A 57671-nucleotide genomic window follows, 5' to 3' on the forward strand; every position below is an offset into this window, starting at 1 on the left:
AACCTACATAACCCATTGTTTACCAAAGAGTTTTCCGTTTCGACTGCGCCGGAAGTGGGGCGAATTATAGAGAGTTACAATTCGCCGTCAACCGTTAATTACGCTTTTGTTGCAGAAAGTGGCTTTTTCGCAATAAGGCGTGGAATCCGGCGCATTACAGGCGGGATCCGTAGCACCAGGAGCAGCGCACCTATAGAGGCATAGATAGCCCATTCCTTGAGATCCGCCCGCACAATCCACAACATGTGAAGCAAGCCAAGCCCCAGAATCACGTACACCAGACGATGCAGCTTCTTCCAGCGACTGCCCAATCGGCGTTGACTGTAACGATTCGACGTCACCGCCAGCACCAACAGCGACAGGAAACCCAACGCCCCGACAATTATGTAAGGCCGCTTGCGCAGCTCCACACCCAGTTGCGACCAATCCAACCCAAGCACAAACACACAATAAGCAGCCAGATGTAGCACGACATAAGCAAAGCACCACAACCCAAGCTGCCGGCGTACCGCAATCCACCCTGCCCAACCGCTAAGCTTCTGCAACGGCGTCATTGCCAGGGTGATCAACAACAGTATCAACGTGCCGAGCCCCAGCCGGTCAACCAACACCTTGCCCGGATCCGGCCCCAGGACAGAACTCCAAGCTTCATATAACCAGAACAACGGCCAAACCGCCGCCGCTATAAAGACGCCAATACGCCAGATCGGGTAGCGCATCAGTAATTTTTCCGCAGGTCGAGATCGGTATAAAGAGAGGCCACCTCATCCGAGTAGCCATTGAACATCTGCGTCTCGCGCACATTGGGACTGAACAACCCACTCGGCAGACGACGCTCCCGCGCTTGAGTCCAGCGCGGATGGTCAACCGTAGGGTTCACATTCGCATAAAAACCATATTCGTCCGCTGCAATGCTCTGCCAGGTGGTTTTCGGCTGCTCGCTTACAAGGCTGATGCGAACAATCGACTTCACACTCTTGAAGCCATACTTCCATGGCACGACCAACCGCAGCGGCGCGCCATTTTGGTTAGGCAATTCACGCCCATACATCCCCACAGCGAGGATCGCCAGGGGATTCATCGCCTCATCCAGACGCAGTCCCTCTACATAAGGCCAATCGATCAAGCCAAAACTCGAACGCTGCCCCGGCATGCTCTTGGGATCCTGAAGGGTTTCAAAACGAATGTATTTGGCCTTGGAAGTCGGCTCAACCTGCTTGAGCAACGCAGAGATCGGAAAACCGATCCATGGAATAACCATCGACCACGCTTCGACGCAGCGCAGCCGGTAGATACGCTCTTCTAACTGATACGGCTTCATGAAGTCTTCCAGGGCATAACGGCCTGGCTTCGCAACTTCGCCATCAATCACCACACTCCATGGCTCGGTCTTGAGTGAGCCCGCATTGGTTGCCGGGTCGCCCTTGCCTGTACCGAACTCATAGAAGTTGTTGTAGTGGGTTGCATCCTTGAACGGCGTGATCGCTTCTTCCTTTACCGTGATCGCCTGCCATTTCGTTCCCGGCAGTTTCTCGGTAAACCAATTCGGCGCCTTGCCCGGTTCAACATCAGCGTAACGCGCGGCCTCATCGGCACTCGCCCAACGCGGCAGGCTGCTGGCTGCGATGCCAGCAAGCGCACCACCGAGCAAGCTACGGCGAGAGAGGTAGAAGGATTCAGGTGTGACGTCCGATTCGTGGCAATCGGACGCTTTAGGCAATTTGATTAACATGGCAACTCCGCAGCATTGGAGAACTGATGCACCAATAGACTGCGGAGTATGGGGGAAATTACATTAAGGCAATGTTTTGTCGCGGCGCAGGTGCAGCAAGTACTGAACCGGACCTGAAGCGGCGTAGACCAGGAACGCCAGCAGCAGAATGCGCGGCGGATCACTGAAGACCACGGCAAAGACCAGCACCACTGCCAGAATCGCCACGAAAGGCACACGCCCCTTCAAGTCCAACTCCTTGAAGCTGTTGTACTTGATGTTGCTGACCATCAGCATGCCGGCCGCAGCCACCATCAAGGCCACCAGGAACGACATCTTCGAACCCTGGATGCCGTAATCGCTGAATGCCCAGACAATACCTGCCACCACACCTGCAGCGGCCGGGCTCGCCAAACCGATGAAGTAACGCTTATCGGCAGTCCCCACCTGAGTATTGAAGCGCGCCAGGCGCAAAGCAGCACCCGCGACATAGATGAAGGCAACCATCCAACCGACCTTGCCCATGTCACCCAGCGCCCAGGCAAATGCCAGCAACGCGGGCGCAACACCAAACGCGACCATGTCCGACAACGAGTCGTACTCGGCACCGAAGGCACTTTGCGTATTGGTCATGCGCGCGACACGACCATCCAGGCCGTCGAGCACCATGGCGACGAAGATAGCGATGGCAGCAAAACCGAAATACTTGCTGGCACTCGCCGCATCACCCGCCGCCAGTGCGCTTTGGGCGCTCATGGAGTTGATGATGGAGTAGAAACCGGCAAACAGGTTCGCCGTGGTGAACAGGTTGGGCAGAAGATAGATGCCACGATGCCGGACCTTGCGACCTTCCGCATCATGCCCTTCTTCGACATGCTCATCGATCGGTAGCAGGCTTTCGGCGTCAGAGGCCTGGCCTGGCTCTTCGGGACGTTCGGTCATGGACTTTACCTTGCAACGGTGTGAAAAGAATTCGACAAATACTTGCGGCGCGTGTTCGCCCGCAAACGATGCAGCTTTATACCAGAACCTGCCCCCAAACGAAAAAACGCGGCCTAAGCCGCGTTTTCCGTTGACACGTACGACTTAGTTTTTGGCTTTGTCGACGATCTTGTTGGCACCGATCCACGGCATCATGGAGCGCAGTTGCTCGCCGATGACTTCGATACCGTGAGCGGCGTTGTTACGACGCTTGGCGGTCATCGAAGGGTAGCCGGTAGCGCCTTCGCTGATGAACATTTTGGCGTATTCGCCGTCCTGAATACGTTTCAGGGCGTTGCGCATGGCCTGACGGGACTCGGCGTTGATCACTTCCGGGCCGGTCACGTATTCGCCGTACTCAGCGTTGTTGGAGATCGAGTAGTTCATGTTGGCGATACCGCCTTCGTACATGAGGTCAACGATCAGCTTCAGTTCGTGCAGGCACTCGAAGTAAGCCATTTCTGGCGCGTAGCCCGCTTCAACCAGGGTTTCAAAACCGGCTTTTACCAGTTCGACGGTACCGCCGCACAGAACGGCTTGCTCGCCGAACAGGTCGGTTTCAGTCTCGTCCTTGAAGGTGGTTTCGATGATGCCGGTACGACCGCCACCGACGCCAGCAGCGTAGGACAGTGCCACGTTCTTGGCGTTGCCCGAGGCGTCCTGGTAGATCGCGATCAGGTCAGGGATGCCGCCGCCTTTGACGAACTCGGAACGCACGGTGTGGCCCGGTGCTTTCGGCGCGATCATGATCACGTCGAGGTCAGCGCGCGGCACAACCTGGTTGTAGTGGATCGCGAAGCCGTGGGAGAAGGCCAGGGTGGCGCCCTTCTTGATGTTCGGCTCGATTTCGTTCTTGTACAGCGCGGACTGGAACTCGTCCGGGGTCAGGATCATGACCAGGTCGGCAGCAGCAACGGCGGAAGCAACGTCAGTCACTTTCAGGCCGTGGGCCTCAGCCTTGGCAACAGTGGCCGAGCCTTTGCGCAGGCCAACAGTCACGTCAACGCCGGAATCTTTCAGGTTGCAAGCTTGCGCGTGACCCTGGGAGCCGTAGCCGATAATGGCGACTTTCTTGCCCTGGATGATCGACAGGTCACAATCTTTATCGTAATAAACTTTCATGAGGTTCCTCTATATATCCAGGCCGTAAGGCCATTCGCTAATTTGGGTTAGATGCTGAGTACTTTGTCGCCACGGGCAATCCCGGTGACACCACTGCGTACCGTTTCCAGAATCGAGGCCGTCCCGATCGACTGGATGAAGCTGTCCAGCTTGTCGCTTGTACCGGTCAGTTGAACGGTATAAACGCTGGCGCTCACATCGACGATCTGCCCGCGATAAATATCGGTAGTGCGCTTGATCTCGGCACGTTGGGCACCCGTGGCCTTGACTTTAACCAGCATCAGCTCGCGCTCAATGTGGGCACTTTCCGACAGGTCGACCAGCTTGACCACTTCGATCAGCTTGTTGAGGTTCTTGGTGATCTGTTCGATCACCTCATCGTGGCCCACAGTGGTCAACGTCAGGCGCGACAGAGTCGGGTCTTCGGTCGGAGCCACGGTCAGGCTTTCGATGTTGTAGTTGCGTTGCGAAAACAGACCGACAACACGAGACAGAGCGCCGGGTTCGTTCTCCAGAAGCAGGGAGATAATGTGCCGCATGATTAAGTACGCTCCGTCTTGTTCAGCCACATGTCGCGCATAGAGCCGTCTTTGATCTGCATCGGGTAGACGTGCTCGCTGGTATCCACCTGAATATCGATGAACACCAGGCGGTCCTTCATGGCGAACGCCTCTTCCATCTTCGGCTTCAGATCTTTCAAATCGGTGATGCGAATGCCGACGTGGCCATAGGCTTCAACCAATTTTACGAAATCCGGTAACGATTCCATGTAGGAGTGGGAGTGACGGCTGTTGTAGCTCATGTCCTGCCATTGACGAACCATGCCCAGCACGCCGTTGTTCAGGCAAACGATCTTCACCGGAAGGCCGTACTGCAGGCACGTCGACAGTTCCTGGATGTTCATCTGGATGCTGCCCTCACCGGTGACGCACGCCACGTCGGTGTCCGGGAAGCTCAGTTTCACGCCCATGGCCGCAGGGAAACCAAAGCCCATCGTGCCCAGGCCACCGGAGTTGATCCAGCGGTTAGGCTTGTCGAACTTGTAGTACTGCGCGGCGAACATCTGGTGCTGGCCTACGTCGGAGGTCACAAAGGCGTCGCCCTTGGTCACTTCGCACAGGGTCTCGATCACGGTTTGTGGCTTGATGATGCTGCCGTCGCCCTTGTCGTAAGGGAACAGGCCGCGATCACCGCGCCATTCGTCAATCTGCTTCCACCAACTGGCGACGGATTCCTTGTTCGGCGTCTCGCCAATGTCCTTCAGCGCGGCAACCATTTCGGTCAATACGCTTTCAACAGGACCTACGATCGGCACGTCAGCCTTGATGGTCTTGGAGATGGACGCCGGGTCGATGTCGATGTGGATGATCTTGGCATTCGGGCAGAATTTGCTCGCGCCGTTGATTACTCGATCATCGAAACGTGCGCCCACTGCCAGGATCACATCGGCGTGGTGCATGGTCAGGTTGGCGGTGTAGCTGCCGTGCATGCCGAGCATGCCGACGAACTGACGGTCTGTGCCCGGGAATGCGCCAAGGCCCATCAAGGTGTTGGTCACGGGCAGGTTGAGCAGCTTGGCCAATTCGGTCAAAGGCGCGGAACCGCCGCCCAGAATCACGCCACCGCCTGAGTACAACACAGGACGCTTGGCCGCCAGGAGCATTTCTGCCGCCTTGCGGATTTGCCCGGAGTGCCCACGAACAGCCGGGCTGTAGGAACGCAGCTTGGCTTTCTTCGGGAAGATGTATTCGAATTTTTCCGCCGGGTTGGTCATGTCTTTCGGGATATCGACCACGACAGGACCCGGACGACCGGACTGTGCGAGGTAGAAAGCCTTTTTCATGACTTCCGGGATTTCCGAAGGATGCTTGATCATGAAGCTGTGTTTCACGATCGGCCGGGAGATACCGATCATGTCGGTTTCCTGGAATGCATCGGTCCCTACCATGGTGCTGGGCACCTGGCCGGAAATGATCACCATCGGGATGGAGTCCATATACGCAGTCGCGATGCCGGTAATGGCATTGGTTGCGCCTGGGCCGGACGTTACCAGTACCACGCCGGCTTTACCGGTGGCACGGGCGTAACCGTCAGCCATATGGGTCGCGGCCTGTTCGTGGCGAACCAGGATGTGGGTAACAGCCGGTTCCTTGAACAGTGCGTCGTAGACATGCAGCAGAGCACCACCTGGGTACCCGTAGATATAGTCGACGCCTTCGTCACGCAAAAAGCGGACGAGCATCTCACCACCAGATAAAAGCTCCACGTTGTTCACCTCTAAAACGCCAGAATACCGTCCGTTGAAAACCGACGGGTCTTAATAGGTTTACTTCTCAACAGAGCATGAGCGACGGTGGTCGCCGACTACGTCAGCACTGACTGAGCAAGTATTGGGATCGTCCCAAGTGTTGCGGGCTTTTCCCACCCAGCGCGAGGTAACGCGTTGCGGGTGTAACAGGTCGGCGCGGATGTGCGCCTCATGATCTGCTGAGCGGGCCTGCTTCTGGCAGTCCCGATACAGCGGACTTTGGATTCTTCTGTTTCAGGCCCTTCAAGTCAAGCAATAATTGCGCTTTTTTCCAACTAAGCGCATGAGAACGTAGGAGAAAGGGCTTTGAGGAGGGATAAAACTCGCCTGAATGTCGTCAAGCGGTAGAAATGTGCGCAAGACTGCCGGAAAACCCGGCAGTCAGGCAATTAACGAGCGTCGACGATCAATTGGTCGAACTTTTTCAGCGCGTTACGCAAGCCAAGGCTCTCTTGCGGGCGGTCGGCATAGACCATCTCGGCCATTTCCAGAATGCCCGAGGCATTGGGCAGCGGCAGGTCCTGTTCGAGGATCTGCTTCATGCGCACCAGGAAGATCCACTGCAGCCACTGGTGAAAATCCAGGGTATCCACGGAAAAGGGCTCGACACTGCTGAGCGCCTCGGCGCTGGGGGACACATCGTCCCACCAGCCCTGCACGCGCAACTCTCGCTCAATCAGCAACAACTGTTCGGCGATAGCAGGAAAGCGTGCATCCATCAGAGGCTGACCTTGGCTTTTTGACGCGCCTGGGCAGCGCCAGCGGCATCGCCTTGTGCGGCACGCGCGTCGCCAATCAACGCCCACAGGCTGGCTTGCAGGTCGGGACGGCCGTTGGCGAGCGACAAGCCGCGACGGGCGAACTGCTCGGCCTGCGGTGCATCACCCTGGGCCATTCGTACCTGGGCCAGGCGATACAACACTTGCGGCTCCCGTGGCGCAACGCGTTGGGCACGCTCAAGGCTCGACGACGCACCGTTCAAATCGCCACCCGCCTGTTGTTGCTGGGCAGTGGTCAACAAGGCCAGCACCGGGCCATCCAGCTGCTCATCAGCCGAAAGGCCACTGCCGCTGGACGAGGATGGAATGCCACTCGGCGTCGATGGCATGTTGTAGGTGCCCTGGTTGATCGGGGCCGCCTGGATCGGCGCGGTATCGATCGGGCCGGAAGTGCTTGGCCCTGGTGTCCACGGCTCGGCGCTGATTGGTGCCGATGTCGCTGCGCCACCGCCTGGCACCATCACTACCACACCCGAATCCTGCGGCACGGCCTGTGGTTTGGCTTGGGCAGGACGATTGGTCACGGTCTGGCGGAAACCGCCATTGGCCGAAATCCGATCGTTATTGGAGACGGCCGTGCTCGAGTCCACCACGGGAATGGAGCCGCGCTGCACGCTGGAGCAACCGCCGAGCAAAGCCAGAGCTGTAATAGCTGGAAACAACCACTTGTTCACTTGAAACCCTCTTTGCTTAATTCATCCAGCCCTTGACCCAATCCATCACCGATTCCGCATCTGCAGGGGCACTGCCACCGCACGCGGCGCCGGGTGGCGGTTCGCTGCCGCGAATATACGGCATCTGCACCGCGCCCGGACAGTTGGCATCGGAGCCCTGCCCCGTGTGTGGATCGATCCAGGCCTGCACGATGTTATCCGGCTGCGGCATATTCAACGGCAACGGGTCGGCCTTACGCATGAAACTGGTCCAGACCTGCAGCGCACCGGTCGCACCGGTGAATGGCGTCTTGCCGTTATCGTCACGCCCCAGCCACACGACAGCCAACACGTCCTGGCCGAAGCCTGCGAACCAGCTGTCGCGCGAGTCGTTACTGGTACCTGTCTTACCGGCCAACGTCAGGTTCGCCGGCAGCACGCTGTAGACCGAACGCCCGGTACCTTCACGCATCACGCGCTGCATGGCGTTCTGGATCAGGTAGATGGAACCTGCGTCAAACCGCTGCTGAATCTGGAACGGGTAGCGTTTGAGCGGCTCGCCCTCGGCGGTCAACACGCTGCGGATCCCGCGCATCGGTGTATTGAAGCCACCGTTGGCGAGGGTCTGGTACATGGTCGCAACTTCCATCGGCGTCATTGCGCCAGCGCCCAGCAGGATCGACGGGAAGGCCGGGAACTCACGGGTGACGCCCAACCGCGCGATGGTCTTGAGGACATTCGGTACGCCGACTTCAAGGCCGAGGCGCGACGTGGAAATGTTGTAGGAGTGCGCAATACCCTGATACAGGAACACCGTACCGTGGGAGCGACGGTCGAAGTTCTGCGGCGTCCACACCTGGCCATCAGCCCCTTTGACCGACAGCGGATCATCCGACAACCAACTGGTCAGGGTGTACTTGCTCGGTTTTTCCAAGGCGGTCAGGTAAACGGCGGGCTTGACCAGCGAACCGATCGGCCGCACCGCATCCAGTGCGCGGTTGAAGCCGGCAAAGCTGGCCTGACGGCTGCCGATCATGGCCTGTACTTCACCGGTCTCCGGGTTGGTCACCACCATGGCCGCTTCGACTTCATCAGAACCTTTGCGGCCCGTCAGGCGTTTGAAGGTGTCATTGACCGACGCTTCGGCTTTCATCTGCAGGATCGGGTCGAAACTGGTGAAGATCCGCAGGCCTTCTTCGGTCAAGTCTTCGTCGCGGTAGTCTTCACGCAGTTGGCGTTTGACCAGGTCGATAAAGCCTGGGAAGGAGCTGTCTGCCAGTTTGCCGCGAGTGGTTACACCCAGTGGCATTTTCTTGGCCGCGGCGACTTGCTCAGCGGTGGCGACACCCTGCTGCTCAAGCACGTCGAGCACCAGATTGCGACGCTCCAGCGCACGCTCGGGATTGCGGCGCGGGTTGTAGTAGGACGGTCCCTTGACCATGCCCACCAGCAACGCGACCTGGTGCAACTTCAGTTCGGACAGCGGCTGACCAAAGAAGAACTGGCTGGCCAAGCCGAAACCGTGCACGGCGCGCTGGCCATCCTGACCGACGAATACCTCGTTGAGGTACGCCTCAAGGATTTCCTGCTTGCTGTAGTGCAGCTCCAGCAGCATCGCCATCATCGCTTCGGTGAGTTTGCGGGTCAGGCTGCGCTCGTTGGTCAGGTAGAAGTTCTTGACCAATTGTTGCGTCAGCGTACTGCCGCCCTGAGTCATCTTGCCGCCGGAGGTGTTCACCCAGACCGCGCGGGCGATCGACTTGGGCGAGACACCCCAGTGATGGTAGAAATCACGGTCTTCAACGGCAACCAGGGTTTCCAGCAGGTATGGAGGCACCTGATCGAGCTTGATCAGGATGCGATCTTCAAGGTTTTTCGGGTAAATGCCGCCAATCATCAGCGGTTCGAGGCGAACCACCGGCAACTTTGAACCGTTGAGCGACGACAGTTCGGCTACATAATCGCCCGAGAAGCGCACGCGCACCGGCTGGGCTTTCTCCAGGCCTTCGTAGAACTGGAAGCCACGGGTATTCAGGTCGACGGTGTTGCCACTGACGGCGGCCGCACCGGGACCGTTGCTCACGGGTTCGCGGCGGTAGCCCAAGGCGTCGAGCTCGGTAAGGAAGTCGTCCTTGCTCAGCTTCTGGCCGGTGAACAGTTCCAGCGGGCGTGCGTACACCTTGGCCGGAATGGTCCAGCGCTTGCCAGAGAACTTCTCCTGCACCACGGCATCGAGATACACCGCAAAGCCAGCGAGTACTACCAGGCCTACCAGGCCGAGCTTGAGCGCCCAGCCCAGCCAAGGGCGCAGGCCACGGGAAGGAGGTTTTTTACGGGAACGGGGAGATCGGGTTCGAGTCATGGCGGCGGATTATACGCACTTTATTGATGATCAACATGAGCCGGACAGCGGTTTGCACGACCGCTCGTAGCGGCCATAATGCCCGCCATGTTTTTCCCCAGACTTTGAAGGATCGCCCGTGAGCCAGTCCCTGATCGCTGCCCTGCAAAACCCGGCTTTATACCCTCACCCGGTTGAAGCGTTTCAAGTCATCGAAACCCATATTTCCTGGGTCGTCCTCACCGGCCCGTATGCCTATAAGCTGAAGAAGCCGATGAACTTCGGCTTTCTCGACTTCACCGACCTGGAAAAGCGCGGTCACTTCTGCCGCGAAGAACTGCGCCTCAACCAGCGCCTGACCGAAGATTTGTATCTTGAAGTGTTGCCGATCACCGGCAGTGCCGAAGCCCCGCAATTGGGCGGCGATGGCCCGGTCGTCGAATACGCGCTGAAAATGCGCCAGTTCCCGCAGAGCCAACTGCTCAGCACCTTGCAGGCCAACGGTGAACTGACCAGCGCGCACATCGATGAGATGGCCAAGCAAATCGCGCACTTCCACCTCACGGCGCCAAAAGTCCCGCAGGAACACCCGGCCGGCACTCCGGATGAAGTCATGGCACCGGTTCGCCAGAATTTCGACCAGATCCGTCCGTTCCTCAGCGACAAAGCCGACCTGGCTCAGCTGGACGCCCTGTTGGCCTGGGCCGAAAGCAGCTTCGAGCGCCTCAAGCCGCTGTTCTCCCAGCGTAAAAAAGACGGTTTCACCCGCGAATGCCACGGTGATATTCACCTGGGCAACGCCACCTTGATCGATGGCCATGTGGTGATCTTCGACTGCATTGAGTTCAACGAGCCGTTCCGCTTTACCGATGTGTACGCCGACACCGGCTTCCTGGCCATGGACCTTGAAGACCGGGGCCTCAAGTCCCTGGCTCGTCGCTTTATCAGCCAGTACCTGGAACTGACCGGTGACTATCAAGGCCTGGAAGTACTGAACTTCTATAAAGCCTATCGCGCTCTGGTCCGCGCCAAGATCGCGCTGTTCAGCATGCCGAGTGAAGCCAGCCCGGTGCAACGCGCCACGACCCTGCGCCAATACCGCAACTACGCCAACCTGGCAGAAAGCTACAGCACCATTCCGTCGCGCTTCCTGGCCATTACCCACGGTGTGTCGGCCGTCGGTAAAAGCCACGTGTCCATGCGGCTGGTGGAAGCCCTGGGCGCCGTACGCCTGCGTTCGGATGTGGAGCGCAAGCGCCTGTTCGGCGAACAACAGGTGGCAAACACGCCACAGGCCGGGATCTATGCGGCCGACGCCAGTGCGGCAACTTATGCACGCTTGAATGAAATCGCCGATACCGTGCTACGCGCCGGTTACCCGGTGGTGCTGGATGCGACCTTCCTTAAACGCGAACAACGCGATGCAGCGGCCAAAGTAGCCGAGGCCACCGGCGCCCCGTTCCTGATCCTGGATTGCAATGCGCCGCAAGCCGTTATCGCCAGTTGGTTGGCACAACGTCAGGCGGACAAAAACGATCCTTCCGACGCGACACTGGCTGTTATCGAAGAACAGCAGGCCAAGCGTGACCCGCTGACTGCCGAGGAATTGCTCCTCAGCAAACGGGTTGAGACCAATGAAAGTGGCACCCTCGATGCGCTGGTGGCGCATATTCGTCAGCGCCTGCCTGGTCTGTAAGAAAAATTTCTTGGTCGTGTCGTCTACTTAGGGGGCACGGCCAAGCAATAGTGGCACTATAATGGCGTCATAAATCCAACAGGAGTCGCCGTCATGAGTCACCCCAAGCTTCTTGATACGCCGCTTTACTCGCTCCTGCATAAAGACGATATCCGTGGCTTCAACCAGGAACGCCCGAAAGACGGGGTCATCGACATGCGCGGTGGCGACTTCCGTGGGCTGGATTTGCGTGAGCTGAACACCGCTGGCGTGGATTTCACCGATGCCTATTTCCGCTCCGCCGACCTGCGCGGCCTGGACCTGCGTGACTGCCCACTGGAAGGCGCCAGCCTGGCCCATGCGCAGATTTCCGGAACGTACTTCCCACCAGAGCTGACCGCTGATGAGATCCTCATGTCGGTTAATTTCGGTACTCGCCTGCGCTACCGCACCCGCTGAAACGCGCTGCTTAAGCCCCGGTTCGCGCAGCCGAGCCGGGGACTTCCCTCCTGCCTGACCTCGCCATTCTTATAAGCTTTAGGCCGTTTCCGACTAAAGAACTACGCTTTTCCTACTGAGCGCTACACTCCTTTGCAGGCTTGCCTGGTCTCGATACCCACCGCACCATTCGGCCGTCGCAAGGAGGCTTGATGAACGATGAGCTGCAACACCTGAAAAACCTCGGCAAGACGTCAGCACAGTGGCTGCATGCGGTGGGCATCCACAGTGCGTCGGACTTGCGCCGCCTGGGTGCGGTCGATGCTTACCGGGCCGTCCGGACACGCGGGTTTCGCGCCTCGAAAGTATTGCTGTATGCAATAGAAGGGGCCTTGATGGATGTGCACTGGAATGACATTCCTGCCGAGCGCAAGGAAGCGTTGAACCGCCAATTGGACGCGTTATCGGCACGCCAGAAGAATTAGCTCGTCGATTAACCCCAGCATTTACAGGCATTGCGAACAGGCGTTTGAGAAAACGCAGAGAACATGCAAAAACAAATGTTGACTCTCAAATGAGAATCGTTATGATTATCACAACTGGTCGCGAGATCAGCCGATAACTGAAAGACCATTGGTTCGGACTCTCAGATTATCTCCTCATCAGGCTAATCACGGTTATTTGACCCGGCTCTTGCCGGGTCTTTTTTTGCCTGTAAAAAAGCCGACTTCAGCGCGCAATGATCAGCGGATGCCCACGCTCCGGATGGGGCTGCACCAGCACATCCAATCCAAACACCGCCTTCAACGGTTCAGGTTGCATTACCTGCGCGGGTGTATCCAAAGCATGCGGGCGCCCTGCTTCCAGCAGCAGAATCCGATCGCAGTAGCGCGCTGCCAGGTTCAAGTCGTGAAGGATCACCAACACCGCCGCCCCTCGATCAGCAAAGGTACGAATGGCTTGCAAAGTGGTGTGTTGATGCAAAGGATCCAGCATCGACGTCGGCTCATCCAGCAACAGCGTCTGCCCCGCCTCACCGGGCCACAGCTGTGCCAGCACCCGTGCCAGGTGCACCCGCTGGCGCTCGCCACCGGACAACGCCAGGTAGCTGCGGCCGCTCAAGTGGCCGACATCTGCCGCCTGCAGGGCCGCCTCGATGATCTGGTCATCGCGGACTCGCCCGGTCTGATGAGGCAAGCGCCCCATGCCGACCACCTCTTCGACACGGAAAGCAAAGTCCAGCGTCGAACTTTGCGGCAATACCGCCAGGCGTTGTGCCCGCTGCGCACCGCTCCACTCACTCAACGGGCGTTGATCCAGCCACACATTGCCTTGGTCGGGGTGCAACTCACCACACAACCCACCGAGCAGCGTACTTTTGCCCGCACCATTGGGGCCCAGCACGCCAAGTACTTCCCCCGGTAATAGGTCGAGGGTGACATCCGCCAGCACGGTTTTGCGACCACGACGGATCTGCAGGTCTTCCACACGCAGCATCAGGCACGCCCCCGCAACAACAGGTAAAGAAAAAACGGCGCGCCGATAAATGCGGTGACGATACCGATCGGCAATTCAGCCGGCGCCAGGGCAAGCCGTGCGACCAGATCGGCAAACAACAGCAGGCTCGCACCTGCCAGAACCGATGCCGGCAACAACACGCGATGGTCCGGCCCCGCCAGCAAACGCACCAGATGCGGCACCACCAGCCCTACAAAACCGATCATGCCCGCGGCAGCCACCGCTGCCCCGACGCCCAGCGCCGTGCAGAAAACCAGTTCGCGCTTGAGCCCTTCCACATCGATGCCGAGATGATTGGCCTCCGACTCACCCAGCAGCAAGGCATTCAACGCCTTGGCCCGGCGCGGCAACCAAAGCGCCACGCCCGCGCTCACCAGCAACAATGGCCATAAGCGCGAATAGCTCGCGCCGTTGAGGCTGCCCAGGTTCCAAAAGGTCAGCGTGCGCAAGGTGGCGTCGTCGGCCAGGTAGGTGAACAGACCCACGGCCGAACTGGCGAGCGCCGTGAGGGCAATGCCGGCGAGCAGCATCGTCGCGACGTTGGTCTGGCCGTTACGCCGCCCCAGTCGATAGACCAGTGCAGTCACACCCAGCCCACCCAGGAATGCACACAGCGACAGAAGATAGGGGCCAAACGCATCCGGCAAACCGCCGTAAAACGAACCCCCGACAATCGCTACCGCCGCCCCCAGCGCAGCGCCACTGGAAACCCCCACCAGGCCTGGATCAGCCAAGGGATTGCGAAACAGCCCCTGCATCGCCACCCCAGACAAGGCCAACACACCACCGACGGCCAAGCCCAGCAACGTGCGCGGCAAACGGATCTGCCCCAGGATCAGCTCAGCCTGCTCCAGCCCTTGAGCCTCAATCGGCAGCCCCATCAAGCGCAAAGCGGCTTTTAGCGTATCCAGCAACGGTAAGCTGACCGGTCCCAGCGCCAAAGAAAGCCAGATCGCCAAGGCACACAACAGCGCCAGCCCAACAAACAGCGTCTTCGGTTTTACCAGAGTGGTCATTGGGCTGGCTTGGCCTGGGACAGGTAGAACCCGGCAGACAGGTCCGCGAGGCTTTGTGGTAAACGCGGCCCAAGCCCGCCGACCAGCAATGTAGGGTCTACCTCAAATACCCGCCCAGCCTTGGCCGCCGGCGTGGACGCCAGGATCGGGTTTTCTTTGAACAGCGCCGCACGCGCCGCATCCCCGGTCAAGGCACGATCCGCAAACACCAACACATCCGGGCTCAACCCCGCCAACGACTCCACCGAAAACGGCTTGTAGCCGGTATGGGTGGCCAGGTTGCGTCCGCCCGCCTGCTGCAACATCCAGTCAGCCGCCGTGTCTTTACCCGCGATCAGCGGCTTGCCGCCTGCATGACCCAGCAACAGCAATACGCCGGGGGCCTTTTGGGTGCTCTGAGCCTTGGCGACCCAGCGCTTCTGCTGATCCAGCGCTTGCTCATATCCGGTAAACAATTCGTTGGCCCTGGCCTCTGCGCCCAGCAACTTGCCCAGGTGCTGAAGGTTGCCCTTCAACGTCGGCAAGTCAGGCTGCGCGGAAAACATCTCCACCTGCACGCCCGCGCTGCGGATCTGCGCAAGGATGGGCGGCGGGCCCATTTCTTCAGTACCCACCAACACCTGCGGACGCAGACTCAAGATGCCTTCAGCCGACAACTGCCGCTGGTAGCCAATGCTCGGCAACGCCTTAAGCGACTCCGGATGCTGGCTGGTGGTGTCTACCCCCACCAATTTCGCCTCACCGCCCAAGGCCGTCACCCATTCCGACAGGGCCCCACCGGCACTCACCCAACGTTGTGGCAGTTCAGAGGCTTGCGCCCCAGGGTTGACCAGCAGTCCGACAACAAGCGCAATAGCACTGGCACTCAGGCGCATAACAGGGTTTCCTTCCAGGGGCAGGGCCGCTCAAACGCTCATCAATGTGACAGATAATCCCTGCCCCGCATCGTATTGAGCGCCCGGTCAGCCAACGGGCGAAGCCGGCATTTGATAATTGTTTGCATTTGAACGTCAAGGCACTTAAGGACTGAAATGAAGTTTCTCTGCTCCTCCGATACCCTCGAGCCAGACAGCAGCCTCGGTTTTGAAATCGATGGTTGCAAATTGTTGGCCGTGCGCCGGGACGGCGTTGCCTACTTCTATATCAACCGTTGCCCCCATCGCGGCATTCCACTGGAATGGCAGCCCAACCGGTTCCTCGACGACAGCGCCAGCCTGATCCAGTGCGCCACCCACGGCGCGCTGTTCCTGATCGAGAGCGGCGAGTGCATCTCCGGCCCTTGCGCCGGACAAAGCCTCACCGCCCTGCCCGGCCGCGAAGACGCCCAGGGGCTGTGGGTGGAACTCTAGTCGAGCAGCACGTCCAGGCGCCGGTCCACGCATATTTCTTCGGATGTCACGCGCACGCCATACGCCAGCACCTCCACCCCGGCCGCCTCGGCTTCACGCAAGGCCGCAGCGTAGCCGGCGTCGATTTCCACGGCCGGACGCACGGCATCAATCCCCGAGAGATTGACGCAATACAACTGCACCGCCCGCACACCGTCACGCGCCAGATGGGCCAGCTCGCGCAAATGCTTGGCGCCTCGCTGGGTCACCGCATCAGGGAAAGCGGCCACCGAAGTACCGTCGAAACCCAGGGTCACACTTTTGACTTCGACGTAGGCCGCGCCGTCGGGATACTCCAAACGAAAGTCGATGCGGCTTTTCTCCTGACCGTAAGGTACTTCACGCTTCAAGGCGGTGAAGCCGTTCAGCTCGGTGATGACACCCGCATGCAACGCTTCCTCGATCAGTTGATTGGCACGCGCCGTGTTCACACACGCCAAGCGGCCCTGGGGCGTCTCGGCGATTTCCCAGGTGCCGGGCAACTTGCGCTTGGGGTCGTTGGAGCGACTGAACCAGACCTGCCCACCTTCGACCATGCAATTGAGCATCGAGCCAGTGTTGGGGCAGTGAATGGTCAGCAACTCACCGGTAACGGTTTCGATATCGGTAAGAAAACGCTTATAGCGACGAATCAACCGCGCTTCTTCGAGGGGAGGATGAAAGCGCATCAGCCTTGCCAGCTCCGCAAGCCACGGGCGATCCGCTCCACCGCTTCCTGTAGCCGATCGAGGTTTTGGGTGTAGGCAAAACGCACATGGTGGCCGGCTTGGTAGCGGCCGAAATCCAAGCCAGGGGTAAAGGCCACATGTTCGGTTTCGAGGAAGTGGCGGCAAAATGCGAAGGCATCACCGCCGAACGCGCTGATATCAGCATACAAATAGAACGCGCCTTCCGGCTCAACCGCGATACCGAATCCCAGCTCGCGCAAGGCGGGCAGCAAGAAATCGCGACGGCGGCCGAATTCAGCGCGGCGCTCTTCCAGAATGCTTAGGGTTTGCGGGGTAAAACAGGCCAATGCCGCGTGCTGCGCCATGCTCGGCGCACTGATGTAGAGGTTTTGCGCGAGCTTCTCCAACTCACCCACCGCCGCCGGTGGTGCCACCAGCCAACCCAGGCGCCAACCGGTCATGCCGAAATACTTCGAAAAACTATTCAGGACGAACGCATCGTCGTCGACTTCCAGCACGCTGGCCGCATCGGTGCCGTAGGTGAGGCCATGGTAAATCTCATCCACCACCAGATGGCCGTTGCGCGCCTTGATGGCAGTTGAAAGACCGGCCAATTCATCACGGGTGAGAATCGTGCCGGTCGGGTTGGCTGGCGATGCCACCAAAGCGCCCACACTGTCCTGATCCCAATGCTTGGCCACCAGGTCGGCGGTCAACTGATAGCGCACCTCAGGGCCGACCGGAACTAGTTGCGCCGCCCCCTCCACCAAGCGCAGGAAGTGGCGGTTGCAAGGATAGCCAGGGTCGGCGAGCAGCCAATGCTTGCCCGGATCCACCAGCAAACTGCTGGCGAGCAGTAATGCGCCAGAGCCGCCGGGAGTGATCAGGATGCGCTCGGGGTCCACGCTCAACCCGTAGCGCTGCTGATAGAAACCGCTGATAGCCTCGCGCAACTCAGGCAAGCCACGGGCGGCGGTATAGCGCGTCTTGCCGTTGGCCAACGCTGCCTGGCCGGCCTGGATGATCGGTTCGGCGGTGGTGAAGTCCGGCTCGCCGATTTCCAGGTGGATCACGTCATGGCCGGCGGCCTGCAGCTCATTGGCGCGCGCCAGCAATGCCATGACATGAAAAGGTTCGATGGCGCGACTGCGCGCACTGTAGGGCTGAGCCATTAGCCTTCCTTAACGGTGAGGACAAAATCTGGATTCTACCGAACCCGCGCCGTAAAACATGTTCTATTGCCTGCCCGACGGCAGGTGTCGTCCGGGCAAGCGCCAGCAAAACGACTAAAATCTACATCTGAGGCAACACATACCCAGCAACGACGGGCTGATGCAGTTTGCAACCCCATTGCCGTGGGCCTCGACAACCGGGAGTGGCGCACCCCGAATCTATCTGGTAAGTTCGCCCGCTTGCAGCCGCAGGGCCGGCAGGTGTCGGTGACGTTGCAATCCTGCGCAATGGATTAGAAGAGTGAGAGGCGGTCTATTCATGTCCACCCAAGCAAAGCAACAGCAGACTCAAGGCCTCAATGGCTTCGAACCTTACGTAGAAAAGAAAGGTGAGGAGTACATGGGCGAGCCCATGCGCGAGCACTTCACCAAAATCCTGAACAAGTGGAAACAGGACTTGATGCAGGAGGTCGACCGCACGGTTGACCATATGAAGGACGAAGCAGCCAACTTCCCTGATCCGGCCGACCGTGCGAGCCAGGAAGAAGAATTCGCCCTTGAACTGCGCGCCCGTGATCGCGAGCGCAAGTTGATCAAGAAGATCGACAAGACGCTGCAGCTGATCAAGGACGAAGAATACGGCTGGTGCGAATCCTGCGGTGTCGAGATCGGCATCCGTCGCCTGGAAGCCCGCCCAACCGCGGACCTCTGCGTAGACTGCAAGACCTTGGCTGAAATCAAGGAAAAACAGGTCGGCAAGTAATCCAGCCGAACTGAACGAATGGGGCGTGCGAACGCTCCATTTTTGTTTCTGGCGTTTACCGAATTTCCAGTAGTATCCGGCCCATGACAGCCTCTACCTATATCGGGCGCTTTGCCCCCACACCCAGCGGCCACTTGCATTTCGGCTCCCTGGTCGCCGCCCTCGCCTCCTACCTCGACGCCCGCGCCAAGCAAGGCCTATGGCTGATGCGTATGGAAGACCTCGACCCACCCCGTGAAGAACCCGGCGCACAGGCCGCAATCCTGCACGCACTGGAAAGCTATGGCTTCGAGTGGGACGGTGAACGGATCCTACAAAGCGAGCGGCACGAGGCCTACGCCAAAGTCCTGAACGACCTGTTCAACCACGGCCTGGCCTACGCCTGCACCTGTTCACGCAAACAGCTTGAACCCTACAACGGGATCTACCCGGGCCTGTGCCGCAATGCTGGCCATGACCAGCAAGACGCCGCCATCCGTTTGCGTGTTCCCGAGCTTGAGTACCACTTTACCGACCGCGTCCAGGGCGAATTCCGACAGCACTTGGGCCGCGACGTAGGCGATTTCGTCATCCGTCGCCGCGACGGCCTGTACGCCTATCAACTGGCGGTGGTACTCGACGATGCGTGGCAAGGTGTGACCGATATCGTGCGCGGTGCCGACCTGCTGGACTCGACGCCTCGCCAGCTCTACCTGCAAGAACTACTCGGCCTGCGCCAACCGCGCTACCTGCACGTGCCACTGATCATCCAGCCGGACGGCAATAAACTGGGCAAATCCTACCGTTCGCCGCCGTTGACACCTGACCAGGCCACGCCTTTGCTATTGAGGGCATTACGCGCCCTAGGCCAGCAACCCGGCGACGAACTGTTGCACGCCAGCCCGCGGGAATTGCTGCATTGGGGCATTGCGCACTGGGATGCCACGCAGATCCCGCGCACACTCACGCTGGCCGAAGCGCAATTGAGCTGAAGGCGCTTGCAGCTTGCCAAGCATCCGTTACCATCGCCGCACGTTTTTACACAGAGGCCAACATGTACATCTATCGATTGGTCCTGCTGTTGGTCGTCGGGATCTACCTGTTCTCCCCCGCCATCATGGATTGGTGGATCGACGCCACGGGCGCCTGGTATCGCCCTTATCTGCTGTGGTTGATCCTGATCGTCGTGACTTTCATCCTGCAGAGCCAAAAAGATGCCGATGAGCTTTAGCCTCACCCAGATGCTGCTGATCAGCGCCGCCTACCTGGCCGCGTTGTTCGGGGTGGCCTGGATCAGTGAGCGCGGAATGATTCCGCGGGCGATCATTCGCCATCCGTTAACCTACACCTTGTCCCTCGGTGTGTACGCCAGTGCCTGGGCGTTCTATGGCACCGTGGGCCTGGCCTATCAGTACGGTTATGGCTTTCTGTCCAGCTACCTCGGGGTGTCCGGCGCGTTTCTGCTGGCACCGGTGCTGCTGTACCCGATTCTGAAGATCACCCGTACCTACCAATTGTCTTCCCTGGCCGACCTGTTTGCCTTCCGCTTTCGCAGCACCTGGGCGGGCGCGCTGACCACCGTTTTCATGCTGATCGGCGTGCTGCCATTGCTGGCCCTGCAAATCCAGGCGGTGGCCGACTCCATCAGCATCCTGACCCGCGAGCCGGTGCAACATCGCGTAGCGCTGGCCTTCTGTGCGCTGATCACCCTGTTCACGATTTTCTTCGGTTCGCGCCATATCGCCACCCGCGAAAAACATGAAGGCCTGGTATTTGCGATTGCCTTCGAGTCGGTGATCAAGCTGATCGCCATCGGCGGCGTCGGCCTCTATGCGCTCTACGGCGTGTTCGATGGCCCACAGCAGCTTGAGCTTTGGTTGCTGCAAAACCAGACCGCCCTCGCCGCCCTGCACACGCCTTTGCAGGAAGGCCCATGGCGCACGCTGCTGCTGGTGTTCTTCGCCTCGGCCATCGTGATGCCGCACATGTACCACATGACATTCACCGAGAACCTCAACCCGCGCTCGCTGGTCAGCGCCAGCTGGGGCTTGCCGTTGTTCCTGCTGCTGATGAGCCTGGCGGTGCCGCTGATCTTGTGGGCCGGCCTGAAACTGGGGGCCACCACCAACCCTGAATACTTCACCCTCGGCATCGGCATTGCCGCCAACAGCCCAGCCTTGGCGCTGCTGGCTTATGTGGGTGGATTGTCAGCGGCGAGCGGGCTGATCATCGTCACGACCCTGGCACTGTCCGGCATGGCGCTGAATCACTTGGTGCTGCCGCTGTACCAGCCGCCGGCCGAGGGCAATATCTACCGTTGGCTGAAATGGACACGGCGCGCGCTGATCGTCGCGATCATCATGGCCGGCTACGGGTTCTATCTGTTGCTGGGCGCCGGGCAGGACCTGGCCAACCTGGGCATTGTCGCGTTTGTGGCCACCTTGCAGTTCCTGCCGGGAGTGCTGTCGGTGCTGTACTGGCCGACCGCCAATCGCCGTGGCTTCATTGCCGGTTTGCTGGCCGGGATCCTGGTGTGGGTCGTGACCATGCTGCTGCCGCTGGTCGGCAATCTGCAGGGCTTCTACATCCCGTTGTTGAACATGATCTACGTGCTCGATGACACCAGTTGGCACATGGCCGCGATTGCCTCCCTGGCCGCCAACGTCCTGATGTTCACCCTGATCTCGTTGTTCACCAACGCCAGCCCGGAAGAAACCAGCGCCGCCGAAGCCTGCGCTGTGGACAACGTGCGTCGCCCACAGCGCCGCGAATTGCATGCAGCCTCACCCCAGGAGTTCGCCACGCAACTGGCCAAGCCACTGGGTGCCAAGGCGGCGCAAAAAGAGGTCGAACAGGCGCTGCGCGATCTCTATCTGCCGTTCGATGAGCGGCGCCCCTACGCGCTGCGCCGTCTGCGTGATCGCATCGAAGCCAACCTGTCCGGGCTGATGGGACCGAGCGTGTCCCAGGACATGGTGGAAACCTTCCTGCCCTACAAGGCCGGCGGCGAAAACTACGTCACCGAAGACATCCATTTCATCGAGAGCCGGCTGGAGGATTACCACTCACGCCTCACCGGCCTCGCCGCCGAACTTGACGCCCTGCGCCGCTACCACCGCCAGACCCTGCAGGAACTGCCGATGGGCGTGTGCTCCCTGGCCAAGGACCAGGAGATCCTGATGTGGAACAAGGCCATGGAAGAACTCACCGGCATCGCCGCACAGCGCGTGGTCGGTTCACGCCTGAACACGCTTGGCGATCCCTGGAAAGAATTGTTGCAAGGCTTTATCAACCTGCCCGACGAGCACTTGCACAAACAGCACCTGGCGCTCGACGGCCAGACCCGTTGGCTCAACCTGCACAAAGCCGCCATCGACGAGCCCCTGGCACCCGGTAACAGCGGCCTGGTGTTGCTGGTGGAAGACCTGACCGAAACCCAGATGCTCGAAGACAAGCTGGTGCACTCCGAGCGTCTGGCCAGCATCGGCCGGCTGGCGGCGGGCGTGGCCCATGAAATTGGCAATCCGATCACCGGTATCGCCTGCCTGGCGCAGAACCTGCGCGAAGAACGCGAAGAAGACGGCGAGATCACTGAGATCAGCGGGCAGATTCTCGAACAGACCAAGCGCGTCTCACGCATCGTGCAGTCGCTGATGAGCTTCGCCCATGCCGGCGCCCATCAGAATCAGGACGAAGCGGTGTGCCTGGCCGAAGTGGCGCAGGATGCCATTGGGCTCTTGGCCTTGAACCGGCGCAATTTCGAAGTACAGTTCTTCAATTTATGCGATCCCGACCACTGGGTGGATGGCGACTCACAACGCCTGGCCCAAGTGCTGATCAACCTGCTGTCCAACGCCCGTGACGCCACTCCGGCCGGCGGTGCGGTACGCGTCAAGACCGAGGCTTTCGAACATACGGTCGATCTGATCGTCGAAGATGAAGGTAGCGGTATTCCACAGAACATCATGGACCGATTGTTCGAACCCTTCTTCACCACCAAGGACCCTGGTGAAGGTACCGGTCTGGGCCTTGCACTGGTCTATTCCATCGTTGAAGAGCATTATGGACAAATCACCATCGACAGCCCGGCTGACACCGAAAGCCAACGCGGCACCCGTATTCGGGTGACCTTGCCGCGTCATGTCGAAGCGACGTCCGCTGTGAACTGAGACCGTCGAGAGAATTGAATCAATGCCGCACATTTTGATCGTCGAAGACGAAACCATTATCCGCTCTGCCTTGCGTCGCCTGCTTGAACGTAATCAGTACCAGGTCAGCGAAGCCGGCTCGGTGCAGGAAGCCCAAGAGCGTTTCAGCATTCCCACGTTCGACCTGATTGTCAGTGACCTGCGCCTGCCTGGCGCGCCTGGCACCGAGTTGATCAAGCTTGGCCAGGGCACCCCGGTGCTGATCATGACCAGCTACGCCAGCCTGCGTTCGGCGGTCGACTCCATGAAGATGGGTGCGGTGGACTACATCGCCAAGCCTTTCGACCATGACGAGATGCTTCAGGCCGTGGCCCGTATCCTGCGTGACCGCCAGTCGGCCAGCAATGCTCCCGCCGAACAACGGCCAGCCGGCAAAGCTGCCGACAAACCGGGCGTGGACAACAGCAACGGCGAGATCGGCATCATCGGCTCCTGCCCTCCGATGCAGGACCTGTACGGCAAGATCCGCAAAGTAGCGCCGACTGACTCCAATGTCTTGATCCAGGGCGAGTCCGGCACCGGTAAAGAACTGGTGGCCCGTGCCCTGCACAACCTGTCCAAGCGTGCCAAGGCGCCGATGATTTCGGTGAACTGCGCAGCGATCCCCGAATCGCTGATCGAGTCCGAACTGTTCGGCCACGAGAAAGGCGCGTTTACCGGCGCCAGCGCCGGGCGTGCGGGCCTGGTCGAAGCGGCGGACGGCGGCACGCTGTTCCTTGATGAAATCGGTGAGCTGCCACTGGAAGCCCAAGCGCGGCTGTTGCGTGTGCTACAGGAAGGCGAAATTCGCCGCGTAGGCTCGGTGCAGTCGCAAAAGGTCGATGTGCGCCTGATCGCGGCCACTCACCGCGACCTCAAGAGCCTGGCCAAGATCGGCCAGTTCCGTGAAGACTTGTATTACCGCCTGCACGTGATCGCCCTCAAGCTGCCGGCCCTGCGTGAGCGTGGCGCCGACGTCAACGAGATCGCCAACGCGTTTCTGCTGCGCCAGAGCGCGCGTATCAACCGTACCGACCTCAAGTTCGCGCCAGACGCCGAGCAGGCGATCCGGCATTACTCGTGGCCGGGTAACGTGCGGGAGCTGGAGAATGCGGTGGAGCGAGCGGTGATCCTGTCGGAGAGTCCGGAGATTTCCGCCGAACTACTGGGCATCGATATCGAACTGAGCGACTTGGACGACGACGATTTCATCGGTCTGGCCCCACAGCAGGGCGGTAGCAATACCAGCCATGAGCCGACGGAAGATTTGTCACTGGAAGATTATTTCCAGCATTTCGTCCTTGAGCACCAGGACCACATGACCGAGACCGAACTGGCGCGCAAACTGGGCGTGAGCCGTAAATGCCTGTGGGAACGCCGCCAGCGCCTGGGCATTCCACGGCGCAAGACCGGTGTGGCCAGCGAAAGCTGAGGGCGCGCCGCTACAGGTAACACCCACCGATGTGAAAAAACTGTTACCGCGGATATTTCGCGTAACAAAAGCCGGGGCTTACGGTAACGAAGCCCCGGCTTTTTTTGGCCCGTCAAAAACCAAAAACCACCTCAACCCCCCGTTTTTGCTGGGCGGCGCAAAAGTTGGCACGCACCCTGCTATATGCTTAGTACAAAAACAATAACAAGCTTTGTACAAGACAATAAAAATAAGACGAATCGACTCACGCATAACAAAAACAACACGGCGGAGGCGCAGCTAACTGATTCTTTTGGAGAGGCGTTGCATTTGGGGCTTGCCCCGCAACCAGGCCGAGAACAACAAAAACTGCCCTAAGGCAGAGCCTGAACTGGTTGGATCGTAGATCAGCAACACAGCGACCAAAGCAATCCGTTTGCTCTTGACTCCCGATTGGGAGTGTCATGAAGGTGAAGCTTCATGGCGAGGGCGATCAACAAAAACAAGAAGCCCGAAATCAATAATAAAAATAGAGCACGCAACTACTTCTGGGGGAGCTTCGGCTCCCCTTGTAGTTTCCGGGATTTGACCTTTCAAGGCTTATGGCGCAATGCCTGTAGCTTGTTCCTACACCATCCCCTGACTAAATGCTAGAATCCCCGCCCATCATGCGGTCATTCTTCGTTATGGCCGAACATTCCTTCAAACAGTGCATCCCATGCTGAAGAAGTTGTTCCAGTCATTCCGTTCTCCCTTGCGTCGTACGCAACACAAACGCAGCACGCCTGAAGTGCTCAACAGCAGCCAGCATTCGCTGCAGCGCGCTCAATTCAGCCGTTATGCCGTGAATATCGTCGAACGCCTGCAGAACGCTGGCTACCAGGCTTACCTGGTCGGTGGCTGTGTGCGCGACATGCTGCTCAATATCACGCCCAAGGACTTCGACGTCGCCACCAGCGCCACGCCTGAGCAAGTGCGTGCCGAATTCCGTAATGCGCGGATCATCGGCCGACGCTTCAAGCTGGTGCATATCCACTTCGGTCGCGAAATCATCGAAGTCGCGACGTTCCGTGCTGGCCACCCGCAAAACGATGAAGAGGAAGACACCAATCAGTCCTCCCGCAACGAGAGCGGGCGCATCCTGCGCGACAACGTCTACGGCACCCTGGAAGAAGACGCGCAACGCCGCGACTTCACCATCAACGCCCTGTATTACGACCCGGTCAGCGAGCGCATCCTCGATTACGCCAATGGCGTACACGATATTCGTAACAACCTGATTCGCCTGATCGGCGACCCGGTCCAGCGTTACCAGGAAGACCCGGTACGCATGCTGCGGGCCGTGCGGTTTGCCGCCAAGCTGAACTTCGGCATTGAGCGTCATACCGCCGCGCCGATTCGCGAACTGGCACCGATGCTGCGGGAGATCCCGTCGGCACGCCTGTTCGAAGAAGTGCTCAAGCTGTTCCTCTCGGGTTATGCCGCCGACACCTTTGAAATGCTGGTGGACCTGCAGTTGTTCGACCCACTGTTCCCGGCCAGCGCCGAGGCTTTGGAATACAACCCGACGTACACCCACACCTTGATCAGCGAAGCGTTGATCAACACCGACCTGCGCATCAAGCAGAACAAGCCGGTCACCCCGGCGTTCCTGTTTGCCGCCTTGCTGTGGCCAGCGTTGCCCAAACGCGTACTGCGCTTGCAGGAGCGCGGCATGCCACCGATCCCGGCTATGCAGGAAGCTGCGCATGAGCTGATCGCCGAACAGTGCCAGCGCATCGCCATTCCGAAACGTTTCACCATGCCGATCCGCGAGATCTGGGACATGCAGGAGCGCCTGCCACGCCGCAGCGGCAAACGCGCCGACCTGTTGCTGGACAACCCGCGCTTCCGCGCCGGCTACGACTTCCTGCTGCTGCGTGAAAGCGCTGGCGAGCAGACCGATGGCCTGGGCGAATGGTGGACCGATTACCAGGACGCCAATGACAGCGAGCGCCGCGACATGATTCGTGACCTGGGCAGCAAAGGCGACGGCGAAGGGCCGAAGAAGCGTCGTCGCAGCGGCACCAAGCGCAAGCGCAGCGCGGCCGACACCTCGGGCGAATAAACGTGGAACGCATCTACATCGGCATGGGCAGCAACCTGGCGGCCCCGGACCAACAATTGCGCAGCGCTATCGAAGCACTTGCGCAATTGCCGGGCACCACGGTCGCAGGTGTGTCCGCCTTTTATCAAAGTGATTCCCTGCTTCCAGGCCAGCCGCGCTACACCAATGCAGTTGCCGCCCTGGACAGCGATCTGGCGCCCCTTGAGTTGCTGGATGCACTGCAAGCCATCGAGAACGATCAAGGTCGCGAACGTCTTGAGCGCTGGGGCCCGCGCACGCTCGACCTGGACATCTTGCTGTTTGGCGATCACCTGATCGACGAACCGCGCCTCAAGGTCCCGCACTATCAAATGCACCTGCGTGCTTTTGTGCTGTACCCGTTGGCCGAACTGGCGCCCGCCAGCCTGGCGTTACCCGATGGCCAAACCCTCAATGACTTGCTGGCAGCCTGCCCGTTTGTCGGTCTGGAACGCCTCACAGTTGCTGAATCGCGTCAGTAACAGCGGTAACACCGTCATCGTAACAATGCGGTAACACATCCAATTGACTTCCCGTGTCCTCCTCACGACTATAGGCGTCCCGCTGCCGCCAACCCGGCGCTAAAGGGCGCAATCCAGGCCATATAAGCACTGCTCTCAAGACCGTGCGCCTGTATAAACGAAGACTCACGCGCGTTACTCGCTGTTTCCAAGCGCCTGAATGAGGACCCTTTTCATGCCAGACATTACCCTGACCACCTTGCAGAGCCTTAAGCTCAAAGGTGAAAAAATCGCCATGCTGACCTGCTATGACGCCACCTTCGCCCACGCCAGTTGCCAGGCCGGGGTTGAAGTGTTGCTGGTGGGCGACTCCCTGGGCATGGTTCTTCAAGGGAATGACAGCACCCTGCCCGTCACCACCGATGAACTTGCGTACCACACCGCCAGCGTCAAACGCGGTAACGACGGTGCGTTCATCATCGCCGACCTGCCGTTCATGGGTTACGCGACACTCGAACAGACCTTCCAGAATGCCGGCAAGCTGATGCAAGCCGGTGCGCACATGATCAAAGTCGAAGGCGCAGTGTGGCTGGCCGAGTCGATCCGCCTGCTGGCGGAACGCGGCGTGCCGGTGTGTGCACACATGGGCCTGACGCCACAGTCGGTGAACATCCTCGGCGGCTACAAGGTACAAGGCCGCAATGAGGCCCAGGCGCGACAGATGCGCGCCGATGCCATCGCCCTGGAACAGGCGGGCGCGGCAATGATCCTGCTCGAATGCGTGCCGAGCGAACTGGCGGCAGAAATCACCCAGGCCGTGAAAGTGCCGGTGATCGGGATTGGCGCAGGCTCGGCCACCGATGGCCAGGTGCTGGTGCTGCACGACATGCTCGGCCTGTCGATCAGCGGCCGTGTGCCGAAGTTCGTGAAGAACTTCATGGCCGGCCAGGACAGCATTCACGCTGCATTGAGCGCCTACGTAGCCGAAGTCAAAGGCGTGACCTTCCCTGGCGCTGAACACGGATTCTCTGCATGAACACCGTAAGAACCGTACGTGAACTGCGGGCCGCCGTTACCCACGCCCGCAATGCCGGCAAGCGTATTGGCTTTGTGCCGACCATGGGCAACCTGCACACAGGCCATGCCACGTTGGTGACCAAGGCCGCCCAGCAGGTGGATTTCGTGGTGGCCAGCATCTTCGTCAACCCGCTGCAATTTGGTGCTGGCGAAGACTTGGACAAGTATCCGCGCACACTCGCCGCCGACCAGGAAAAGCTGCTGCAAGCGGGCTGCAACCTGCTGTTCGCGCCCACTGTCGAGGAAATGTACCCCGGCGGCATGACCGGCCAAACCCGCGTCAGCGTGCCGCAATTGTCTGAAGGCCTGTGCGGCGCCAGCCGTCCGGGGCACTTCGAAGGCGTGGCAACGGTGGTCAGCAAGCTGTTCAACATGGTCCAGCCGGACATGGCGGTGTTTGGCCAGAAGGATTACCAGCAACTGGCCGTGATCCGCGCCATGGTCCATGACCTGAACATGCCGATCCAGATCATTGGCGAGCCTACCGTGCGTGCCGACGACGGCCTCGCACTGTCGTCGCGCAACGGCTACCTCACCGACGAGCAACGGGCCATTGCGCCGGTGCTGTACCGCAGCCTCAGCCAGATTGGCGCCGCGATCCAAGCCGGTGACCACGACTTTGCCAAGCTGCGTGCCGAACAGGTCCAGCAAATCGAAGCCGCCGGATTGCGCCTCGACTACCTCGAAGTGCGTCAGGGTGTGCATCTGCGTCCGGCCACGGCCGAGGATCGGGATATCGTGATCCTCGTAGCCGCCTATCTCGGCGCTACCCGACTCATCGACAACCTGCACCTGACCCTCGACTGACCCCTTTCAGTCACACTCCTCGCTGCGTCAATAAAAAGGGCCGGTATAAAAAAGTACCGGCCTTAGCGCAGACAAAGCCAAGACATATCGACACGCTAGGTTTAATGTAATCGCCCTGCGCTATGGTTAGCGCTGTCCGGAACCCAATGCTTGATCAAAGACTGGACGTTCCGGGCTTAGAAGTGTCCTAAAGGCAGTCCCCGTAATAAAAGGAAACCCGCAGCGATGGCGTACTACCGCACTCCTCATGACGTTACCGCTCTGCCCGCCTGGCAAGCGCTCAATCAACATCGCCAAGCCATGCAGGATTTCAGCATGCGCGAAGCGTTCAATGCCGATCCTCAGCGTTTTTCCCAGTTCACCCTGAGCAGCTGCGGACTTTTCCTCGATTACTCGAAAAACCTGATCACCAGCGAAACCCGCGACCTGCTCGTGGGCCTCGCCAAAGAAGTCGGCCTGAAAGACGCGATCAACTCGCTGTATGCCGGCGAGCCGGTCAACTCCTCCGAAGGCCGCCCGGCCCTGCACACCGCCTTGCGCCGCCCGGTAGGCGACAAGTTGTCTGTGAACGGCGTGAACATCATGCCGGACGTGCACAAGGTACTGAACCAGATCACCGACCTGGTCGGCCGCATTCATGATGGCCTGTGGCGCGGCTACACCGAGAAGCCGATCACCGACGTGGTGAACATCGGTATCGGTGGCTCGTTCCTCGGCCCGGAGCTGGTCTCCGAAGCGCTGTTGTCCTACGCCCACAAAGGCGTGCGCTGCCACTACCTGGCGAACATCGACGGCAGCGAGTTCCACGAACTGACCATGAAGCTGCGCGCCGAGACCACGCTGTTCATCGTCTCGTCGAAATCCTTCAACACCCTGGAAACCCTGAAAAACGCCCAGGCCGCCCGCGCCTGGTACCTGGCCCAGGGTGGCTCGGAAGCCGAGCTGTACCGCCACTTCATCGCCGTATCGAGCAACAACGCGGCGGCTGTGGCCTTTGGCATCCGCGAAGAAAACATCTTCCCGATGTGGGACTGGGTCGGCGGTCGTTACTCGCTGTGGTCAGCCATCGGCTTGCCAATCGCCCTGGCGATCGGCATGTCCAATTTCAAGGAACTGCTGTCCGGTGCCTACACCATGGACCAGCATTTCCAGAACGCACCGTTCGAACAGAACATGCCGGTGCTGCTGGGCTTGCTGGGCGTGTGGTACGGCAACTTCTGGGGCGCGCAGAGCCATGCGATCCTGCCGTACGACCACTACCTGCGTAACATCACCAAACATTTGCAACAGCTGGACATGGAATCCAACGGCAAGAGCGTGCGCCAGGACGGCACCCCCGTCGCCACCGATACCGGCCCAGTGATCTGGGGTGGCGTAGGTTGCAACGGCCAGCACGCTTACCACCAGTTGCTGCACCAGGGGACCCAACTGATCCCGGCCGACTTTATCGTGCCGATCGTCAGCTTCAACCCGGTGTCCGACCACCATCAGTGGCTGTACGCCAACTGCCTTTCCCAGAGCCAAGCGCTGATGCTCGGCAAGACCCGCGCCGAAGCCGAAACCGAGCTGCGCGACAAGGGCATCCCGGAAGACGAAGTGCAAAAACTTGCACCGCACAAGGTGATCCCGGGCAATCGTCCGAGCAACACCCTTGTGGTCGAGCGCATCAGCCCGCGTCGCTTGGGCGCTCTGGTTGCCATGTATGAGCACAAAGTGTTCGTGCAGAGCGTGATCTGGGGTATCAACGCCTTCGACCAATGGGGTGTGGAGCTGGGTAAAGAGCTGGGCAAAGGCGTCTACAACCGCCTGACCGGCGCTGAGGAAACCCTGGCCGACGATGCGTCGACCCAGGGCCTGATCAACTACTTCCGCGGTCGTCACCGCGGCTGATCCAGGTATGGCAGGGCCAACGTCCGTTTGGACGTTGGCCTTGAACCCTCCCCTTGCAGGGTGCATCTTTATCACTTGTGGCTAAAACAAGAATAAGGATCGCTCATGTTCGATATCAGCACGTTCCCCACCGCCGATGCCGTCCGCCGGGCTGCGCAACTCAGTCAAGAGGACTATCAGCGCCTCTACCGCCAATCCATCGAACAGCCGGACACCTTCTGGGCTGAACAGGCCAAAGGCTTTCTCGACTGGATCACCCCGTGGCACACCGTTCACCGCTCCGACATCAATACTGGCGCCGCCCAGTGGTTTGCCGGCGGCCAACTGAATGTCAGCTACAACTGCATCGACCGTCACCTGGCGCAACGCGCCGATCAGCCGGCCTTCATTTGGGAGGGCGATGATCCTGCCAAATCTTCCAACATCACCTACCGCCAACTGCACCAGAACGTCAGTCGCCTGGCCAATGTGCTGAAAAGCCGTGGCGTGAAGAAAGGCGACCGGGTGTGCATCTACATGCCGATGATCCCGGAAGCGGCCTACGCCATGCTCGCGTGTACGCGGATTGGCGCAGTGCATTCCGTGGTGTTTGGCGGCTTTTCGCCGGATGCCTTGCGTGACCGTATTCTCGACGCCGACTGCCGCACGGTGATCACCGCCGACGAAGGCGTGCGCGGTGGCAAGCCGGTGGCGCTGAAGCAGAATGTCGACAAAGCCCTGGCCAGTTGCCCGAATGTGAGCACAGTACTGGTGGTGGAACGCACCGCTGCGACCGTCAACTGGAGCGAAGGCCGCGACCTCAAGTATCAACAGGCCCTGGATGCGGTCAGCGACGATTGCCCGCCCGAGCCGATGGACGCCGAGGACCCGCTGTTCATCCTCTACACCTCCGGCAGCACCGGCAAACCCAAAGGCGTGCTGCACACCACCGGCGGCTACCTGCTGCAAGCCGCGATGACCTTCAAATACGTGCTCGACTACCGCGACGGCGAGGTGTTCTGGTGCACCGCCGATGTGGGCTGGGTCACCGGCCACAGTTACATCGTGTACGGCCCGCTGGCCAACGGTGCCACTTCGCTGATGTTCGAAGGCGTGCCGAGCTACCCGGACAGCTCGCGCTTCTGGCAAGTGATCGACAAGCATAAGGTCAACATCTTCTACACCGCGCCCACCGCCTTGCGTGCTCTGATGCGTGAGGGGCACGGCCCGCTGGAGAACACCTCTCGCGCCAGCCTGCGCCTGCTGGGCAGTGTCGGCGAACCAATCAACCCGGAAGCCTGGGACTGGTACTTCAATGCCGTCGGCGAGCAGCGCTGCCCGATCGTGGACACCTGGTGGCAGACAGAAACCGGCGGCATCATGCTCAGCCCCTTGGTCAGCGCGCAGCGCATCAAGCCCGGCTGCGCGACCCAGCCGATGTTTGGCGTACAGCCCGTGCTGCTCGACGAACAGGGTAAGGAATTCAGCGGGGCCGGCAGCGGCGTGCTGGCGATCAAAGCGAGCTGGCCAGGGCAGATCCGCAGCGTGTACGGCGATCCGCAGCGCATGATCGACACCTATTTCAAACCCTACCCCGGCTACTACTTCACCGGCGACGGCGCACGCCGTGACGACGACGGCGACTACTGGATCACCGGGCGCATCGACGATGTGATCAACGTGTCCGGCCATCGCATCGGCACCGCCGAGGTGGAAAGCGCGCTGGTGCTGCATGACCTGGTGGCCGAGGCCGCCGTGGTCGGCTACCCCCATGACGTCAAAGGCCAGGGCATCTATGCGTTTGTCACGCCCATGAATGGGGTGGAACCCGACGATGCGTTGAAAAAACACCTGCTGGAGCTGGTCAGCAAGGAAATCGGCAGCTTTGCCAAGCCGGAACTGATCCAATGGGCGCCGGCCTTGCCGAAAACCCGCTCCGGCAAGATCATGCGCAGGATTTTGCGCAAGATCGCCTGCAACGAACTCGATAGCCTCGGTGATACCTCGACCCTGGCCGACCCGAGTGTCGTAGAGGGCTTGATCGACAAACGCCTGAACCGATAGGAACCCCTGAGTCGCCATGGAATTTATCCGCAGCCGTATCGAAAACCAGTTGATGAGCCTCACCGGCCTGTCGCTGGGCCAACTGGACCTGGAAAACCCCAAGGGCGACCCTGGTCTGTTCGGGCCCGATTCGGTGAGTTGGCAGGTCCATGGCGACTTCAGCAGCATGCTCATCGGCGGCGTCAGCGCCTTGATGCTGCAAGCCTTGCACCCATTGGCCCTGGCGGGCGTGTGGGACCATTCCAACTTTCGTCAGGACATGCTCGGGCGCTTGCGGCGCACCTCGCAGTTCATCTCGGGCACGACATTTGGTTCGCGCAAAGACGCCGAATGGCTGATCGAAAAAGTCCGCACCATTCACCTGCAGGTGGTCGGCCATGCCCCGGACGGGCGACCTTACGCGGCCAGCGACCCGGAGTTGCTGACCTGGGTGCATGTGGCGGAGGTCAGTAACTTCCTCGCCGCCCACTTGCGCTATCGCAACCCGAATCTATCCGGTCGAGACCAGGACCGTTACTACAGCGAAATTGCCTTGGTCGCCGAACAGCTGGGCGCGCGGCATGTTCCGCGTTCTCGGCAGGAAATTTCGGATTATCTGGCGCGCATCCGCCCGCAATTACTGTGCGACGATCGCAGCCGCGAAGTACTGCGCTTGCTCTTGAATGCGCCCTCCCCGAGCCTGCTGGCCAAGCCCTTTGGCAGCCTGATGATGCAGGCCGGGATCGACCTGCTGCCGGATTGGGCCAGCGCCATGCTCGACCAGCACCAGACCCCGCTGCAACGCCAGATGATCCGTGCCGGGGTCAAGCGCAGTGCGCCGATGCTACGGTGGGCGATGCGCAACGGTTCGGTGCAACGCGCCCATCGGCGGATGGGGTTGATGTAGGCGACGGCGCATAGCTGTTAAACTTCGCGCCCTCATTTCCCCAGCAAGGCGCGCTCCATGTCTCCTCTGAATCAGGCGCTGCGCGCCGCCCTCGATCATCGCCAAGACCTGATCCATGAGCTGCACGCCCAAGGCACCGACTGCTACCGCCTGTTCCATGGCAGCCAGGAAGGCGCCGGCGGCCTGACCATCGACCGCTACGGCCCGCAATTGCTGGTGCAAAGTTTTCACCAATCCCTGGAAACCGCAGAACTGCTGGACCTGCATCAACAGGTCAACCAGTACGTGGGCTTGGAACTGTTGCTGGTGTACAACGACCGCTCCCGTGGCAATTCACGTATCGACCGCGAAGACACGGTTTATCGTGCCGAGCCCGCTGCGTTGGAGGACATGGTGGGCCATGAGTGGGGCCTCAATTACCGCGTGCGCGGCCGCCATGCCGGGCAGGATCCGCTGTTGTTCCTGGATTTGCGTAACACCCGCGGCTGGGTCAAGGCCCACAGCGCCGGCAAAAGCGTGCTGAACCTGTTCGCCTACACCTGCGGCGTCGGCCTGAGCGCGGCGGCCGGTGGGGCGCGTGAGGTGTGCAATCTGGACTTCGCCGAGGGCAACCTGGCGGTCGGGCGCGAAAATGGGCTGCTCAACCCGCAATTGCCGACTATGGAATTCGTGCAGTCGGATTACTTCCCGGCGATCCGCCAATTGGCCGGCCTGCCGATCACCCAGCGCCGCGGGCAGAAGCTGCCGAGTTATCCGCGCCTGGAACAGCGTCAATACGATCTGGTACTGCTCGACCCGCCGGCGTGGGCAAAGAGCGCTTTCGGCACCGTCGATTTGCTACGCGATTACCAGAGCCTGCTCAAACCCGCACTGCTGGCCACCGCCGACAATGGCGTGCTGATCTGCTGCAACAACCTGGCGAAAGTCAGCATGGAGGACTGGCGCGAACAGGTGCTACGTTGCGCAGAGAAGGCCGGGCGCCCCGTGCGAGACTGGAAAATCATGACCCCTGGCGCGGACTTTCCCTCGCAGGACCAACAACCCCCGCTGAAAACCCTGATACTGCAGCTGTAAGACGTTTCCCAAAGGACCCGTTCTTCGGAACCGAAAACCCGTGCCATACTCCAAGGCACTCCTGTTTGACATAGATGGCGCCGCCCCATGCCCAAAGGATTGATTCGCGCCGCTGGCGCCTTGTTGACCGCCCTTGCCCTGTACAGCTTGCTGGGCTTTTTGATTCTCCCTGGCGTTGCCCTTCGCATTGCCAACCAGCAACTGGCCAATTACGCCACGGTGCCGGCGCGGATCGAGCGGATCGAGCTCAACCCTTTCAGCCTGGAGGTGACGGCATGGGGGTTGAAAATCGGTGAGCCGGGCAAGGAACAGGTGGGTTTCGAGCGTCTCTACGCCAACCTGCAGATCGACAGCCTCTGGACTCGCGCCCTGCACCTGGCCGATGTGCAACTGGACAAACCCAAGACCGAGTTGTTGTTCGACAAGTCCGGCCAGTTGAACCTCGCGCAGTTGTTCAAGCTGCCGCCCAGCGAGCCCACCCCGACCGATCCGAATGCCAAGCCGTTTCCGCTGCGCATCGACAGCATCAAGCTGGCCGGCGGCTATGTGCATTTTGAAGACTTGCGCCCCAGCGAGCCCATCGAATTTCTTTACGACAAGCTCGACTTCGAGCTGAAAAACCTCAGCACCCTGCCTGAAGACAATGCCGACATGACGTTAGTAGCGGCCGGACCTGCAGGCGGACAGATCGACTGGAAAGGTAATTTCAGCCTGGTGCCGATCACCTCCGAAGGCACATTGAAAGTCACCGATGGCAAGATGAAAGCCTGGTGGCCCTACGTCCGCGACGCGCTGCCATTGGTGCTGGAAGACGGTGTGCTCAACTTCAGCACCGAGTACAAGTTCAGCCTGGCCAAAGAGACAGAACTGAACCTGACCAACACCTCCGCCAGCATCGCGCCATTTGCCATCAAGGCACCGGATGGCCGCCCACTGGTGCGCCTGGAACGCCTGGACGTCAGCGAAACCACGGTGGACCTGGCCAAACAACAGGTCGTCGTCGGCAAGATCCGCAGTAACAAGCTGGAAACCTGGGCGGCGCTGGAAGCGGACGGGCAACTGGACTGGCAGAAACTGTTCGCCAGCCAACCGAGCAAACCGGCCAAGGCTCCGGAGCCGGCCACCGCACCGGCCACTGCCGATTCGCCAAAGTCTGAACCTGTTGCGCCAAGCAAACCCTGGCAAGTACTGCTCAAGGACGTGCAACTGCGTAACTATCAGGTGCATTTGGCTGACCGCCAGGCCAAGCCGGCGGTCGCGCTGGAAGTGGGCCCGCTGAACGTCGATGTGCAGAATTTCGACAGCCTTAACCAGAGCCCCTTCACGTTGAAAGTCGACACGGGCGTGGGCAAGCAGGGCAAGGTTCAGGCGACCGGCGAGGTTAACCTCAACCCGGTCAGCGCCAAGCTGAAAGTGAATACCCAGGACATTGACCTGCGGGTCGCCCAGTCCTATATCAGCCCGTTCATCCGTCTGGAACTGCGCAGCGGCATGCTTGGCAGCAATCTCGATGTGAACCTGAAAAGCACTGATCCTTTGAAACTCCAGGTCACAGGCAGAGCGCAGGTCGACCAGTTGCACACCCTGGACACCCTCAAGACCCGCGACTTCCTCAAATGGCAGCGCTTGGTGCTCGAAGGCGTGAACTATCAGCACGGCGACAGTCTGTCGATCGACAAGGTCAACCTGCTGCAGCCGTATGCACGTTTCATGATCAACGATGACCGCACCACCAACGTGGATGACCTGTTGATCCCGCAACCCGCCGACAAGACACCCAAGCCTGCCAGCAAGGAAAAGCCGTTGGGCATTCGTATCGGCCAGATTGCGATCAATGACGGTTCGGCCAACTTTGCTGACTTCAGCCTGACGCCGAACTTCGCCACGGCGATTCAACAGCTCAACGGGCAGATCGGCACCATCGACAGCCGCCAGGCAAAACCGGCCAGCGTCGATATCAAGGGTAAGGTTGATCGTTATGCGCCGGTGACCATCAAGGGCAGCGTTAACCCGTTCGACCCGATGGCGGCGCTGGATATCGCAACCAGTTTCAAACGCGTGGAGCTGACCACCCTGACGCCCTACTCCGGCAAGTTCGCCGGTTTCCGTATCCGTAAGGGGCGCCTGAACCTCGACCTGCATTACGTGATCACCAAGGGCCAGTTGAAGGCCGAGAACAAAGTGGTGGTCGAGCAGTTGCAGTTGGGTGAGAAGGTCGACAGCGCCGATGCCGTGGACTTGCCGATTCGCCTGGCAATCGCGTTGCTCAAGGACACTGACGGCAAGATCTCTATAGAGCTGCCGGTGACAGGCGACCTGAATAACCCGCAGTTCAGCGTTATGCCGATTGTCTGGCAGACCCTGCGTAACCTGGTGGTGCGTGCAGCGACGGCGCCGTTCAAGTTTATCGGTGGGCTGGTGACGGGCGGCGGTTCGGAAGACCTCGGCAACGTATCCTTTGCTGCCGGTTCCAGCGAATTGAACAAGGATGCGGAAGGCGCCCTGAACACCTTGGCTAAAGCACTGAAAGAGCGCCCTACCCTGCGCCTGGAGATCGAAGGCACAGCGGCAGCCAGCAGCGATGGACCTTTCCTTGCCGCTCAGCGACTGGAACGTGAATACCAGTACAACTACTACAAGATTCTTCAACGTCGTGGCGACAAGGTTCCAGCCCAGGCGTCCCTGCTTGTCGTGCCCGAAAAGGAAAAAGCGCCGTTGCTTGAAGGCATCTACCGCACCCGCCTGAAACAGCAACCACCAGCCGAATGGAAAGACCTGAGCAGCGATGATCGTAGCGCCAAGCTTCGTGACGGCGTGATCAAGTTCTGGAGTGGCAGTGATGTGCTGCTGCGCCAACTGGGCCAGGACCGCGCCAGCACCATCAAGGACTACCTGGTGGACAAAGGCCAGCTGGAAGATGACCGGGTGTACTTCATTGATGCCAACTTGGGCCAGGCCGAGAAGGATGGCCGGGTCGTTACACCTATGCATCTGGACGCCGAATAACTCAAAGCAACACAACTCTAAATGTGGGAGCGGGCTTGCCCGCTCCCACATTTGATTCTCATGTATTCCAGCCCAGAATAGAACAGGCCCCGACACAAGTGCCGGGGCCTGTAATGACCACATCCGTGTGGTCCGTCGCATGAACTCCAGAGGTGCATCGGGTGGATATCTAACTCACCCTAAGCCGCCGCTATCCAGTCCAAACGAAACGGGTGCGTTACTCTGCTTTCAGGCCGTCGGCCGATACAGCTTTAACGCCTTTGATTTTCTTGGTGATGTTCACCGCGGTAGTTTTCTGAGCTTCAGTGACGGCTGCGGTCGAAGACAGGGACACTACGCCTTTGTTGGTTTCGACTTTGATGTCGGTACCCGGAATGCCTTTCTCGGTAACCAGGTCAGCTTTTACTTTGGTGGTGATCCAAGTGTCCGAAGTGGACTCTTTGGCACCGGCTGCTGCGCTTTTGGTTTTGTCGACGTTGTCAGCCTTGGTAGCGCCGCCAGCCATCAGGCCGTCAGCCGAAACGGCGGTCACGCCTTTGATTTTCTTGGTGATAGCTACAGCAGTAGCTTTCTGTGCGTCGGAGATAGCGACTGTCGAGGACAGGGAAACCACGCCTTTGTTGGTTTCAACCTTGATGTCCGAACCAGGAATACCTTTCTCGGTCAGCAGGTCAGCTTTCACTTTGGTGGTGATCCAAGTATCCGAGGTGGACTCTTTAGCCTTGGTCACTTCACCGGCCGCCAGCGTCATAGGGGCTTGGGAAGTCTGAGCAAAGGCTACGTTAGCACCCATGGCCAGGGTCAGAGCGGTAGCAGTAGCGAGAGCGAACTTCTTCATACGAGTAACTCCTGTTTTATTAAAAGTCTGCAGTACGTAAACCTTGATGCTGCAGCGTTAACAGGGATATTGCAGGCAGTGTGCCAAGTCTTGTAAGCCAATAAAACCCATATAAAACAAATACTTATAAAAACAAGCATTTTTCGGAATCGTGCAAGTTGCATGAACGTCATCGTGACTGCATGCAAGTTGCGGCTTTTGGTTTCGGCTAAGCAGCTGATTTACCGTCACTTTCCAGCGCCCATAAAAAAAGGACTCCGAGGAGTCCTTTTTTTCAGCGCAACGCTTGGGGGTCGTTAAACGCCCGAAGCTTTGGCTGCTGCAACGTCCTTGATGGACAGCTTGATACGGCCGCGGTTGTCCACGTCCAGTACCAGCACTTCCACTTCCTGGCCTTCTTTCAGGATGTCAGTCACTTTCTCAACGCGAGCGTCGCTCAGCATGGAGATGTGAACCAGACCGTCCTTGCCCGGCAGGATGTTGACGAATGCGCCGAAGTCGACGATGCGCTCAACCTTACCGACGTAGATCTTGCCGATCTCGGCCTCAGCAGTGATGCCCAGAACGCGCTGACGTGCTGCTTCAGCCGCTTCCTTGGTTTCGCCGAAGATCTTGATCGAGCCGTCGTCTTCGATGTCGATCGAAGCCTTGGTCTCTTCACAGATCGCACGGATAGTCGCGCCGCCTTTACCGATGACATCACGGATTTTGTCGGTGTCGATTTTCATCGCGATCATGGTCGGAGCATTTTCCGACAGTTCGGTACGGGACTGACCAATGATCTGGTTCATCTGACCGAGGATGTTCAGGCGCGCTTCCAGGGCTTGGCCCAGAGCGATTTCCATGATTTCTTCGGTGATGCCCTTGATCTTGATGTCCATCTGCAGCGCGGTCACACCTTTGGCGGTACCGGCTACTTTGAAGTCCATGTCGCCCAGGTGGTCTTCGTCACCCAGGATGTCGGTCAGGATGGCGAACTTCTCGCCTTCTTTAACCAGGCCCATGGCGATACCGGCAACCGGCGCCTTCATCGGCACGCCCGCGTCCATCAGTGCCAGGGAAGCACCGCAAACGGAAGCCATGGAGCTGGAACCGTTGGATTCGGTGATTTCCGACACAACACGGATGGTGTACGGGAACACGTCGGCAGCAGGCAGCATGGCGGCGATCGAACGACGGGCCAGACGGCCGTGACCGATTTCGCGACGACCAGCGCCACCCATGCGACCACACTCGCCCACCGAGAACGGAGGGAAGTTGTAGTGCAGCATGAACGGGTCTTTTTTCTCGCCTTCCAGGGTGTCCAGCAGCTGTGCGTCACGGGCGGTGCCCAGGGTCGCAACTACCAGAGCCTGGGTTTCACCACGGGTGAACAGCGCCGAACCGTGAGTCTTCGGCAGAACGCCGACTTCGATGTTCAGCGGACGTACGGTGCGGGTGTCGCGACCGTCGATACGTGGCTTGCCGTTAACGATGTTTTCGCGAACGGTGCGGTATTCGATTTCACCGAAAGCCGCTTTGACGTCGCTGGAGGAAGGCTGGCCTTCTTCACCGGACAGCTTGGCCACAACCTGATCCTTCAACTCGCCCAGGCGAGCGTAACGGTCGGCCTTGACGGTGATGGTGTAGGCGTCGGAGATGGCAGCGCCGAACTCGGAGCGGATAGCGCCCAGCAGCTCGGTGGCTTCGGCTTGTGGAGCCCAGGTCCAGGTTGGCTTGGCGGCTTCGGCAGCCAGCTCGGTGACAGCCTTGATGACAGCCTGGAACTCGTCGTGGGCGAACAGCACGGCGCCCAGCATCTGGTCTTCGGTCAGCTCTTTGGCTTCCGATTCAACCATCAACACGGCTTCCGAGGTACCGGCAACGACCATGTCCAGGCTCGACGCTTTCTGTTGCTCGTAGGTCGGGTTCAGCAGGTAGCCGGTGCTTTCGTGGAAAGCAACGCGGGCTGCGCCGATCGGGCCATCGAAAGGAATGCCGGAGATAGCAAGGGCAGCCGAGGTACCGATCATCGCAGCGATGTCCGGATCGGTCTTTTTGCTGGTGGAAACGACGGTGCAGACAACCTGCACTTCGTTCATGAAGCCTTCTGGGAACAGCGGACGGATCGGACGGTCGATCAGTCGGGAAGTCAGGGTTTCTTTCTCGGAAGGACGGCCTTCACGCTTGAAGAAGCCGCCAGGGATCTTACCGGCAGCGTAAGTCTTTTCCTGGTAGTGAACGGACAGAGGGAAGAAGCCTTTGCTCGGGTCAGCGGTCTTGGCGCCAACAACGGTCACCAGAACGGTCACGTCGTCGTCAACGGTAACCAGCACTGCGCCGGAGGCTTGACGGGCGATACGGCCTGTCTCGAGGGTAACGGTCGACTGACCGAACTGGAATTTTTTGATAACCGGGTTCACGGTGTCCTACCTTCTTTGTGGCTCTTGGGGGAACTTGTCTTCTTGCGAAATTCTTGGGCAATGTCGGGAATCGGCCCGAACCTGGTCCAGGGGTAAAACGTGTATCCAGATAAAACTTGAGGCTGGGAGCCTACCATGCGCCAGCGGGAATCCCACTGACACACGGCAGACAACCAACCTCTAGCGCAATCGCTTATTAGCGACGCAGACCCAGGCGACCGATCAGAGTCTGATAACGACCCAGATCCTTGCCTTTCAGGTAGTCCAGCAGCTTACGGCGCTGGTTTACCATGCGGATCAGACCACGACGGGAGTGGTGATCTTTACCGTTGGCCTTGAAGTGACCTTGCAGCTTGTTGATGTTGTGGGTCAGCAGTGCAACTTGCACTTCTGGCGAACCAGTGTCACCAACAGCTTGCTGATAGTCAGCAACGATTTGTGCTTTTTCTTGAACGTCGAGAGCCATGAGGCAATCCTTTTTTCAGGAAACCACCCAAAGGGCAGTTTCAACAGGCCAGGGACAAATCCCTGTATCTAAAAATGAGTGTTGACCGTGCCTGTTAACAGCCACACTCGTTCGGTCATTCTGACCGAATCAGTCGACGCGGCGCGATGCGCCCGTCTTCGCTCACTTCACCGATACCGATGAAGCGACCGTTATGATCCTGTACCCGCACCATGCCGAACTTCGGGGCATCCGGGGCACGTACCGGCTGGCCGTTGAGCCAGTAGAACGCGCTGTGCTCCGAGAAGTGCAGCAATGGCCAATCCAGCAAACCGCTGTCCGATGGCATCAGGAAGCGATCAACCGCTTCGTTGCCACCTTCGGCGTGTACGGCTTCCAACTCTTCCAGCGTGACCGTCTGGGCCAGGCTGAAAGGGCCGGCCTGGGTACGTCGCAGTTCTGCAACGTACGCACCGCAACCGAGCTGTTCACCGATATCTTCCACGAGGGTACGGATATAGGTGCCTTTGCTGCAGTCCACGGCCAGGCGGGCAGTGTCGCCTTCACAAGCGAGCAACTCCAAGCGCGCAATAGTAACAGAACGCGGTTCGCGCTCCACTACTTCGCCCGCACGTGCCAGCTTGTAAAGAGGCTGGCCATCACGCTTGAGCGCCGAGTACATCGGCGGTATCTGACTGATTTGCCCACGAAAACCGGGCAAAGCCGCTTCAATATCAGCACGACCAACGGTAACATCGCGAACCTGCAGAACATCACCTTCGGCGTCGGCCGTGGTGGTGGTCTTGCCCAATTGCATCAGGGTTTCGTAACCCTTGTCGGAATCGAGCAGGTATTGCGAGAACTTGGTGGCCTCGCCAAAGCACAACGGCAGTACACCGGTGGCCAAAGGATCGAGGCTGCCGGTGTGCCCGGCCTTTTCGGCGTTGAGCAGCCAACGGACCTTCTGCAAGGCGGCATTGGAGGTAAAGCCAATGGGCTTGTCGAGCAGAATGATGCCGCTGACGTTGCGACGGATACGTTTGACCTGAGCCACCGCTTACTCCTTGGCGTCTTCAGGTGTGGACGGGTGCTGACTGTCTTCAGCCACGGCGCGCTCGATCAGTGCCGACAGGTGCGCGCCACGCACGACGCTTTCGTCGTAGTGGAAATGCAACTGGGGAACACTGCGCAGCTTCATTTCACGGGCCAACTGCATCCGCAGGAAACCCGCAGCCGAGTTGAGCACCTTGATGCTTTGCGCGATCTCTTCGCTGCTGTCCTGCCCCATCACGGTGATGAAGATCTTGGCGTGACCCACGTCACGGCTCACTTCAACGGCGGTGATGGTGACCAGGCCAACGCGGGGGTCTTTGACTTCGCGACGGATCAGTTGGGCCAGCTCGCGCTGCATCTGATCGCCGATACGCTGGGTACGGCTGTATTCTTTTGCCATGTCTTGTTACCTGTTACTGCCACACGGTGAAACCCGTGGGGTCTGAAAGCGGCAAACGCCCGGCCTGACAAAAGCCAGACCGGGCGTTGCGTTTAGAGTCCGTACGCTGCGCGGGGCATTTGCATGCCCACACGCGGCGTGGCTCCGGAAGTGCGCGAGTTAGAGGCTGCGAGCAACCTGAACCTTCTCGAAGACTTCGATCTTGTCGCCCACCTTGACGTCGTTGTAGCTCTTGACGCCGATACCGCACTCCATGCCGGCACGTACTTCGGAAGCGTCATCCTTGAAGCGGCGCAGGGATTCCAGCTCGCCTTCGAAGATAACGATGTCTTCACGCAGTACACGGATTGGACGGTTACGGTGCACAACACCTTCGATAACCATGCAACCGGCGATCGCGCCGAATTTCGGCGAGCGGAACACGTCACGCACCTCGGCCACACCCAGGATGTTCTCCCGGACGTCGCTGCCAAGCATGCCGGTGAGGGCTTTCTTGACGTCTTCGATGATGTCGTAGATGACGTTGTAGTAACGCATGTCCAGGCCTTCCTGCTCGACGATCTTGCGAGCGCCAGCATCGGCACGCACGTTGAAGCCGAACAGTACAGCGTTGGAAGCCAGTGCCAGGTTGGCGTCGGATTCGGTGATACCACCGACACCGCCACCGACAACGCGCACTTGCACTTCGTCGTTACCCAGGCCATTCAAGGCGCCGTTCAACGCTTCGAGGGAACCACGTACGTCAGATTTGAGGACGATGTTAAGCGTCTTCTTCTCTTCCTGGCCCATATTCTCGAAGATGTTTTCCAGCTTGCCGGCGTGAGCACGGGCCAGCTTGACTTCACGGAACTTGCCTTGACGGAACAGAGCCACTTCACGGGCTTTCTTCTCGTCGGCAACCACGCTCATCTCGTCGCCAGCGTCCGGGGTACCGTCCAGGCCGAGGATCTCGACCGGGATAGCAGGACCTGCTTCCTTGATTGGCTTGCCGTTCTCGTCGAGCATGGCACGTACACGGCCGTAGTTCGAACCGACCAGCACCATGTCGCCTTGGCGCAGGGTACCGTCTTGAACCAGGACGGTCGCAACAGGGCCGCGGCCCTTGTCGAGACGGGACTCAACCACAACGCCACGGCCAGGAGCCGATGGAGTAGCGGTCAGTTCCAGAACCTCGGCTTGCAACAGAACGGCTTCGAGCAGTTCGTCAACGCCGGTACCCATCTTCGCGGAGACCGGTACGAATGGAGTGTCGCCACCCCACTCTTCGGAGGTCACGCCGTGAACCGACAGTTCGCTACGGATGCGATCAAGATCGGCGCCCGGCTTGTCGATTTTGTTCACTGCGACTACCAACGGAACGCCAGCTGCCTTGGCATGCTGAACGGCTTCGATGGTTTGTGGCATCACGCCGTCGTCCGCTGCAACCACCAGGATCACGATGTCAGTCGCCTTGGCACCACGGGCACGCATCGCGGTAAACGCGGCGTGACCAGGGGTGTCGAGGAACGTCACCATGCCACGGTCGGTTTCAACGTGGTACGCACCGATGTGCTGGGTGATACCGCCGGCTTCGCCCGCAGCCACCTTGGCACGACGGATGTAGTCGAGCAGGGAAGTTTTACCGTGGTCAACGTGGCCCATTACGGTCACAACCGGTGCACGGGAAACCGCCTCACCTTCAAACTTCAGGGACTCGGCCAGGGAATCTTCCAGGGCGGTGTCGCTGACCAGGGTCACTTTGTGGCCCAGCTCTTCAGCAACCAACTGGGCAGTTTCCTGGTCCAGTACCTGGTTGATGGTGGCCGGAGTGCCCAGCTTGAACATGAACTTGATGATTTCAGCTGCCTTGACCGACATCTGCTGGGCCAGATCGCCCACAGTGATGGTCTCGCCGATCTTCACTTCACGCACGACAGGGCCGGTTGGGCTCTGGAAACCGTGGGCGTTGCGTTTCTTCAGCTTGGCCTTGCCGCGACCACCACGACGGAAGCCATCGCTTTCTTCGTCGGTAGTACGTGGGGCAACGCGTGGAGCAGGCGCCTTCTCTTTGACCGAGGCGCGATGCGGAGCGTTTTTGCGCTCGCCATCGCCACCACCACCGCGACGATTGTTATCGTCAGCACGCGGCTTGTCCGGACGACGAGGTTCGTCGCGCTTGCGAGCGTCAGCAGCAGGTGCTGGTGCAGCGGCAACCGGAGCGGCCTCACGCACAGCTTCTACAGGAGCGCTAGGCGCGGCGACCGCTTCAGTGGCAGCAGGTTGCGCAGCAGCAGGCTGGCGACGCGCTTCTTCTTCGGCGCGACGCTTGGCTTCTTCTTCAGCCTTCTGACGTGCAGCATTTTCTACTGCGCGACGTTCTTCCAGTTCGCGTTTGCGCTCGGCTTCGATTTCTTCCGGGCTGCGCTGTACGAAGACTTTCTTCTTGCGTACTTCAACGCTGATGCTCTTGCTACCAGCAACACGCAGGGTGCTGGTGGTTTTGCGCTGCAATGTAATCTTGCGCGGTTCTTCCACTTTCGCCTTGTGGCTGCTCTTCAAGTGAGTCAGCAAAGACTGCTTCTCACTGTCGCTCACACCTTCATCGGCGGCGGTGTGCGGCAGACCTGCCTCACGCATCTGCTGCAACAGGCGCTCTACCGGTGTTTTGACCTCATCGGCCAGTTGTTTCACCGTGACTTGCGTCATGCACTTCTCTCCTCAGGCCGCGCCTAGTTACTCGAACCAATGGGCTCGGGCGGCCATGATCAACTTGCCGGCACGATCATCGTCAATGCCGTCGATGTCGAGCAGATCGTCAATAGACTGCTCGGCCAGGTCTTCGCGGGTAATTACGCCGCGCACCGCCAGTTCCATCGCCAAATCCTTGTCCATACCCTCAAGCGAGAGCAGGTCTTCGGCCGGATGGGCGTCTGCCAGCTTTTCCTCAGTAGCGATGGCTTTAGTCAACAAACGATCCTTGGCCCGAGCGCGAAGCTCGTTGACGGTGTCTTCGTCAAAGCCGTCGATGTTGAGCATTTCTTCCAACGGTACGTAGGCAATCTCTTCCAGGCTGGTGAAGCCTTCATCTACCAGCACCTGTGCCAGGTCTTCATCGACTTCGAGCTCTTCGATGAAGTTGCGCAGGATGTCACCGGTTTCAGCTTGCTGCTTAGCCTGGATGTCCGATTCGGTCATCACGTTCAGGGTCCAACCGGTCAGTTGGCTGGCCAGACGCACGTTCTGACCACCACGACCAATGGCCTGAGCCAGATTGTCTGCGCCAACGGCGATGTCCATTGCATGGGCATCTTCGTCAACGATAATTGCCGCCACTTCAGCCGGCGACATGGCGTTGATCACGAACTGCGCCGGGTTATCGTCCCACAGGACGATGTCCACACGCTCACCGCCCAATTCGCCCGACACTGCCTGGACGCGCGAACCGCGCATACCGATGCAAGCGCCTTGCGGGTCGATGCGTTTGTCCTTGGAGCGAACCGCGATCTTGGCGCGCGAACCCGGGTCGCGGGACGCAGCCATGACTTCGATCAGGCCTTCGGCGATTTCCGGCACTTCGATACGGAACAGCTCGATCAGCATTTCCGGCGCGGTACGCGACAGGATCAACTGAGGGCCGCGGTTCTCGGTGCGGATTTCCTTGAGCAGCGCACGCAGGCGCACGCCGACACGGAAGGTTTCGCGAGAAATGATGTCTTCGCGGGCCAGCAACGCTTCGGCGTTGTTGCCCAGGTCGACGATCACGTTGTCGCGGGTGACTTTTTTCACGGTGCCGGAGATGATTTCACCCAGGCGCTCGCGATAAGCGTCAACGACTTGAGCGCGCTCGGCTTCGCGAACCTTCTGCACGATGACCTGTTTGGCGGTCTGTGCAGCAATACGGCCGAATTCGATCGATTCGATCTTTTCTTCGACCACATCACCGACCTTGGCACCAGGATGCGTTTGCGCAACCTTGCTTGGCCAGGTTTCGATGGCCGGATCATCAAGATCGGCTTCTTCGACGACCGTCCAGCGACGGAAAGTCTCATAGGCACCGGTGTGGCGGTTGATTTCCACACGCAGATCAACTTCGTCTTCAAAACGCTTTTTGGTAGCAGTGGCCAGGGCCAGCTCCAGCGCTTCAAAAATCACGTTTGCCGGTACGCCCTTTTCATTGGATACCGACTCAACAACCAGCAGTACTTCTTTGCTCATCGTACGCCTCGCCTTTCGCAAGCCATTGGATCCGCGGGATCCGCGTCTCAGTCAAAACTGGGAATAATGTTGGCCTTGTCGATCATATCGATCGGCAACAGGAACTCATGGTCTTCTACCTGCACCACGACATCCTGTTCTTCTACACCGCGCAGAAGGCCCTGAAAGTTGCGTCGCCCTTCAAAGGGAGATCGCAGCTTGATCTTCACTTGTTCACCGGCAAATTTTGCAAACTGCTCAATAGTGAACAGTGGGCGTTCCATGCCTGGCGAGGAAACTTCGAGGGTGTATTCAACGGAGATTGGATCTTCAACATCCAGCACACCGCTGATCTGACGGCTGACAATGGCACAATCGTCCACCAGCACGCCGCCCTCTTTATCGATATAAACGCGCAACATTGAGTGGCGACCTTGAGCCGAAAACTCAATACCCCAGCATTCATAGCCTAGGGCCACGACCACCGGGGCCAGCAAGGCCTGCAACTCTTCTAGCTTGCTCGACACCTGAACCCCCTCGTGCATGTATGTGCATGCTGTGCAAAATAAAAAAATGGGCGAAACGCCCATCCTTGAAACGCCGTCGAACAGCGGCGTTGAAAGTGTCCAGCTAACAAAAAGCCCCTTAAAAGGGGCTCCGCTAAAACTGGTTGCGGGGGCCGGATTTGAACCGACGACCTTCGGGTTATGAGCCCGACGAGCTACCAGACTGCTCCACCCCGCGACAAAGCTGGGGCGGAAGTATACGACCGATCCCTTACAGGGTCAATGTAACCTTCCACCTACAAGAAAGCCCGCAACAGCGGGCTCTCCTGATAATTGGTACCGAGAAGGGGACTCGAACCCCTACACCCTATGGGCACAACCACCTCAAGGTTGCGTGTCTACCAATTCCACCACCTCGGCAATACAGCGTTTACAACCCTTCTTACTTCTGCTCTTGAGCTGGAGGTACGTCAGTCGCTGGAGTAGCCGACTTTTGCTCTTGAAGCACCGGGACATCATCAGAAGCCGGTTTTGCTTTTGGTACTTCCAACACTGCTGGGTTTGGGAGACCTACTTGAGTCAGCACATGAGCTTTCTCTTTAGCAAAGTAACCTAACCCCAAGCTGGTTATGAAGAAACCGGCGGCAAGTATAGCAGTAAACTTACTAAGAAAGGTAGAGGAACCTTGGCTTCCGAACACAGTATTTGAAGCACCTGCACCGAAAGACGCACCAGCATCCGCACCTTTACCCTGTTGCAACAAAACCAGGGCAACTACGCCCAGGGCAGCCAACAGATGAAAAACGACTACGACTGTTTCCAGCATTTTTTCAGTTTCCCGCGGCGCGACAGATCGCACCGAACTCATCTGCATTCAGGGAAGCTCCACCAATGAGCCCCCCATCGATATCCGGCATGCCGAACAGTTCGACCGCATTGGCCGCCTTCACGCTGCCGCCGTATAGAAGACGCACACCTTGTGCGACTTCAGAATTCTCTGCCGCCAACTGCGCGCGGATGGCTGCGTGCACATCCTGCGCCTGTTGCGGTGTAGCAGTCAGCCCGGTACCAATGGCCCAGACCGGCTCGTAGGCAATGACTGCCTTTGCAAACGCACCAACACCCAGCTCCTCAATGATGCTGCCCAACTGACGCGAGACAACTTCAAGAGTCTTGCCCGATTCGCGCTGCTCCAGGGTCTCCCCTATGCACAACACCGGAATCAAGCCACAAGCCTGTGCCGCTGCGAACTTGCGATTGAGTGTCCCATCACGCTCGCCCATCATCTGACGGCGCTCGGAGTGCCCGACAAGCACATAGGAACAACCCGCATCAACCAGCTGACTCGGCGAAATCTCACCGGTCAACGCACCTTGCATCGGCTCCACCGCAGAGTTCTGCGCGCCGACCTGGATCGACTTGCCTTTCAGGCCATCAACCACTTGGTTGATATGCAAGCAAGGTGGGAACACCGCGACATCAACACCGCTCGGCAAGGCCAAGTGACGAAGGCCATTGATCAGCTCAGCGACACTGGCGCGGGTACCGTGCATCTTCCAGTTACCAGCTACCATAGTGCGACGCATGCTGTACCTCGTCGGTCAAAGTGGGCGCAGATGTTACCCAACCACATCATCACTGGCAAGCCGAATTCAGGCGCAAACTTCAGTTACCAGTTTTGCCAGGTCTTCGGCATGGCCGCGAACCTGTGTTTCGTCATCACCTTCGACCATGACACGCACCAGAGGCTCTGTGCCGGACTTGCGCAACAACACGCGGCCACGCCCCGCCATAGCAAGGGTTACGCGCTCGCACGCCTCTTTGACAGCCGGGTGCTCGATCGGGTTTTCGCCGCCGCCAAAACGCACATTGAGCAGCACTTGCGGACATTTGCGCAGCGCCTGGCGTGCCTGGGCAAGACTTTCTTCGCGGCGACGCAACGACAGCAGAACCTGCAGCGCAGCGATGATCGCGTCACCCGTGGTGGTGTGCTGGAAGCACACGACATGCCCGGAGTTCTCGCCGCCCACCAGCCAGTTACGCTCCAGCAGCTCAGCGATCACGTAGCGGTCACCGACATTGGCGCGCACGAAAGGAATACCCAGATCCGCCAAGGCCAATTCAAGCCCCAGGTTGCTCATCAGCGTACCAACGACACCACCTTGCAGCTTGTTGCGCTCATGCATATCGCGCGCAATGATGAACAGCAGATCATCACCATCAACAATGGCGCCGGTGTGATCCACCATCAAAACACGGTCACCGTCGCCGTCAAACGCAATGCCCAGGTCAGCATGTTCAGCAAGGACCGCAGCCTGCAATTGCTCCATGTGGGTGGAGCCGCAGTTGTCGTTGATGTTCAACCCATTAGGCTGAGCCGACAGCACGGTTACATCCGCCCCCAATTCCTTGAACACACTGGGCGCCACCTTGTAGGTAGCGCCATGGGCGCAATCGACCACAATCTTCAAGCCGGCAAAATTGGTGCTGCTTGGCACGCTACTCTTGCAGAATTCGATATAGCGGCCAGAGGCGTCATTGATGCGCGACACCTTGCCCAACTTGCTGGACTCAACCACCGTCATCGGTGCATCCAGCAGCTCTTCAATCATCAACTCGATCTCGTCCGGCAGCTTGGTGCCCTGACCCGAGAAGAATTTGATGCCGTTGTCATCATGCGGGTTGTGCGAGGCACTGATCACAATACCGGCTTCAGCGTGGAAGGTACGCGTCAGGTAAGCGATCGCCGGCGTCGGCATGGGCCCCAGCAACATGACATCAGCCCCCGCTGCAGACAGACCCGCCTCCAACGCAGACTCAAACATGTAGCCCGAGATGCGAGTGTCCTTGCCCACCAGGATGCGGCACGCGCCCATGCTTCGGAACGCCATACCCGCAGCCCAACCCAGCTTGAGCATGAAATCAGGAGTAATCGGAAATTCGCCGACCCGACCACGGATACCGTCGGTGCCAAAGTATTTTTTAGTCATAAGTGCTCCATCATTCTTATTCGGCTGATTCTACCGCGGCAATCATACGCACTACATCCACTGTCTCGGCAACATCATGCACACGTAATATGCGCGCCCCCTTGGTGACGGCAAGCGCCGCCAGCGCAAGACCGCCGTACAAGCGCTCACCCACTGGTCGATTCAGGGCCAGGCCAATCATGCTCTTGCGTGAAACGCCGACCAGCAGGGGGCGACCAAGGGCATGCAGGGATTCCATGTGTTTGAACAAACTCAGATTGTGCTGCAGGGTCTTGGCGAAGCCGAAGCCAGGGTCGAGGATGATCTTTTCTGCGGCAATTCCCGCGACTGCGCATTGAGCGACTCGCTCCGCGAGAAAACCACTCACCTCACCGACAAGATCATCATAGTGCGGGCTGTCCTGCATATTGCCGGGCTCACCCAGCATATGCATCAGGCACACCGGCAATCCGGTGGCCGCAGCCGCATCCAGAGCCCCGTCACGCTGAAGAGAGCGCACATCGTTGATCAGCCCCGCCCCGAGGCGCGCAGTTTCGCGCATCACGGCTGGCGTCGACGTATCAACCGAGATAATGACATCCAGTTCACGCGCAATGCGCTCGACGATCGGCGCCACCCTCTCCAGCTCTTCCAAAGGGGATACAACGCGAGCGCCAGGCCGGGTCGATTCGCCACCGACATCAATCAATGTCGCGCCCGCCGCAACCATTGCCTCAGCATGGCGCAATGCAGCATCGAGCTGGCTGAAGCGGCCGCCATCGGAAAAGGAATCGGGAGTGACATTGAGAATGCCCATGACATGCGTATGGGCCAAATCAAGAACCCGGTTGCCGCAAGGCAACCGGGTGGAGGACAACACAGAAGTCATTTCAAACCTTAGACGTCAGCTGCCGGACCGCCGATCGGAGTTTCAGGGCGTTCGTTCTGAACCACTGGCGGCGTGCCAGAGGTGCCCGAACCGCCTTCCCAATCGCGAGGCTCGCGGGGTGCGCGACCGGCCATGATGTCGTCGATCTGGTCGGCATCAATGGTCTCGTACTTCATCAGCGCATCCGCCATGGCATCCAGCTTGTCGCGGTTGTCCGTCAGGATCTGCTTGGCCGTGCCGTAGCACTGGTCAATGATACTGCGCACTTCGGAGTCGATCAGCTTGGCAGTCTCACCGGAGAAGCTGGCGTTTTGACCACCACCACCGCGACCCAGGAACACTTCACCTTCTTCCTCGGCATACATGAGCGGGCCGAGTTTTTCCGACAAGCCCCACTTGGTCACCATGTTCCGTGCAATCTGGCTGGCACGCATGATGTCGTTGGAGGCACCTGTGGTGACCCCGTCAAAGCCCAAGGTCATTTCTTCAGCAATCCGACCGCCATACAACGAGCAGATCTGACTGATCAGTGCGCGCTTGGAGAGGCTGTAGCGATCCTCTTCCGGGAGGAACATGGTCACACCCAGCGCCCGACCACGAGGAATGATCGACACCTTGTAGACCGGATCATGCTCAGGCACGACGCGACCAACAATAGCGTGACCGGCTTCGTGATAAGCGGTGTTCTGCTTCTCTTTCTCGGACATGACCATGGATTTGCGCTCGGCGCCCATCATGATCTTGTCTTTTGCCAGTTCGAATTCTTTCATTTCAACGATGCGCTTGCCGGTACGGGCAGCGAACAGCGACGCCTCGTTGACCAGGTTGGCCAGGTCAGCACCTGAGAAGCCTGGCGTGCCACGGGCAATCACGGCCGGAGCCACGTCGTCACCCATTGGCACTTTGCGCATGTGTACTTTCAGGATCTGTTCGCGACCACGGATATCCGGCAAGCCCACCACAACCTGGCGGTCGAAACGGCCCGGACGCAGCAACGCGGGGTCCAATACGTCCGGACGGTTGGTTGCAGCGATGACGATAATGCCATCATTCATTTCAAAGCCGTCCATCTCAACCAGCAACTGGTTAAGGGTCTGCTCACGCTCATCATGACCGCCGCCCATGCCAGCACCACGATGGCGACCAACGGCGTCGATTTCGTCGATGAAGATGATGCACGGTGCATGCTTTTTAGCCTGTTCGAACATATCGCGAACACGGCTGGCACCAACACCGACGAACATCTCGACGAAGTCAGAACCGGAAATGGTGAAGAACGGCACCTTGGCTTCGCCGGCAATCGCCTTGGCCAGCAAGGTTTTACCAGTACCCGGAGGACCGACCATCAGTACACCGCGAGGAATGCGGCCACCCAGGCGCTGGAACTTGCCTGGATCACGCAGGAACTCGACCAGCTCACCCACTTCTTCCTTGGCTTCGTCGCAACCGGCAACGTCAGCCAGGGTGGTTTTCACCTGATCTTCGGAGAGCAGGCGTGCCTTGCTCTTGCCGAAGCTCATCGGCCCGCCCTTGCCTCCCGCACCGCCTTGCATCTGGCGCATGAAGAACATGAACACAGCGATGATCACCAGGATCGGGAAGCTGGCGACCAGCAATTGGGTCCAGATGCTCTGCTGCTCAGGCTGCTTGCCTTCGACCACCACGTGGTTATCCACCAGGTCGCCGATCAGACCGTTGTCCTGGATCGCCGGACGAATGGTCTTGAAGCTGTCGCCATCGTTGCGTTTGCCGGTGATCACGTAGCCATCAACCGCTACGCGCTCGACCTTGCCATCCTTAACTTGCTGGATGAAGTCGGAATAGTTGAGGGTCTGCGGCTCGTTAGGGCTGGAGAAGTTGTTCATCACCGTCACCAGGACAGCCGCGATGATCAACCACAGGATCAGATTCTTTGCCATATCGTTCAATTAACTACCCTCTGAAGCAAGCTCCGCTACTGGCGCGCGCTTCGCATGATATTCACCGGCCTAACTTACTACATTACCTACAACTCTGGCAGGCGCCGTCTGTAACCCTTTGTGAAACTTTGACTACACAATATTCGTAAAGCTTCGTGACGAAAGCGATATAAAAAAACCTATCGCCCTCCTCCAATTCCTCAAAAACGCTCTTCACTCGCAGCGCCTTCAACCCCGCGGAAGCCGCGGCACAGCAGGTACTGCTCCCGCGACCTGTCTCGGGAAGAGTCAGGCTTACGCGTTTGCACCTTGTCGAACAGCTTGCGGATGTTCTTGTGGTACTCGTCGAAACCCTCGCCCTGGAAGACTTTCACCAGAAAATCACCACCAGGACGCAAAACCCGACCCGCCAAATCCAGCGCCAGTTCACATAGGAACATTGCGCGCGGCATATCAACGGCCGGTAATCCACTCATATTGGGGGCCATGTCGGAAATCACAAGGTCTACCTGCGAATTTCCCACAGCCTCGAGGATCTGGGCGAGTACGGCATCCTGAGTGAAATCACCATGAACAAAGGTCACATCCGGGATGCTGTCCATTTCCAGGATATCGGAAGCGATCAAGCGGCCCTGCCCGCCAATCAGACGACTGGTCACCTGGGACCAGCCACCTGGGGCGGCCCCCAGATCAATTACGCTCATGCCTGGACGAATCAGTTTGTCCTTGTCCTGGATCTCCAACAGCTTGTAGCTGGCCCGGGAACGGTAGCCGTCCTTTTGTGCCTTTTTGACGTAAGGATCGTTGAAATGTTCTTGTAGCCACTTAAGGCTGGTTTTGGAACGGGCCACGGGCCACCTCGAAAAATAAAACGGGTCGTGATTAACTGGGCGGTCCCGGACTCGCTCGGGTAAACTGGCCGCCGCTTTTTACAAGATCAGACGCAGGGGTCAGATTATGCCGCTCACTCAAGAGCAGAAGAAACAGTACAAATCCATTGGCCACCATCTGAAACCAGTTCTGATTGTGGCAGATAACGGTTTGACTGAAGGTGTGTTAGCCGAATTCGAACGTGCGCTGAACGATCATGAACTGATCAAGATCAAGGTCAACATCCTTGACCGCGAAGCGCGCCTGGCTGCCATTGCAGAACTGTGCAAGGTAGGCAAAGCGGACCTGGTCCAGGTCATCGGCAAGATGGCGCTGCTGTATCGCAAGAACTTCAGCGTCAACAAGCAACTGTCGAACGTACACCGCTTCAAGTAATAAAAAGGGTCACGGGCGTGCTTCGCGCGCCCTGCCACTCCAACCTGGCGCCGGCTGCATCACCAGCACCAGACCGGAAAACCCTAGCACAAGATAGCTGAATAGCTGCCAGCGCAACGCTTCCGGCAGCCAGACATGCACCATGCAATACATTGCACACGCATACAGCGCCATCAACAGCAGTTGCCCGCGAATATCCCGCCACAAACTTCCCAAGCCTTCAGCCTTGACCAGCACCAACGCCTGGAGCGTCACGCACGCCGCCGCAAAACCCACCAGCAACGCACTGAGTAATCCATCGATCTCATCGATCAGCAACGGTGCCAGGCCTATCAGGCCCAGCGCCGGCAACACGCCAATGTGCAGCAACCACAGGCCGCCCACCCAAAGCATCTGGGAGAGTTGCCAAAGCATGGCGCCCGCACGAAGCGGGCGCCGTCTTTCAGACGTGACGAACTTCAACAATCTCGTACTCGGTCACGCCGCCCGGCGTTTTGACAGACACCACATCACCCTCTTCCTTGGCAATCAAGGCGCGGGCCAGCGGAGAACCGACAGAGATCTTGCCGAGTTTGAAGTCAGCCTCATCTTCGCCAACGATGTGGTAGACCACGCTTTCGTCCGTCTCGACGTTGGCGATTTCCACGGTCGTGCCGAAAATCACCTTGCCGGTCTTCGGAATGGTCGTCACGTCGATGACCACCGAGTTCTGCAGGCGACCTTCGATGTCACGGATCCGCGCCTCGACCATACCTTGCTGCTCGCGAGCAGCATGGTATTCGGCGTTTTCCTTCAGATCGCCCAATTCGCGGGCCGTACCGATGTCCTGGCTCAGCTTTGGACGGACGACCTTGGTCAGATGGGCGTGCTCCTCTTCCAGGGCCTTGAAGCCCTGGACGGTCATTGGGTATTTGGTCATGCCTTCAATCCTGCGTGTAGATCCTGCAAGCGACGCACGGTCTTTTCCGGACCGAACTTGAGCGCTTCGCAGATGGCTTCGCCAGCAGCAATGGTGGTGGTGCAGTAGATCTTGTGCTGCAAGGCGTTACGGCGAATGGAGTAGGAATCCGCGATCGACTGGCGACCTTCGGTGGTGTTGATGATCAGGGTGACTTCGTCATTCTTGATCATGTCGACCACGTGCGGACGGCCTTCCGTCACCTTGTTCACGCGACGCACTTTCAGGCCGGCAGCTTCGATCAGCTTGGCGGTCCCGGCGGTGGCCACGACTTCGAAGCCCAAGTTGATCAGATCACGGGCCACGCCTGCAACCAGTGGCTTGTCATCATCACGCACACTGATGAACGCAGTACCGCCGGTCGGCAGCACTTCGCTGGCGCCCATCTGGGCCTTGGCGAAGGCTTCGCCGAAGGTATCGCCCACACCCATGACTTCACCGGTGGACTTCATCTCTGGGCCCAGGATCGGGTCCACACCAGGGAATTTGGCGAACGGGAACACCGCCTCTTTCACGCTGTAGAAGTTAGGAATGATTTCCTTGGTGAAGCCAATTTCCTTCAGGGTCTTACCGGCCATCACGCGGGCAGCGATCATGGCCAGGGACACACCGATGCACTTGGAAACGAATGGCACGGTACGCGAAGCACGCGGGTTGACTTCGATGACGTAGATGTCTTCGCCTTGCAGCGCCAACTGTACGTTCATCAGGCCGACCACGCCCAACTCCAGGGCCATTTTCTTGACCTGTTCGCGCATCTCGTCCTGGATGTGCGCCGGCAGCGAGTACGGCGGCAGCGAGCAAGCGGAGTCACCGGAGTGAACGCCCGCCTGTTCGATGTGTTGCATGATCGCGCCGATCACCACGTCGGTACCGTCACACACTGCATCCACGTCCATCTCAATGGCGCAGTTGAGGAAGTGGTCGAGCAGCACCGGGCTGTCGTTGGACACTTTCACCGCATCACGCAGGTAGCGCTTGAGTTCTTCTTCTTCGTAGACGATTTCCATCGCGCGGCCGCCCAGTACGTAGGACGGACGCACCACCAGCGGATAGCCAATCTTGCTGGCTGCACGGATAGCTTCGTCTTCGCTGCGCACGGTGGCGTTTGGCGGCTGGCGCAGGTTCAGGCGTTCAACCATTTGCTGGAAGCGTTCACGGTCTTCTGCACGGTCGATCGCGTCTGGGCTGGTGCCGATAATCGGCACGCCGGCTTCTTCCAGGGCACGCGCCAGTTTCAGCGGGGTCTGGCCGCCGTACTGGACGATCACGCCCTTCGGCTTCTCGACCCGGCAGATTTCCAGCACGTCTTCCAGGGTCACTGGCTCGAAATACAGGCGATCGGAGGTGTCGTAGTCGGTGGAAACGGTTTCCGGGTTGCAGTTGACCATGATGGTCTCGTAACCGTCTTCGCGCAGGGCCAATGCCGCGTGTACGCAGCAGTAGTCGAACTCGATACCCTGGCCGATACGGTTTGGGCCACCGCCGAGGATCATGATCTTGTCGCGGCCCGACGGCGCGGCTTCGCACTCTTCCTCGTAGGTTGAGTACATGTAGGCGGTGTCGGTGGCGAACTCGGCCGCGCAGGTGTCAACGCGCTTGTAGACCGGGAAGATCTCCAGCTTGTGGCGGTGGCGACGCAACGCTTTCTCGGTCACACCCAGCAACTTGGCCAGACGCATGTCGGAGAAACCTTTGCGCTTGAGCTTGAACATCAAGTCGCGGTCGATACTGGCAAGACCCAGGGTCTTGACCTTCTCTTCTTCCTTGATCAGGTCTTCGATCTGCACCAGGAACCACGGGTCGATCATGTTCATGCCGAAGATGTCTTCGACCGACAGGCCGGCGCGGAACGCGTCAGCCACGTACCAGATGCGCTCGGCGCCCGGCACGGTCAGTTCGCGCTTGAGGATGCTCATGCTTTCCGGGTTGCTCAGATCGAGCTTCTCGTCCAGGCCACAAACGCCCACTTCCAGACCACGCAGGGCTTTCTGCAGGGATTCCTGGAAGGTCCGACCGATGGCCATGACTTCACCCACCGACTTCATTTGAGTGGTCAGGCGTGCGTCGGCTTTCGGGAATTTCTCGAAAGCGAAACGTGGCAGCTTAGTGACGACGTAGTCGATCGACGGCTCGAAGGACGCCGGAGTAGCGCCGCCGGTGATTTCGTTCTGCAGTTCGTCCAGGGTATAGCCGATCGCCAACTTGGCAGCGATACGCGCAATCGGGAAGCCGGTAGCTTTCGAGGCCAGGGCCGAGGAACGGGACACCCGCGGGTTCATCTCGATGACTACCATGCGACCCGTGTCCGGGCAGATGCCGAACTGGACGTTGGAACCGCCGGTTTCCACGCCGATTTCACGCAGTACCGCCA

50 protein-coding genes and 2 tRNA genes (1 of these 52 running past the window's edge) are annotated in these 57671 nt (G+C 59.1%); 19 read left to right on the top strand and 33 right to left on the bottom strand.

Annotation, left to right across the window (positions count from 1 at the left end):
* Nucleotides 1-98 precede the first annotated feature (98 nt).
* The 9 genes from msrQ to mrcB all read right to left on the bottom strand — a co-directional run bounded on the left by msrQ (nucleotide 99) and on the right by mrcB (nucleotide 9916).
* Complete coding sequence (gene msrQ, locus HX812_RS22120) at nucleotides 99-719, bottom strand: protein-methionine-sulfoxide reductase heme-binding subunit MsrQ (RefSeq protein ID WP_033898304.1); 621 nt, start codon at nucleotides 717-719, stop codon at nucleotides 99-101.
* Nucleotides 719-1732 carry a protein-methionine-sulfoxide reductase catalytic subunit MsrP gene (gene msrP, locus HX812_RS22125; RefSeq protein WP_038844146.1) on the bottom strand — a complete coding sequence of 338 codons (1014 nt, stop codon included), beginning with the start codon at nucleotides 1730-1732 and terminating at the stop codon, nucleotides 719-721. Before msrP ends, msrQ begins: the two co-directional genes overlap by 1 nt.
* Before the next feature lie 63 nt (nucleotides 1733-1795).
* Nucleotides 1796-2653 carry a CDP-diacylglycerol--serine O-phosphatidyltransferase gene (gene pssA, locus HX812_RS22130; protein WP_038844148.1) on the bottom strand — a complete coding sequence of 286 codons (858 nt, stop codon included), beginning with the start codon at nucleotides 2651-2653 and terminating at the stop codon, nucleotides 1796-1798.
* A 144-nt stretch (nucleotides 2654-2797) separates the two neighbouring features.
* Nucleotides 2798-3814 (bottom strand): ketol-acid reductoisomerase, encoded by a 1017-nt coding sequence (gene ilvC / locus HX812_RS22135; protein ID WP_003176099.1) that lies wholly within the window; start codon nucleotides 3812-3814, stop codon nucleotides 2798-2800.
* Between the two features lie 47 nt (nucleotides 3815-3861).
* Entirely contained in the window at nucleotides 3862-4353 is a 492-nt protein-coding gene (gene ilvN / locus HX812_RS22140) for an acetolactate synthase small subunit (RefSeq protein ID WP_003176102.1), read from the bottom strand.
* A gap of 2 nt (nucleotides 4354-4355) precedes the next feature.
* Nucleotides 4356-6080, bottom strand: a complete 1725-nt coding sequence (locus HX812_RS22145) for an acetolactate synthase 3 large subunit (protein WP_038844180.1) — start codon at nucleotides 6078-6080, stop codon at nucleotides 4356-4358.
* A gap of 431 nt (nucleotides 6081-6511) precedes the next feature.
* Nucleotides 6512-6841 (bottom strand): YqcC family protein, encoded by a 330-nt coding sequence (locus HX812_RS22150; protein WP_038844150.1) that lies wholly within the window; start codon nucleotides 6839-6841, stop codon nucleotides 6512-6514.
* Nucleotides 6841-7575 carry a M48 family metallopeptidase gene (locus tag HX812_RS22155; protein ID WP_038844152.1) on the bottom strand — a complete coding sequence of 245 codons (735 nt, stop codon included), beginning with the start codon at nucleotides 7573-7575 and terminating at the stop codon, nucleotides 6841-6843. Before HX812_RS22155 ends, HX812_RS22150 begins: the two co-directional genes overlap by 1 nt.
* Nucleotides 7576-7591: 16 nt before the next feature.
* Nucleotides 7592-9916, bottom strand: a complete 2325-nt coding sequence (mrcB, locus tag HX812_RS22160; RefSeq protein ID WP_033898300.1) for a penicillin-binding protein 1B — start codon at nucleotides 9914-9916, stop codon at nucleotides 7592-7594.
* A gap of 118 nt (nucleotides 9917-10034) precedes the next feature.
* On the opposite strand from mrcB, the gene HX812_RS22165 reads away from it, so the two are divergent.
* The 3 genes from HX812_RS22165 (at nucleotide 10035) to HX812_RS22175 (ending at nucleotide 12493) form a co-directional block, all read left to right on the top strand.
* The gene (locus HX812_RS22165; RefSeq protein ID WP_038844154.1) at nucleotides 10035-11591 is read left to right on the top strand and encodes a bifunctional aminoglycoside phosphotransferase/ATP-binding protein; all 1557 of its coding nucleotides are present in this window, start codon (nucleotides 10035-10037) and stop codon (nucleotides 11589-11591) included.
* A gap of 93 nt (nucleotides 11592-11684) precedes the next feature.
* Complete coding sequence (locus tag HX812_RS22170) at nucleotides 11685-12029, top strand: pentapeptide repeat-containing protein (protein ID WP_016976848.1); 345 nt, start codon at nucleotides 11685-11687, stop codon at nucleotides 12027-12029.
* Between the two features lie 191 nt (nucleotides 12030-12220).
* The gene (locus HX812_RS22175) at nucleotides 12221-12493 is read left to right on the top strand and encodes a TfoX/Sxy family protein (protein WP_010206563.1); all 273 of its coding nucleotides are present in this window, start codon (nucleotides 12221-12223) and stop codon (nucleotides 12491-12493) included.
* Between the two features lie 244 nt (nucleotides 12494-12737).
* Here HX812_RS22175 and HX812_RS22180 read toward each other — a convergent pair whose 3' ends face one another.
* Genes HX812_RS22180 through HX812_RS22190 form a run of 3 tightly spaced genes read right to left on the bottom strand, consistent with a single transcriptional unit; the run spans nucleotide 12738 to nucleotide 15417 of the window.
* Nucleotides 12738-13505: a heme ABC transporter ATP-binding protein gene (locus tag HX812_RS22180; RefSeq protein WP_038844156.1), complete on the bottom strand. Its 768-nt coding sequence runs from the start codon at nucleotides 13503-13505 to the stop codon at nucleotides 12738-12740.
* Complete coding sequence (locus tag HX812_RS22185; protein WP_038844157.1) at nucleotides 13505-14542, bottom strand: iron ABC transporter permease; 1038 nt, start codon at nucleotides 14540-14542, stop codon at nucleotides 13505-13507. The genes HX812_RS22180 and HX812_RS22185 overlap by 1 nt, the downstream gene beginning before the upstream one ends.
* Nucleotides 14539-15417, bottom strand: a complete 879-nt coding sequence (locus tag HX812_RS22190; RefSeq protein WP_038844158.1) for a hemin ABC transporter substrate-binding protein — start codon at nucleotides 15415-15417, stop codon at nucleotides 14539-14541. The genes HX812_RS22185 and HX812_RS22190 overlap by 4 nt, the downstream gene beginning before the upstream one ends.
* 156 nt (nucleotides 15418-15573) lie before the next feature.
* Between HX812_RS22190 and HX812_RS22195 the strand changes: the two genes are divergently transcribed.
* Entirely contained in the window at nucleotides 15574-15891 is a 318-nt protein-coding gene (locus HX812_RS22195) for a Rieske (2Fe-2S) protein (protein WP_038844159.1), read from the top strand.
* Here HX812_RS22195 and sfsA read toward each other — a convergent pair.
* Both sfsA and HX812_RS22205 read right to left on the bottom strand, forming a co-directional pair.
* On the bottom strand, nucleotides 15888-16598 hold the full coding sequence (gene sfsA, locus HX812_RS22200; RefSeq protein ID WP_038844160.1) for a DNA/RNA nuclease SfsA: 711 nt from the start codon (nucleotides 16596-16598) through the stop codon (nucleotides 15888-15890). The genes HX812_RS22195 and sfsA overlap by 4 nt on opposite strands.
* Nucleotides 16598-17770 carry a pyridoxal phosphate-dependent aminotransferase gene (locus HX812_RS22205; protein ID WP_038844161.1) on the bottom strand — a complete coding sequence of 391 codons (1173 nt, stop codon included), beginning with the start codon at nucleotides 17768-17770 and terminating at the stop codon, nucleotides 16598-16600. The genes sfsA and HX812_RS22205 overlap by 1 nt, the downstream gene beginning before the upstream one ends.
* A gap of 319 nt (nucleotides 17771-18089) precedes the next feature.
* Here HX812_RS22205 and dksA point away from each other — a divergent pair, with 319 nt between their 5' ends.
* From dksA to HX812_RS22275, 14 genes are all read left to right on the top strand, one after another.
* Nucleotides 18090-18533, top strand: a complete 444-nt coding sequence (gene dksA / locus HX812_RS22210; protein ID WP_025857127.1) for an RNA polymerase-binding protein DksA — start codon at nucleotides 18090-18092, stop codon at nucleotides 18531-18533.
* A gap of 83 nt (nucleotides 18534-18616) precedes the next feature.
* Nucleotides 18617-19504: a tRNA glutamyl-Q(34) synthetase GluQRS gene (gene gluQRS / locus HX812_RS22215; RefSeq protein WP_038844163.1), complete on the top strand. Its 888-nt coding sequence runs from the start codon at nucleotides 18617-18619 to the stop codon at nucleotides 19502-19504.
* A gap of 62 nt (nucleotides 19505-19566) precedes the next feature.
* On the top strand, nucleotides 19567-19743 hold the full coding sequence (locus HX812_RS22220) for a hypothetical protein (protein ID WP_003176118.1): 177 nt from the start codon (nucleotides 19567-19569) through the stop codon (nucleotides 19741-19743).
* A complete protein-coding gene (locus HX812_RS22225) occupies nucleotides 19727-22681 on the top strand; it encodes a sensor histidine kinase (protein ID WP_161630232.1) in 2955 nt (984 codons plus the stop codon). Before HX812_RS22220 ends, HX812_RS22225 begins: the two co-directional genes overlap by 17 nt.
* Before the next feature lie 22 nt (nucleotides 22682-22703).
* Nucleotides 22704-24131, top strand: coding sequence for a sigma-54 dependent transcriptional regulator (locus HX812_RS22230; RefSeq protein WP_038844166.1), 1428 nt, complete (start codon nucleotides 22704-22706; stop codon nucleotides 24129-24131).
* Nucleotides 24132-24828: 697 nt separating this feature from the next.
* Entirely contained in the window at nucleotides 24829-26217 is a 1389-nt protein-coding gene (locus HX812_RS22235; RefSeq protein WP_033898282.1) for a polynucleotide adenylyltransferase PcnB, read from the top strand.
* A gap of 2 nt (nucleotides 26218-26219) precedes the next feature.
* On the top strand, nucleotides 26220-26717 hold the full coding sequence (gene folK / locus HX812_RS22240) for a 2-amino-4-hydroxy-6-hydroxymethyldihydropteridine diphosphokinase (protein WP_038844168.1): 498 nt from the start codon (nucleotides 26220-26222) through the stop codon (nucleotides 26715-26717).
* Between the two features lie 214 nt (nucleotides 26718-26931).
* Nucleotides 26932-27732 carry a 3-methyl-2-oxobutanoate hydroxymethyltransferase gene (gene panB, locus HX812_RS22245; RefSeq protein WP_016976834.1) on the top strand — a complete coding sequence of 267 codons (801 nt, stop codon included), beginning with the start codon at nucleotides 26932-26934 and terminating at the stop codon, nucleotides 27730-27732.
* Nucleotides 27729-28580, top strand: coding sequence for a pantoate--beta-alanine ligase (panC, locus tag HX812_RS22250; protein WP_038844169.1), 852 nt, complete (start codon nucleotides 27729-27731; stop codon nucleotides 28578-28580). The genes panB and panC overlap by 4 nt, the downstream gene beginning before the upstream one ends.
* A 225-nt stretch (nucleotides 28581-28805) precedes the next feature.
* Nucleotides 28806-30470, top strand: a complete 1665-nt coding sequence (gene pgi / locus HX812_RS22255; protein WP_038844171.1) for a glucose-6-phosphate isomerase — start codon at nucleotides 28806-28808, stop codon at nucleotides 30468-30470.
* A 105-nt stretch (nucleotides 30471-30575) separates the two neighbouring features.
* Nucleotides 30576-32513 (top strand): acetate--CoA ligase, encoded by a 1938-nt coding sequence (gene acs, locus HX812_RS22260; protein ID WP_038844173.1) that lies wholly within the window; start codon nucleotides 30576-30578, stop codon nucleotides 32511-32513.
* Nucleotides 32514-32529: 16 nt separating this feature from the next.
* Nucleotides 32530-33399, top strand: a complete 870-nt coding sequence (locus HX812_RS22265; protein ID WP_038844175.1) for an oxygenase MpaB family protein — start codon at nucleotides 32530-32532, stop codon at nucleotides 33397-33399.
* A gap of 57 nt (nucleotides 33400-33456) precedes the next feature.
* Nucleotides 33457-34473, top strand: a complete 1017-nt coding sequence (locus tag HX812_RS22270; protein ID WP_038844177.1) for a class I SAM-dependent rRNA methyltransferase — start codon at nucleotides 33457-33459, stop codon at nucleotides 34471-34473.
* 87 nt (nucleotides 34474-34560) lie between these two features.
* Complete coding sequence (locus HX812_RS22275) at nucleotides 34561-37479, top strand: DUF748 domain-containing protein (protein WP_038844178.1); 2919 nt, start codon at nucleotides 34561-34563, stop codon at nucleotides 37477-37479.
* 217 nt (nucleotides 37480-37696) lie between these two features.
* On the opposite strand, the gene HX812_RS22280 is transcribed toward HX812_RS22275, so the two are convergent.
* From HX812_RS22280 to rlmE, 16 genes are all read right to left on the bottom strand, one after another.
* The gene (locus HX812_RS22280; protein ID WP_038843813.1) at nucleotides 37697-38317 is read right to left on the bottom strand and encodes a BON domain-containing protein; all 621 of its coding nucleotides are present in this window, start codon (nucleotides 38315-38317) and stop codon (nucleotides 37697-37699) included.
* Between the two features lie 296 nt (nucleotides 38318-38613).
* Nucleotides 38614-40719 carry a polyribonucleotide nucleotidyltransferase gene (gene pnp, locus HX812_RS22285; RefSeq protein WP_016976826.1) on the bottom strand — a complete coding sequence of 702 codons (2106 nt, stop codon included), beginning with the start codon at nucleotides 40717-40719 and terminating at the stop codon, nucleotides 38614-38616.
* 196 nt (nucleotides 40720-40915) lie between these two features.
* Nucleotides 40916-41185, bottom strand: a complete 270-nt coding sequence (rpsO, locus tag HX812_RS22290) for a 30S ribosomal protein S15 (RefSeq protein WP_003177875.1) — start codon at nucleotides 41183-41185, stop codon at nucleotides 40916-40918.
* 115 nt (nucleotides 41186-41300) lie between these two features.
* Entirely contained in the window at nucleotides 41301-42218 is a 918-nt protein-coding gene (gene truB / locus HX812_RS22295) for a tRNA pseudouridine(55) synthase TruB (protein WP_003235022.1), read from the bottom strand.
* 3 nt (nucleotides 42219-42221) lie between these two features.
* Entirely contained in the window at nucleotides 42222-42617 is a 396-nt protein-coding gene (gene rbfA, locus HX812_RS22300) for a 30S ribosome-binding factor RbfA (RefSeq protein ID WP_016973761.1), read from the bottom strand.
* 159 nt (nucleotides 42618-42776) lie between these two features.
* Nucleotides 42777-45302, bottom strand: a complete 2526-nt coding sequence (gene infB, locus HX812_RS22305) for a translation initiation factor IF-2 (RefSeq protein WP_016976824.1) — start codon at nucleotides 45300-45302, stop codon at nucleotides 42777-42779.
* A 27-nt stretch (nucleotides 45303-45329) separates the two neighbouring features.
* Nucleotides 45330-46811 (bottom strand): transcription termination factor NusA, encoded by a 1482-nt coding sequence (gene nusA, locus HX812_RS22310; RefSeq protein WP_010206599.1) that lies wholly within the window; start codon nucleotides 46809-46811, stop codon nucleotides 45330-45332.
* A gap of 47 nt (nucleotides 46812-46858) precedes the next feature.
* Nucleotides 46859-47317, bottom strand: coding sequence for a ribosome maturation factor RimP (rimP, locus tag HX812_RS22315; protein ID WP_038843818.1), 459 nt, complete (start codon nucleotides 47315-47317; stop codon nucleotides 46859-46861).
* A gap of 140 nt (nucleotides 47318-47457) precedes the next feature.
* A tRNA-Met gene (locus HX812_RS22320) sits at nucleotides 47458-47534 on the bottom strand.
* A gap of 96 nt (nucleotides 47535-47630) precedes the next feature.
* Nucleotides 47631-47716: transfer RNA gene (locus tag HX812_RS22325), tRNA-Leu, on the bottom strand.
* Between the two features lie 22 nt (nucleotides 47717-47738).
* On the bottom strand, nucleotides 47739-48122 hold the full coding sequence (secG, locus tag HX812_RS22330) for a preprotein translocase subunit SecG (RefSeq protein ID WP_010206600.1): 384 nt from the start codon (nucleotides 48120-48122) through the stop codon (nucleotides 47739-47741).
* Between the two features lie 4 nt (nucleotides 48123-48126).
* On the bottom strand, nucleotides 48127-48882 hold the full coding sequence (tpiA, locus tag HX812_RS22335) for a triose-phosphate isomerase (protein ID WP_003194193.1): 756 nt from the start codon (nucleotides 48880-48882) through the stop codon (nucleotides 48127-48129).
* A gap of 66 nt (nucleotides 48883-48948) precedes the next feature.
* Nucleotides 48949-50286: a phosphoglucosamine mutase gene (gene glmM / locus HX812_RS22340; protein ID WP_038843809.1), complete on the bottom strand. Its 1338-nt coding sequence runs from the start codon at nucleotides 50284-50286 to the stop codon at nucleotides 48949-48951.
* Nucleotides 50287-50302: 16 nt separating this feature from the next.
* Nucleotides 50303-51154: a dihydropteroate synthase gene (folP, locus tag HX812_RS22345; protein ID WP_010206604.1), complete on the bottom strand. Its 852-nt coding sequence runs from the start codon at nucleotides 51152-51154 to the stop codon at nucleotides 50303-50305.
* Between the two features lie 8 nt (nucleotides 51155-51162).
* Nucleotides 51163-53073, bottom strand: coding sequence for an ATP-dependent zinc metalloprotease FtsH (gene ftsH / locus HX812_RS22350; protein ID WP_016976820.1), 1911 nt, complete (start codon nucleotides 53071-53073; stop codon nucleotides 51163-51165).
* A gap of 200 nt (nucleotides 53074-53273) precedes the next feature.
* Nucleotides 53274-53924 (bottom strand): 23S rRNA (uridine(2552)-2'-O)-methyltransferase RlmE, encoded by a 651-nt coding sequence (gene rlmE, locus HX812_RS22355; protein ID WP_032862906.1) that lies wholly within the window; start codon nucleotides 53922-53924, stop codon nucleotides 53274-53276.
* Between the two features lie 106 nt (nucleotides 53925-54030).
* Here rlmE and HX812_RS22360 point away from each other — a divergent pair, with 106 nt between their 5' ends.
* Nucleotides 54031-54339, top strand: coding sequence for a YhbY family RNA-binding protein (locus HX812_RS22360; protein ID WP_010206607.1), 309 nt, complete (start codon nucleotides 54031-54033; stop codon nucleotides 54337-54339).
* Between the two features lie 9 nt (nucleotides 54340-54348).
* Here the strand turns inward: HX812_RS22360 and HX812_RS22365 are convergent, their stop codons facing one another.
* The 3 genes in view from HX812_RS22365 to carB are tightly spaced (at most 28 nt apart) and all read right to left on the bottom strand, a layout consistent with a single transcriptional unit that may run on beyond the window.
* Nucleotides 54349-54753 carry a hypothetical protein gene (locus HX812_RS22365; RefSeq protein ID WP_038843806.1) on the bottom strand — a complete coding sequence of 135 codons (405 nt, stop codon included), beginning with the start codon at nucleotides 54751-54753 and terminating at the stop codon, nucleotides 54349-54351.
* Between the two features lie 28 nt (nucleotides 54754-54781).
* On the bottom strand, nucleotides 54782-55258 hold the full coding sequence (gene greA / locus HX812_RS22370) for a transcription elongation factor GreA (RefSeq protein ID WP_010206609.1): 477 nt from the start codon (nucleotides 55256-55258) through the stop codon (nucleotides 54782-54784).
* Nucleotides 55255-57671 carry the 3' portion of a carbamoyl-phosphate synthase large subunit gene (gene carB, locus HX812_RS22375; protein WP_038843804.1) on the bottom strand. 805 nt of this gene lie beyond the right edge of the window, so 2417 of the gene's 3222 nt are visible here — the last part of the coding sequence; its start codon lies off the right edge, out of view; its stop codon occupies nucleotides 55255-55257. The genes greA and carB overlap by 4 nt, the downstream gene beginning before the upstream one ends.

It is taken from the genome of Pseudomonas sp. IPO3749, from assembly GCF_013386605.1.
GTDB classification, from domain to species: Bacteria; Pseudomonadota; Gammaproteobacteria; order Pseudomonadales; family Pseudomonadaceae; genus Aquipseudomonas; species Aquipseudomonas azotoformans_A.

Coding starts and splice junctions, on each gene's coding strand:
- msrQ (WP_033898304.1), bottom strand. CDS start 719: ATGCGCTACCCGATCTGGCGTATTGGCGTCTTTATAGCGGCGGCGGTT.
- msrP (WP_038844146.1), bottom strand. CDS start 1,732: ATGTTAATCAAATTGCCTAAAGCGTCCGATTGCCACGAATCGGACGTC.
- pssA (WP_038844148.1), bottom strand. CDS start 2,653: ATGACCGAACGTCCCGAAGAGCCAGGCCAGGCCTCTGACGCCGAAAGC.
- ilvC (WP_003176099.1), bottom strand. CDS start 3,814: ATGAAAGTTTATTACGATAAAGATTGTGACCTGTCGATCATCCAGGGC.
- ilvN (WP_003176102.1), bottom strand. CDS start 4,353: ATGCGGCACATTATCTCCCTGCTTCTGGAGAACGAACCCGGCGCTCTG.
- HX812_RS22150 (WP_038844150.1), bottom strand. CDS start 6,841: ATGGATGCACGCTTTCCTGCTATCGCCGAACAGTTGTTGCTGATTGAG.
- mrcB (WP_033898300.1), bottom strand. CDS start 9,916: ATGACTCGAACCCGATCTCCCCGTTCCCGTAAAAAACCTCCTTCCCGT.
- HX812_RS22170 (WP_016976848.1), top strand. CDS start 11,685: ATGAGTCACCCCAAGCTTCTTGATACGCCGCTTTACTCGCTCCTGCAT.
- HX812_RS22175 (WP_010206563.1), top strand. CDS start 12,221: ATGAACGATGAGCTGCAACACCTGAAAAACCTCGGCAAGACGTCAGCA.
- HX812_RS22180 (WP_038844156.1), bottom strand. CDS start 13,505: ATGCTGCGTGTGGAAGACCTGCAGATCCGTCGTGGTCGCAAAACCGTG.
- HX812_RS22185 (WP_038844157.1), bottom strand. CDS start 14,542: ATGACCACTCTGGTAAAACCGAAGACGCTGTTTGTTGGGCTGGCGCTG.
- HX812_RS22190 (WP_038844158.1), bottom strand. CDS start 15,417: ATGCGCCTGAGTGCCAGTGCTATTGCGCTTGTTGTCGGACTGCTGGTC.
- HX812_RS22195 (WP_038844159.1), top strand. CDS start 15,574: ATGAAGTTTCTCTGCTCCTCCGATACCCTCGAGCCAGACAGCAGCCTC.
- sfsA (WP_038844160.1), bottom strand. CDS start 16,598: ATGCGCTTTCATCCTCCCCTCGAAGAAGCGCGGTTGATTCGTCGCTAT.
- HX812_RS22205 (WP_038844161.1), bottom strand. CDS start 17,770: ATGGCTCAGCCCTACAGTGCGCGCAGTCGCGCCATCGAACCTTTTCAT.
- dksA (WP_025857127.1), top strand. CDS start 18,090: ATGTCCACCCAAGCAAAGCAACAGCAGACTCAAGGCCTCAATGGCTTC.
- gluQRS (WP_038844163.1), top strand. CDS start 18,617: ATGACAGCCTCTACCTATATCGGGCGCTTTGCCCCCACACCCAGCGGC.
- HX812_RS22220 (WP_003176118.1), top strand. CDS start 19,567: ATGTACATCTATCGATTGGTCCTGCTGTTGGTCGTCGGGATCTACCTG.
- HX812_RS22225 (WP_161630232.1), top strand. CDS start 19,727: ATGCCGATGAGCTTTAGCCTCACCCAGATGCTGCTGATCAGCGCCGCC.
- HX812_RS22230 (WP_038844166.1), top strand. CDS start 22,704: ATGCCGCACATTTTGATCGTCGAAGACGAAACCATTATCCGCTCTGCC.
- HX812_RS22235 (WP_033898282.1), top strand. CDS start 24,829: ATGCTGAAGAAGTTGTTCCAGTCATTCCGTTCTCCCTTGCGTCGTACG.
- panB (WP_016976834.1), top strand. CDS start 26,932: ATGCCAGACATTACCCTGACCACCTTGCAGAGCCTTAAGCTCAAAGGT.
- panC (WP_038844169.1), top strand. CDS start 27,729: ATGAACACCGTAAGAACCGTACGTGAACTGCGGGCCGCCGTTACCCAC.
- pgi (WP_038844171.1), top strand. CDS start 28,806: ATGGCGTACTACCGCACTCCTCATGACGTTACCGCTCTGCCCGCCTGG.
- acs (WP_038844173.1), top strand. CDS start 30,576: ATGTTCGATATCAGCACGTTCCCCACCGCCGATGCCGTCCGCCGGGCT.
- HX812_RS22265 (WP_038844175.1), top strand. CDS start 32,530: ATGGAATTTATCCGCAGCCGTATCGAAAACCAGTTGATGAGCCTCACC.
- HX812_RS22270 (WP_038844177.1), top strand. CDS start 33,457: ATGTCTCCTCTGAATCAGGCGCTGCGCGCCGCCCTCGATCATCGCCAA.
- HX812_RS22275 (WP_038844178.1), top strand. CDS start 34,561: ATGCCCAAAGGATTGATTCGCGCCGCTGGCGCCTTGTTGACCGCCCTT.
- HX812_RS22280 (WP_038843813.1), bottom strand. CDS start 38,317: ATGAAGAAGTTCGCTCTCGCTACTGCTACCGCTCTGACCCTGGCCATG.
- rpsO (WP_003177875.1), bottom strand. CDS start 41,185: ATGGCTCTCGACGTTCAAGAAAAAGCACAAATCGTTGCTGACTATCAG.
- rbfA (WP_016973761.1), bottom strand. CDS start 42,617: ATGGCAAAAGAATACAGCCGTACCCAGCGTATCGGCGATCAGATGCAG.
- infB (WP_016976824.1), bottom strand. CDS start 45,302: ATGACGCAAGTCACGGTGAAACAACTGGCCGATGAGGTCAAAACACCG.
- nusA (WP_010206599.1), bottom strand. CDS start 46,811: ATGAGCAAAGAAGTACTGCTGGTTGTTGAGTCGGTATCCAATGAAAAG.
- secG (WP_010206600.1), bottom strand. CDS start 48,122: ATGCTGGAAACAGTCGTAGTCGTTTTTCATCTGTTGGCTGCCCTGGGC.
- tpiA (WP_003194193.1), bottom strand. CDS start 48,882: ATGCGTCGCACTATGGTAGCTGGTAACTGGAAGATGCACGGTACCCGC.
- glmM (WP_038843809.1), bottom strand. CDS start 50,286: ATGACTAAAAAATACTTTGGCACCGACGGTATCCGTGGTCGGGTCGGC.
- folP (WP_010206604.1), bottom strand. CDS start 51,154: ATGACTTCTGTGTTGTCCTCCACCCGGTTGCCTTGCGGCAACCGGGTT.
- ftsH (WP_016976820.1), bottom strand. CDS start 53,073: ATGGCAAAGAATCTGATCCTGTGGTTGATCATCGCGGCTGTCCTGGTG.
- HX812_RS22360 (WP_010206607.1), top strand. CDS start 54,031: ATGCCGCTCACTCAAGAGCAGAAGAAACAGTACAAATCCATTGGCCAC.
- HX812_RS22365 (WP_038843806.1), bottom strand. CDS start 54,753: ATGCTTTGGCAACTCTCCCAGATGCTTTGGGTGGGCGGCCTGTGGTTG.
- greA (WP_010206609.1), bottom strand. CDS start 55,258: ATGACCAAATACCCAATGACCGTCCAGGGCTTCAAGGCCCTGGAAGAG.